This is a genomic window from Paraburkholderia sp. FW306-2-2C-D06C (assembly GCF_058781505.1).
Genome location: NZ_JBYSWU010000042.1, coordinates 1 through 57,671 on the forward strand (window position 1 = coordinate 1; position 57,671 = coordinate 57,671).

The window sequence follows — 57,671 nt, forward strand, 5'->3', positions numbered from 1 at the left end:
GTTCGGCGAGCGGTTCACCGCCGCCATCAGCTGAGATTTTTAACCGACCTCAGCACACAAAATTCCTGACACCTCCCTCACGATGGCGGGCGAAGTGAATTTCCGCCCGCATCGCATCAGATCACCGAGACCATATCACTCCTTTCCCCCACCGTTGATCCCGCTGCCACTTCGCCATACCTGCTTTCCCCGCTCGGAGAGCTCGCCGCAACTATGCTCCGCGTCGGCCTCCGTCCCTTCTACCGCCATTTCGCCGCCTGCCTGTTCCTGCGCCTTTTGCTTCTGCCCGTGCCGCGCTGCCACGGCTTCATCGTGCGACCTGCCTGCGTAATTCATGGTCATCTCGCCAACTCCTCTAAAAAGTAGTCTTTGCAACCTGCCAATCTGCCCAGCGCGTGTCATTTCTCGAGCGACAATCCCAATTGCTTGCGTAGCCTGTCCAATACGTGGTGTTCACCCATCCAACGGATCTCCCGCTTCCGCAGAAGGCTGCGCCTGTATCGCCGCAGCGACACGCCGAACATCAGCGCCAGCCCGACCGCGATGCCCCACATTGCGTACGTCATATCATCCTTTTCAATCTGTTCTCGCTTTACATCAGGCGACAAACCGCGCGATAGAGAAATAGCACGCGCGCGCCCCGGCGCTTCCAAATATCATGTTGAATCACTCAGTGCTTATGGCGCAGCCAGTCGCGAATCGGATGCGCGTCCAGCCAACGGGTCACCGGCTCGTCCTTGTGTTCTCGCCGGTACCGTGCCGCTGTGAATATCGCGACGCACAGCAGCACCACGATCCCCACTACAAAACTGATCATTGACTGGCTCATGGCAGCCTCCTTTGAGACCAGAACCATGCTTATATTTTAGGTGACCAGAGAAATAGCAGGAGCCAGCCAGAGAGGACCACCGTCTGGCTTGTCGGAAACGCCGGTTTTCGGAGCTTGCCCAAGACGCCGCGAAGTCTGTCCGGCCGATCACCCTTGCTCCGGCGCACAATGCACGGCGAAGGTCACAAGCTTTGCCGGGCCGAAGGTGTTGCTTATCGCGACATCGGCAGCATCTCGTCCGCGGGCCATCAACACCCGTCCAGTGCGCTGCACGTTGTTGCGCGGGTCGAATGTCTGCCAGCAGCCGCCGACATACGCCTCGAACCAGGCCGCGAAGTCCATGGCGCTGTAGGGTGGGGCCACACCGATGTCACTGATATATCCCGTGCAGTAACGCGCCGGAATGTTCATGGCCCGGCAGAATGTGACTGCCAGATGGGCAAAATCGCGACACACTCCCCGCCGCTCGTGGTAGACCTGCCACGCTGTTTTGGTCGATCGGGCAAACTCGTACCCAAAGACAATATGGCGATGAACAAAATCACAGATCGCTTGCACCCGATCGCGGCCGGGCGACGATTTGCCGAAAAGCTGCCACGCGACATCGGACAACAAATCGGTCTCGCAATAGCGGCTACCTAGCAGAAACACCATGCATTCGTCAGGCAATTCCTCGACCGGATGCTGGTAACCGTAAGGCTCCCGCTCTTCGGGTTGGTCGGAAATCTCAAGCAACGCGGTCGTCGACATTTCGATTCGACCCGGCGGTGCGACGAGCCGGCTACAGAGATTACCGAAACCATCCCGATACTGCAGGATGGTCACCGATGGGGCGACGACAAGCAGATCCGCCGACAATACATCCTGCGCGCGCGAGTAGTGCGTGTTCAGCATCAGCATCATGGGGGTGTACTGCACGCACTCGTAAATCAGTTCATAACCAACACGAAGTTTCATTGCAGCGGCCTTTCGCAGAAAGATTCAACAGCGGTCCTCGGTGACACTCACTTCGACATCCAAACCGCGAAACGAGTCTGGCGTCCCTGTCCAGGTTCCCCACAAGGGCAAGGCCTGATGCTGATCCCACGCCACGGCTACCCGGATCAGGTGCTGATTTCCGATAATGCTGTTGGTCGGATCGAAATCCACCCAGCCCGCGCCCGGCAGGAAGATCTGCAGCCATGCGTGTGTGGCACCACCTCCTTGAGTGGCGTCGTGATCCGGAACAAAGACGTAGCCACTTACGAACCGTGCGGCGAGGCCAAGGGAGCGAACTGCGTCGATCATGAGAACGGCGAAATCGCGGCAGCTGCCACTACGACGGCACAACGTATCAGCCGGGCGGTAGACACCCTTCTCCGCGCGCCGGACATAAAGAAATCCGTCTTTGATCTCCGTCGTCATGGCCCGCAGGAGCGCCATTGTCGACGTGTTGCCACCTCGCGCAATGAAACTGTGCGCCCACCTGTCGACGGCCGCATCAGGATACCGTCGGCTGCGCGCATTCACGAGATCTGTGGCCTCCTCGTTGGTGTACGCGAACGGCCAGGTCGCGGCATAGGGCTCGATCGCATATTCAGGCAGTGGCGCTTCGTAGTGCTCGAGCGTGACCGTGCTATCGAACAGGAGTTGAGATGCTTCGTCGGAAAACGTGGCTATTGCGACCGAATTGTCGAACACATCGTGCAGCCAGTGCAGGCGGGCAGGTGTCGGCGTAATGCACAATTGTGAGGTCACGAGACGCAGGTCATGGCCGGAGCGTGGGCGAAACATCATCCGATGCTCACCGAAACTCACTGGCTCAGAATAGCGATAGGTGCTCTTATGTCGAACAGTGAGGCATCGCGGCCCACTCATGTCGTTCTACCTGATTCAAGCGTCACTGCTGCTGCACGAAACCTGCAGTGACAGTGTGATCTGGCCTTCAACTTCAAGAAGGACCTGCACAGCGTCTTAACCGAATTTTCCAGCTCGGGTGCATGATTCGACAGGCATGTCTTCCAGCATACACGGATATAAAAAGTTAAAAGTCCTCATTTCGAATTTGCTGATTGAACACTACGGCGTCACGGAGTGGCATCGGCAAATTACGCTATGCAATTCCTCGCGCTTGCTGTGGCAACAAGGCAAGGACCAGTGAACCTGGCGGGGGTTCACGTCACATGAAAGGGCCGTGCGCGCAGAGTGTCGGCGTGGTGCGCGGGGAAAGTCGCCTGAATGAGCGTTTCGCGATTGCACTTGCATCGCTGCGGTAAAGAGCGCACTCTCGTCATGTTCGATGTGCGTGGCCGCTGGTTCTTCATCGACTCCTTGCGATTGCTTCGGTCAATAAGGCTCCCCAGAAAGCACACCACAACGATCCCGACAGCGCATATCGTGGCGGCAAACTTCGTGAGTCATCCAGTCTGCGTTTGCCCTATTTCGGTAGTCGACTTGCCTGGCGCTCGAGACGCTTCTCCAAAAATTGTCTGAATCGGGACGTTTTCAAGGACGTAATCGACTCGGCAATATTCTGTGATCTGCAGGAGCGCAAACCCGGGCAGCGCTGTGGGGTTCGGCCCGGCGTTCGGTGCGCAGGAGTTGCTGCAGGCGGTAAGCTCGCAAGCGCCCGATCGCGCCTCTCATGCGGGGTGCCGTCCACGAAATCCGCTTGTCGCGTCGGCCTCGATATTTGAAATTTTTTACAGGAACCAGCATGCCAAAGCAAACCAAAGTGTACTCAGCCTCGTCTGTCAGGCAAAGCGACTTCATCGTCACGCAGAAGGCGCGCGCCTCTGCACTGGAGAAGGCGGAAAACGAGCGCGCCCAGAAGCGGCGCGATAATGACGCCCGCATCAATGTCAACGCGAGCAAGTGGCGATATATCTGTTCCGGTGAGTAGGTGGGGAAAGGTAGCGCGGTGCTCAACTTTCCTAATCCCAGTCGCATCTACGACGCTTCCAGACACTGTGTGTGCTTCTGGGGCTACGACAATTCTCGCGAGATTGCCTTTCTGGTCGACGATGCGATGCTGACGAAACTGAACCCTGACATGGGTTCTGACGAGCCCGCGTTGCTGGCAGCCTTCGACCGCAATCGCGACCGAATTCTGGAACTTGCCAGAGACCTTTATAGCGGTGGCCCCCGGAGCAGGTACACGATCGCGTGAATGAGGTGGCCTGTCGGCACGAGCACCACACGTGCGCCTTCCTGCTGACGCGGACGGAGCCGCAGGCAATCACCGGCTTACGTTGCGACCTGGCAACCCTTCGGGCCGACGCAAGTCTCGTGCGTTCGATTATGGGTAGCCACCTGCCGGAAATGCGGGAGCCAAACCTGGCGCAGCTTTGCAGACGATTGTAGGAGTCGGCTGCCTTCCGCCATTAAGATTCCCGGGGATTCCCAGGGCGTCTTGTACCGAAACCATCGTGCCCGACAATTTCAGGTCAGGTGTGCACAATCCCGGCTTTTACGACCCCATCGCACACCGCACTCATGGTGTGATGGCCTCGCATTGTTCCGTGGCAGCCGTCCCCAATACGTTGGGTACAGTGCAGCCCTGCTCGCGACTAGTTCGATTTACTGGATAATGCGAATTCTCGAGTGCAGTTGAAACCGGCAAAGAGCGTGCATGCAGATCAAATGGCTGGAAGATTTCAGGGAACTGGCAAAGACGCGCAGTTTCAGCCGTGCAGCCGAAAATCGTAACGTTACCCATCCGGCCTTCGGTCGACGCATCAGGGCATTGGAGGAATGGGTGGGCACAGCGTTGGTCGACCGCGGAGTGCAGCCGGTCGCCTTGACGCCAGCTGGGCGGCTATTTTTGGATGCTGCATCCAATGCCATTGATGACTTGAATGAAGCACGCTGGTTACTGCGTGAAGTCGAACTCCCGGTCGCGCTCAAAATCGGTACGGGCAGGACCCTCGCGCGCACGTTCGTGCCGGGCTGGTATCAGGATCTGTATGAGCAGCGCGGCCCTTTTCCGATTAGCGTGACGACCGGCGGCACGCAGGGAGGCGTGCTGGAACTCGCCGATGGCACGACCGACCTGCTCATATCCTATGCGAGTCCGCAGGCCGATGCGTTGCTCGATCCGCGGAAATACGACCACTGCCGGTTGGACAGCGAGACGCTTGTACCGGTCAGCATTCCCGATAAGCGCGGACATCCGCGTTTCAGGCTGCCCGGTTCGGCCGGCTCGCCGTTGCCATGGCTTGCGTTTTCCCGCGGCCTGACGCTTCGGCAAATCCTCGACAGTCATCTCGCAGCGACTGACCAGAAAGCCTTTCTAACGCCCGTGTTCCAGGCCGATTTCTACGAGGCTGTGGAGGAAATGGCCTTGCGGGGTTTTGGCATGGCGTGGCTGCCGCACCGGCTGGTAAAGAACGACCTCGGTGCTGGCGCGTTGTGTCTTGCGGGCGTCAAGGAATGGAACATCCGCGTTGACATCAGCATGTACCGCGTACGCAGCAATCAGAACGCGTTGCTAGACGAGGTCTGGAAACTTGCCATCTCCAACGCCCAGCGGCTGGGCTAGCAACAAACGCTCGCCACCCGTACGCAACGGCGGTTGCTCAAAGTAGCCCGACCTTGTGCCAAAACGGCACAGACGGTCTTTTTGCGCTCCATAGACTCCTTCGAACCCCTCGCCGACTAGACGGACAAACCTGGCGGGGAGACTTTGAGGAAAGAACTATGCTCGCGAGAACGCTCGGCATGAAAGATAGCGACAGCGCGGATCGTCCAGAGGACGCGTTGCTTAACACCACCGCGACGTCACAGCGACCCGCCGCCTGGCGCGCAGTACTGGCGGCGAGCGTCGGAAACGCGCTCGAATACTACGATCTGCTGATCTATGGCTATTTCGCCATCACCATCGGCAAGCTTTTTTTCCCGACCGGCGACGACTGGACTTCACTGATGCTGTCCGTCGGCACCTTCGGCATTTCGTTCATCATGCGGCCGCTAGGCTCCATTGTGCTGGGTAGCTATGCGGACCGCGCAGGGCGCAAGGCTGCACTCACCTGGTCCATCCTGCTGATGATGATCGGCACGGCGATGCTCGCTCTCGCACCTACCTATGCGCGTATCGGACTGTGGTCCCCCGCGCTCGTGATCGTCGCGCGGTTGCTGCAGGGATTTTCGACTGGCGGCGAATTCGGCGCCGCGACGGCCTTCATGGTCGAGCACGCCGATGGCAAGCGGCTGGGTTACAGCGGCAGTTGGCAAGCATCGACTCAAGGTCTCGCGACCGTCCTTGCCGCCGGTCTTAGTACGGTGCTGACCTATACCCTCAGCACGCAGCAGATCGATGCCTGGGGATGGCGAGCAGCCTTCCTGTTCGGTTTGCTGATCGGGCCGATCGGCCTCTACATACGTCGCTATACACCGGAAACGCCAGAGTTCCTTGCGCTGCAGGCGACTAGCCGAAGCGATCAACGCGAGGTTTCCCCGTTACGCGATACGCTGACGATCGGCTTGCCCGGCCTTTTGCTTGGCGCGGGCGTCGTGGTGGCGGTGACGGCGTTCAGCTACGTGCAGAAGGTGTATATGCCCACCTATGCCGTTAAGCAGTTGCATATCGCAACGAGTGCGTCGCTCGTCTGTACGATGGTAACTGGCGTCATGCTGATGGTGATGGCCCCGTTTTTTGGTTTGCTGTCGGACCGATATGGGCGCATCCGCGTGATTGCCATCGCGATGATCGTGATCGCCGTATCCACGTATCCGATGTTTTCCACCATGGTCGCGTATCCGACCTTTGCGACGCTGCTGGCGACCCAGGCGATCGTTGGTGTACTGCTTGCGGCGATTCTCGCGCCCTTGCCGGCGCTGCTCTCCGAAATATTCCCGACCCGTACCCGAGGCACGGGACTGGCGCTGAGCTACAACTTGTCCGTGACGATTTTCGGCGGCTTTTCGCCACTGATCGTGACCTGGCTGATCGGAACGACACACAACAAGACATCGCCCAGTTTCTACGTGCTGGCTACAACTTTGATCAGCCTCGCCGCGTTGTGGCTGCTGCGCCGCCGCAGCGCATTTCGGCACGGCAGCGACTGACGCGACGACACGTTCTTTGGGAAAACTAAAAATGACGACACTAGAAGCGCTTCGCGCCACGTTGCCGAGCTACCCGATTGAGCTGGATAAGCCCGATATTCGCCGCTGGCGGACCGGTCAGGACGGTATCGACTATGTCCAAAGTTTCGACAGTGGGGTGGCCGGCCCACACGTGATGATCAACGCGCTCACTCATGGCAACGAGATGTGCGGCGCGATAGCGCTCGACATCTTGCTGGCTTCGGGCCTGCGACCGAGCAGCGGGCGATTGACGCTGTCGTTCGCGAACGTGGCGGCGTATGACCGATTCGATCCGGCTGATCCAGACGCCACGCGTTATATCGATGAAGACATGAACCGCCTGTGGGCGCCTGAAAGGCTGGACGGACCGGACGACAATCTCGAGTTGCGCCGGGCGCGTGAACTGCGTCCGCTCATCGATACCGTGGACTTTCTGTTCGACATTCATTCGATGCATGAGAAGTCGGAGCCCCTGATTCTCACTGGCCCGCTCGCGAAGGGCGTGGCGCTAGCGCGGCAGATGGCCGCGCCAGCTCATCTGATGATCGACGAAGGCCATGCCGCAGGGCGACGCTTGCGCGACTATGGCGGTTTCGGCGATCCGAACAGCTCCAAAAACGCGCTGCTGATCGAATGTGGACAGCATTTTGAGAAAGCGGGCCGGGACGTTGCGCTTGATGCTGTATGCCGGTTCCTGACAAGCACCGGCGTGATCGATTCGGCGTCCGTCGCACCATGGATGAAGTCGGCTTCACCACTACGGCCACAATGCATCCGCGTGACTCACGCGGTCACGGCGGACTCGACGGACTTCCGCTTCACCGATGACTTCCGCGGCATGGAAGTGATTGCCGAGGCAGGAACGCTGATCGCCGTCGATGGCGCGTGCCGGATCGTCACTCCTTACGACAACTGTGTGCTGTTGCAACCGTCTCTGCGCCATCTCGGCAAGGGAGTCACCGTGGTCAGGCTCGGCAAGATGGACGTGGCTGACAAGCGCGATCTATGGCAATGAAGAGAACAGGCGGAACACCTCGCGCGCAATCTCGCAGCCTGATTCACTCGAAGAAACATTCCTTCAACGGCACAAGCGCGGCGCCGATTACCGCCGCGTTGCCGTTCGCTTCGCCGAGCACGAGCTTCGGTCTTGGGGGGGCGACGCCATATCGATGCTTTTCCCAAAAGCGGGCCCGCTCAATCAGCATCCTGCCCAATTGAACGGGCAACTGGCCGCCGAATACGATAGCTTCGGGATCGAATAAACCGGCCACGGTGTTGATGACCCGATCCAGTGCGGGCAGGGTGCGCTCGATCCAGCTCTCCACGCCGGGCCATGTCGGATCAAAACGGAAGCGCAAGTCTTCGACCGAGTCGATGTCGACGCCGTTTGCCCGCAATTCCTTGATCAGATACTGCAGCGCCGGACGACGACCGGTCTCGTCCTCGTCATAAATCATCATCTCGCCTGCGTTGCCATGTGAACCAAAATAGGGTTTGCCGTCGATGACAATGCCGCCGCCAAACCCATAGTTGAATGACAGGTAGACGAAACTGCGCGCCCACAGTCCTGCCCCGAGCAGGCTTTCACCGATAGCTGCCGTCGTGGCATTGTTTTCGATCCATACCGGCAGTTCGAAGCAATTTTCAAGAATCGGTTCAAGGTCGATCAATGACCAGTCCTGTAGCGGCTCCGGTGCATTCACCTGGCGCCGCTCGGCAACAAAGAAGCCGGAAATCGCAAAACCCACACCGATAAGGCGCTCGCGCGGCACGTTGTGGCGTACGAGGAGGCGGTCGATCGCGTCATTCACGCTGATGAGCGACGCATTTCGACTCGTTGGCGGCGTCTGGATCTGCACTTGCTCGAGGATATGGCAGCCAAGGTCGGCGAGACACACCGCCATGGAATCGGTGTTGACTGCCACGCCGATCGTATAGGCCGCTTCGCGCACGAGTTCGATGCGCGGACTGGGTTGGCCACGTCCGTTCCTGATGGCCTTGCCCGCCTGCAGCAGGCCACGTCCGATCAGCTGCTCGACAAGGCGATGGACCGATTGCTGTGCCAGATCCGTTTCCAGGGATATGGCTGCACGGGAGATCGCCCGATGACGACGGACGATATCGAGAATCATCCGCTCGCTCGTGCTGGTTGGCTGGATATGCGGATTTCGCCGATTCGATGCCGGCATGCTGGGACTCTGCTCTGAGTTGCTGTTTTTAGTAACCATGGACGGTGTGTCTCGCTCGTTGATGGCCGTGGCGGCCCGTCACGCTGGACTTGCGACCAGGCGCTGATGACACTGCGCATATTAATACTCAATGTGTGTAGTATTCGTGACGAATACAATGATCCGCCGCTGTGGCGACGTCCGCACAAGCCGATGTATGTACGAAGCGCTGGCTTTTTTAAATTTCTCTGGAGGATCACATAGGGTCGTCACGCGATGCTTGCCGCCGATGTGAGCGCCACGCGAATGGGGGGGCCCTGAGGCTCGCCCAGATGACGCAGCGCAGCGCAGCGGCTCATGGCGAGCCACTGCCGTGCCGTGCAGAGACGTTGGCCGTGACGCTTCAGCGCGAAGGCTTCTCCTTCAGGCGCAATCGCTACTCGCAAAAAAAGGGCAACAGAAAAGGCAACCGGACAATTACAGAAGAGATGTTGCTTTATCTGGAATTACCTCTATTTTTGTAGAGGAGTTCTGCACGCCGGACTCGACGCTTTGCGGCAGATTTGCGGCACAGCTTTGGACGCCGTCCGACCATGGCGGCGCAGTGCGCGCGTGGCGCGACCTGTTTGCACTACACGATGGTGTACGCAGCCCTCAAGCGCAAGACGATACGGCGGTCGCGATGCCGCCAACGCCGTCATCGGCAAAACCGTTGCTATCCCGCGATTCAATGCACATAGCCGTCACCAGCGGCGGAGTAGTCCAGCGCAAAGAATTTTTAGCGAAGCGGATGCGCCTTTCGTGCCGTGCCTGCGGCCATCTCCGTGCGCCGCCTCCGCTTCGCTAAAAATCCTCTGCACGAGAGAACAAAAGATGAGGGGCAGCCAGCGATTGTTATGACAATTCGTCGTATTTTTTGAATGTCGTTTAGTGCCTCTCTACGATGGCTCGAAGGGGGGCGGCTTACCTGAGATCAGAACTTCAGGAGGTCATTCGATGGAAATCAAGTCAATCGTCGCTTATCAAGGACCTAATGTTCATGCACATTTCCCGGTGATTCGGTACACCGTCGATCTGGGGAAGCTTGAGGAATGGCCAACCATGCGGCTTGGCCACGACTTCATCGATCGTCTGCTTGGCTATCTCCCCGGCCTTCAACAGCATGGGTGTTCGTACAATACCGCCGGCGGGTTCGTGCGACGCATGTTGGAAGGCGAGGGAACCTGGCTGGGTCACGTGATGGAACACATAGCCATCGAACTGCAGAAGGTGGCAGGTTCGGACGTGAGCTTTGGCAAGACGCGTGCAGCCGGGCCGCGGGGATACTACGACGTAGTCTATGAGTACCATGATGAAGATGTCGGTCGACAGGCCGGAAACCTGTCTCGTGCCTTGATCGAGCATCTTCTTCCTGACGAATTGAAGCCGGAGCACAATCCTGAACAAGATTTCGACTTTGAGCATGAACTGGATGATTTCATCCGTTATGCGCGGAGTCGCGACGTGGGGCCAAGCACTGCTGCGTTGGTGAGCGCCGCTGGGAAGCGTGCAATCCCTTGTACGCGCCTGAACGGCGAGAGCCTGATGCTGCTCGGCTACGGGCGTTTCCAGAAACGGATCAAGGCGACGCTCACCAGCGAGACGCGTCAGATCGCCGTAGACCAGGCATCGGACAAGGAGGAGACCAATCGGACCCTGCATGACGCGGGACTTCCGGTGCCGCGGCAACGAAAGGTCTATAACGCAGGCGACGCTGTCTATAGCGCCGAACGCGTCGGCTACCCGGTCGTGGTCAAGCCCTTGGACAGCAATCACGGGCAAGGCATATCAATCAAGCTTACAAGGCCAGAGCAGGTGGAGCTCGCCTTTGAGAGGGCGCAAGAGTACAGCGGCGGGGTGCTCGTCGAAAGCTATATCCCGGGGTCCGATCACCGCATGCTGGTGGTCAATGGCGAATTGCTGGCGGTTGCCCGGCGCATCCCCGCTCATGTGACGGGCGATGGGGTTCACACCGTAGAGGAGTTGGTGGAAGAGGTGAATAAGGATCCACGCCGGGGTGTGGGGCATGAAAACGTGCTCACCCGCGTGGAGCTCGACGGCGCAGCAAAACGCCTCCTGAATGACGAGGGTTTGAGTCCCGAAACGGTACCCAAGCCGGGCGAGACCGTCTATCTGTGTGCCACCGCCAACCTCTCCACCGGTGGCACCGCCATCGACGTCACCGATAGCGTGCACCCGGACAACCGGGAAATGGCCGTCCGGGCGATCAGGGCCATTGGCCTGGACGTCGGTGGTGTTGATTTCATCACCACCGATATCTCCGCGTCGTATCGTGAGACTGGCGGCGCCATTTGCGAGGTGAATGCCTGCCCGGGTCTACGGATGCATCTGGCGCCGAGCGACGGCACGCCCAGGGACGTGGCCGGGCCCATCATCGACATGCTGTTTCCACCCGGTGCTCCAACGACCGTCCCCATTGCAAGCATTACCGGCACCAACGGCAAGACCACCACGTCGCGCATGCTGGCCCATATCATGAAGCTGGCGGGCTACACGGTGGGTCTGGGTACAACCGATGGCGTCTACATCGACGGACGGCTGACTGTGGAGGGCGACATGACCGGGGCGACATCCGCGCGCATGATTCTCGCGGATCCCGCTGTCGACGCCGCCGTACTGGAGACGGCCCGGGGTGGCCTGCTGCGGTGTGGTTTGGGCTATCCGGAGTGCAACGTGGCGGGCTGCCTCAACGTGACCGCCGATCACCTGGGCCTGCGTGGCGTCGAGACCGTGGAGCAGATGGCCGAGGTCAAGCGCATCGTCATCGAAGTGGCGAAGGACATGGCTGTCGTCAACGCTGACGATCCCTTATGTCTGAAGATGGCGGATCATAGCCACGCAAACCGCCTGGGCTACGTGACCATGAACCCTGCTCACCCCCTGGTCAATGAGCATATACGGGCGGGCGGGGTGGCGGTCATTCTGGACGAAGAGATAAACGGCCACATGATCACCCTGTGGGACGGTGGTCACCGTTTTCCGTTGTTGTGGACGCACCTGATTCCGGCCACGGTGCAAGGGCTCGCTCTGCACAATGTGCAGAACGCGATGTTCGCCGCGGCGCTCGCTCGCGGTCTCAGGATCGATCTCGAGGGCATCCGCCTGGGCCTGCGCACGTTTGAAAACACCTTCCAGCAGACCCCCGGTCGCACGAACATCTATGATCAGCATCCTTTCAGGGTGATTCTGGACTATGCGCACAATCCGGCAGCGGTGAAGACCATGTGCGCTCTTGTAGACCGGCTGGGCGCCGCGCGCGCGAAGATCATTTCGCTGACGGTTCCGGGCGACCGCCGTGACGAGGACGTGCTGGAGATCGCGCGTATTGCGGCCGGACACTTCGAGCATTACATCTGCCACCGGGACTGCGACTCGCGTGGGCGGGCTCACCTCGAAGTGCCGGAAATGCTGTGCTACGCGCTGCGCGAGAACGGGGTCGGGGCAGAGCAGATCGAGGTCATCGCCGATGAGCAGGCAGCGAATCAATCGGCGCTCGAGATGGCCGGCCCTGGCGATCTGCTCCTCCTGTTGAGCGAAGACTACACCCGTGCCTGGCAGCAGATTGTGCACTTCAGGCCCAATGGGCAAGCAGGGCATGCGCTCGAGAGAAGACCAGGGCCCGTCAAGATCCGTCTGGACGATCTGGGCGGGTTCGAATGGGACAGTAGCATGGAGATTATCCGTGACGAGCGCGGCGTGCGGCTGGCGCGAGACATCGAGGACTGAAAGAATGAGTTTTCGCCGTGGTAACGGCGACGTCCCAGGCGGTCGCAAGCCGACCTGGTAGCAGGACCCCAAGGCGGGTGAAGCATCCGATGCACACCCTTCATGAGCGTCAAGACTTAGGAGAGCCAAAATGGACGAGAGACAGAGATTTCTTCTCTACAACGATAACGAAGCCGCGCTCGATGCGTCCTCGAAACGGAGGATAGCCGTCGAAGTCGCGCTGGACCTGATACGTCACGAAGCGATGAGCGGGTCGTCGCGCAATTCCCTGGATTCCAATTTGAGGCACCTCTCGGACTATGCCGATTTTATTCAGGAAGCCTTGAGAGGCAGTGAACAGGAGGCCTTGGGAGGCAATGAGCAGGAGGCCTTGAAGGGTAGGGACCGGGACGCCTCGCGGGATCGGGACCGGGAAGCCTCGAGGGGCAGGGAGCATTAGCGGAGTTGCTGCGCCTGCCTGGGCGTAGCAGGCGCAGCGCTCACGCTCAATGGAGCCCTGTTGCGGTCTCGGGCGCCGCGCCCCGCCTGACTTGACGAGGCACCGGTCCCGCCCGTGCCTCGTCAACCAGAACGATATGGGGGATTTGTGGTCACGCCGATAAAACCTCTCTTTGCGAGGCATATCGTCTCTGTCGATAGCAACGAGGAAGATGCGCTGTTCGTCGTCGATCCGGACCTTGGGGCGCTCGGCAAAATTGACGTTCGCACGGGATTTTTTTACGGGATTGTCAATTTCAGGAGCTTCAACGCGTTCAAAGGATCGGCTGCACTCTGTATGCGGCCGGATGGTATCGTCAATTATTCGCGTTCCAACCGGATCTACGCGGTCGGGATAGAGAATGGAACGGTCCGTGACGCGATGGACACCGTTACGATCGATCAAGCAGAGGAGCTAGTTGGGCTGTGCTGGAAAAACGATCGGTATTATGCGGTCGACAGACGTGGCGCCCTGTTCATTCTGGATGAGGATGGTTTAATACAGGCGACTGAGGTAGGTCATGGTGTCAACGATATTACCTTGCATGGAGATCTCCTGTTTATACTGAACAGCGCCAGCCAGGCCATTTATGTCTACAGCCTTGATGGGATTCATCTGGCATCGCTGACCATACCGTATGAAGGCGCATCAGGAATCGCTTCCATTAAAACGTCAGATAAAGAAGAGCCCGGCATCTATATATATTACAACCAGGATAGCTGGGACGTTTTCGACGATGCGAGTTCTGAATCGGGGAAACGTGGCGGTCCGAATATAAAACTCAACAAGCATGTCTCCGATGGTTTTATAGAGAGACTTGACTACAAAATAATAGAACTTGGTGAGGCCGGGAGTTTCGGCCTTTCGGGAGGGTATGAGGTGAAATTGACTTATGCCGAAATGCTCAAGCCCGCCCGTGAAGTTTTGAACAGAATCGGTGAGGTCGAGATGTGCGTCAGGCTGTCGATTCCAGTCGAGACGCGAAGACAGAAGGTCAAGTCAATCAGGATTATTGGCGACGTTCCGGGCGTTTTAAAAAAAGACGAAAATGGCAACGAGATCGCGGAATTCGATCTGACCGGCGTCGAGCTTGATAAAGAGCGCCGTTCTTTTGGCTATAGTGCTGTAATGGAGGTGTATGGCATACGATACAAGCTGAATGTCGCGGATACGCCCTATCCCGACGATATCAAGACGCGCTTTCTTAAAGAAGAGCCGAGGTATGATATGGACCGGCTGGAATTAAGAGACATTGCAGCCGGGCTGATTTCGGCTCTGCCCGAAAACGAGCGCGGTAATGCGGTCAAAATTGCGAAAGCCGTGCGCGAATATGTTTATAGCAGGTTGGCGTACCGATACAACAACCAGTACACAAGTCCCGTCGAGACCTTGAGAGGCGGCGAAGGGACCTGCGGTAAGTACATGGAGCTGTTAATAGGATTAATGCGGCTTTGCGGGGTCGCATGCAGGCCAGTCGGAGATTTCAAGGTGCCCGAGTATAAGCTGAGATATGCGCGAGTCAACTCGGTCTGTACGCCGGATTACGATCATGCGTGGGTGGAGTTCTACGTGCCCGGGCCAGGGTGGGTACCGATGGAAAGCTCATCGGACAATGCGCCAGAACGGCATGAAAGGTTTTTTGGCGCGCTGTCGTGGATCTATATAGAAAATAGCAGAACAGAAAAGATGTGCGAAATATGCAAGCCCGGTTGCTGGGAAAAGGTCGATAACGATCTGATGTATTCGGCCTTTTTTGTACCTGATATCCAGATCGAGGTCCTTCGAAAGGCCTCGCTGGATGAAGCGTTTCCTGACTGACGTCCGGCGGTCCGCGCCGCATGAGCACTGGGCGGTTGGCGGAAGCCCGCCGCTTGATCGCGAGAGGTCGCCAAGGCGGCTCACGTGATGACTTGAGAAAACCCAAGCTGACCGGCGCGAATCCGAATTAGCGCATGATGGTCGCCCTATGCGCCGCCAAATCATACAGGTCGCCCTCAACAAGGATGTCCAGGTGCAGGCCGATCATGCTGACCGGCGCATGGCGACGATCTGGATGGATCGCGGAGTGCTGGAGTTGGGACGGATTCACAATGGTGATGCCACCGCTGCCCACCACCTGCAGCCCGTGGTCCGGACCAATAAACGCAGCCGTGTCTTCATCCAGGCCGATACCAATGGCTAGCGGGTTGTAAGTCAGGGCCATCAGCAGACGCCCGAGCCGGTCCTGGTGACGATAGTGCTGATCGATGATCAACTGCCCGATCAGGCCTAGGCCAGGCGCCAATTCGACAATGTCCGCGCGGGGCGTCGTGCCGCTCTGTCCGGCCTCAATCATCTGCTCCGGCAGGAACGCGGCTCCCGTCGAGGTGCCGGCCACGTGGATACCCTGTGCATTCCGGTTGCGGATCTTCTGGGCCACCGAAGTGCTGCCCAGGGTCTCGGAAAGATGGACTATCTCGCTCCCGATAAGGAAAATCCCGTCGACGCTATCGAGCACTTCCAGGTTCCGCTCCGACTCGCAGTCGGCTCGGGACCCAAACCTCAGGAGGCTGACCCGATCAACCCGCAGATCGCGGAACGCTCGTTCGTAACGATAGCCAGCGTCGGGCATCTCGGAGACCGTGGCGACGATGGCGATATGCGCACGGGAGCCGCCGCAAAGCTGCACGAAGCGGCGCAGGATGGGGGCCTTCCGTATGCGTCTTCCATCGCCGCCGATGGGGACGATAAAACCGCGTGTGCCGCCCGTGGACGCCTTTGCGCGACTCAACTTTCACTCCGGGTAGAGTGCAAAATCGCGAAGTAGCCGAGGTCTCGTGCAGCCACCACGTGATCCGCCTGTTCCGCCGGCAGCACTGCTGCCGACGGGCTCGCATCAGCTGGCGCCTGTGGTTCCTGCCGACCCAGCCGCTGGTGCCTCGTACGATTATATCGGCAAGCGGATTGCGGCAGACGCGCGCTGCCCGGTTCGTGAATGAAGCGGCTCTGCTTTCTAACCGGTCAGCTCAAGGCAGCGGCGGTCAATTCGCGGGCGGCGTTGCTTTTCGCGGACAAGATACCGCCTGAGAGGGTGTGTGTTACGAGATCGTACGTATTGCCTTCGACGAGGATATGCAGACGTACTCCCGTCAGTCCTACCGGGTCGTCGTGGCGAACCGGCTTTGCAGCCGCATTGCGCAGATTCGACCCGTCGATGATGGTGACGCTACCGGTGCCGACCACCTCCAGCGTGTCGTCTGGACCGATGAACGCGGCCGTATCCTCATCCAGCCCTATGCCCGCCCCGAATGGGATAGAGGCGACCGCCGCGAGCAGGCGCCCGAGTCGATCGCGCTGGCTGAAGTGCTGGTCGATCACAAAGCGGCTGATGAAACCCAGGCCCGGCGCCAGATCGACCATCCCGGCGCGAGGCGTGGCACCGCTCTTGCCGCCGGCGATCATCGCGGCGGACATGGCGGAGGCTCCAGCGGAGGTGCCCGCTACGTGCATACCGTGTGCGTTGCGGCGGCGCAGCTTGTCCGCGGCCGACGTGTCGATCAGCATCTCGGCGAGGCGTACCTGGTCGCCCCCGGTCATGAAGACACCGTCAGCGTGATCGAGCACCTTCAGATATTTGTCGGACTCGCAGTCGGCGCGGGACTTGAATGGCAGGATGCTGACCCGGTCGGCCCCGAGATCGCGGAACACAGTCTCGTAGAGATCCCCCGTATCGTCCAGTGAAGAGGCCGTCGGGATGACCGCGATGTGCGCGCGTGACCCACCACAAAGCTTGACGAAACGACGCAGGATAACCGGGTTCTGGACCCGATTTTCCTTGCCGCCAATGGGGATAATGAAGCCTCGCGCGGCACCGTTCAGCGATTTTCCGGGGTGCATCATTCACTCCTTCCAGATTTGTACCCTACCTTCTATGACCATCGTAACAGCAAAAAACGCGCCAGTGTTTCCTTGAGAAGGGCTCGCGCGCGCTGGGCCGGCCGCGATGAGAAGACACTCGCCGGGACTTCAGACCGACGAGGGGGGCGGGAAGGGCATATGCACACATTGCGTGCATATTTGAACCGATATGGTGCGACATTGACGTGCAACTCAATGACGATCCGCCGAGGATCGTGATCCTCGAGACCAAGTTCCGGACGTCGAGGATCGTGCCACTGCATCCGACGACAGCGCCGGTGAGGCCCGTCGTATCTTGCGAGTCATTCTGCGCCGCGAATGATCCGCAGATCGCGCTCGACGGCGTCGCCCAAGGCTACAAGCGCTTTCTCGTATGCATCGCTTTCATATGCGGCCACTGCCTGCTCGTATGTCGGGAACTCAATCACGACAGTCCGTTCCTTCAAGCCTTGCTCGCGAACCTCGTCGGCTAATCCGCGCACGATGAATTTGCCGCCGGCGGCGGTCACTGCAGGGGCGGCCAACTGTGCATATGCTGCCAACTTCGACGCGTCTTTCGTCTCGCGATACACGGTCACCCAATATCCTTTGCTCATTTGAATCTCCTTGTTTTAAGGCGAGAAAGCAATTGCTGCGTTGCAAGCAACAACGAAGGAATTATGGCATGTGTCGATATCATCGTTTGTTTGCGCGTGGGAATGCTGTGTCCAGCAAAGGACGACGGTCCGCTTTAACGATCCAGCCATCAAGTTCTTCATTTCCTGTCGGCACGGCCTCGATGGTGTCTAACTGAAACATGCACCTGAAAGTGAAATGCTGAATTTTTTGCTACGCCCGATGGAAACGCTGTCGGGCGGCTTGCAACGTTAGCGAATCCGCCCAGCTGAATGTCTGTTCCCGGCGTTGGCGGAGAGATCGTTATCAGCGACCTTGAACACTGAAACGGCGTCCTTGAGCTTCGTCGCCTGTTCCTTGAGTGACTGCGCAGCGGCCGATGCCTGCTCAACGAGTGCCGCGTTTTGCTGGGTCACTTCGTCCATTTGATTGACGGCCTGATTGACCTGCTCAATGCCACGGCTCTGCTCTTCAGAAGCCGCCGTGATTTCGCCCACAATATCGGCGACCTGCTTGATCGCCTGCTTCACGTGGCCCATGGTGGCACTGACTTCCACGGCCTGGTTCGAGCCGTCCTGAATCATCGAGACAGACGAGCCGATCAGTTCCTTGATTTCCTTGGCGGCAGCGGCAGAGCGCTGGGCCAAGCTACGAACCTCGCTGGCAACCACGGCAAAGCCGCGCCCCTGTTCACCAGCACGAGCAGCTTCAACGGCTGCGTTCAGCGCGAGAATGTTGGTCTGGAACGCAATGCCTTCGATCACGCCGGTGATTTCGGAAATCTTGCTCGAGCTTCCGCTGATCTTTCCGATGGTCCCGGCCATGGCTTGTACGGCCTCGTTGCCCGTATTTGCCATGTCGGTGGCATTCGTCGCCAGCATGTTGGCCTGACGCGCATTGTCGGCGTTCTGTTTCACCGTTTCCGTCAACTGGGTCATGCTCGACGCGGTTTCCTCAAGAGACGCCGCTTGCTCTTCCGTGCGGGCTGAGAGGTCAGTATTGCCTCCGGCAATCTCGCTACTGGCTGACTGAACGCCAGATACCTGCTCACCAACGTCGTCCACGAGTGAGCGCAGATTCAGGCCGGCCTGATTGACCGCGCGCATGAGCATACCGATCTCATCGATTCGCTCAAGGTTGACGTTCTGGACTGCTTGTCCAGCTGCGACGGCTTTCGCTTGCTGAAGCACGCTGGCAAGTGGTCCGCTGATCTGGGATTCGAGCCAGGCGCACGCCAGCAGTCCGGATGCTGCAAGTTCAGCCAGAAGGATATAGCCCCATGTCGACCCGAGTAATCCACCTAGCGAAATAGTGCCTGCGGTTGAGGCCATGATAAACACCAGGGCAAGACGGATGCGCCAGCGTGTCGGCAGGGTCTTCAACGCCGAGGTCCATGCAAGCCAGCCCGAACGAACGAGCACGCCTTTTCGCAACGTCAGCCCGCGCATACGACCTTCGCGGAAACGCTGATACAGGGCCTCGGCTGCGCTGATCTCGTCACGACCAGGTAAAGTCCTGACAGACATATATCCAACGTTCGATCCGTTGCGGTTCACTGGCGTAACGTTTGCCCGGACCCAATAATGGTCACCGTCCTTTCTACGATTTTTAACCAGCGCAGTCCATGTCTCGCCCCCTTTCAACGTCGCCCACATGTCCGCAAATGCCTGGACAGGCATATCGGGGTGACGCACGATGTTATGAGGTTGACCGACTATTTCATTGGGTTCAAACCCGCTGACCTGGATGAATGCTGCGTTGGCGTAGGTGATATGGCTTTGCGTATCCGTGACGGACATAAGGGTCATGTCGCTTGGGTAGCTGTATTCCCGTTGGGTCACGGGACTATTGTTGCGCATTGTTGTTTCTCTTCGTCATGGGTAATTTGCAAAGCTATAGGTCTCGGACCCGACGTGGCGTCAGCTGCCAGATCCAAAGACTTAATCAAGTTGTACCTGGCGGTTGCAATCTTGTTCAAGCGCTGGTGCGAATCCAAAAAAATTGGCGTCGAACATGGATATACGGCAGTGGTTGACGATTGCTGAAGAGAAATTTGTGTAAGGGGTAGCTGAAAATTTGCTAGGGATATTCCTATGAAGACCTGTTCCATCGTTCCGTTTGCTACGGTGTGGTCAGCAGGAATCGTTTGGAGTCCGACTCGTGAAAAGCGGAGTGGAAGCTTATCGGATTGCTGAGGCGGCTGGGTCCGAGGTGATCGCAGTTGCAACGCGGCAGGATGGATCAGAACGGTTATCCACCGTTTTCTCGTTCGGCCTATACATCGGCTGTTTCGAGAAGCGTGGACAAGCCGTTAAAAGGAGAGGAGCAAAACCGACCTGCAGCGCGTCGTTGGCGGAAATGCGGAACGCAGGCCGAGATATGGATAGCCGTTTGTGTCTCAAGAGGCGCCGGTACGCTTCGTCATACTGTCTGCCGGTAACATGCCTGGCAAGGCCTCTACAAAGAAATCTGCTTGCAACGCGGTTCCAGCCTGGACGTCGTACTGGGCGAAGTCGCGCACACCCGCCGCCATCAGCACCTCGTCATCGAGGAAAAAGTTTCCCGTACACGCCTTGGCAGGACGCGTCAGGATATAGTGAGCCGCGTCGGCGACTATCTCAGGTGTGCGACACGCCCCAATCATTTCCTCACCGCCAATTTCGTTTCGCACCGCAGCGGTTGCGATAGCCGTTCGGGGCCACAGCGAGTTGACAGCGACACCACGGTTCTTGAATTCGCCAGCAAACGCCAGCGTGAACAGACTCATCGTGTACTTTGAGATCGTATACGCCGGAAAATCCTTAAACCACTTCGCATCGCTGACCAACGGCGGTGACACTGTGAGGATGTGCGGGTTCGGCGAATTGAGGAGATGCGGCAGGCATGCTTGTGCGCATACGAAAGTGCCTCTGCCATTGACCCCATGCATCAGGTCATACCGTTTTACGGGGGTGTCAAGCGTGCCGGTCAGTCGAATGGCGCTCGCATTGTTCACGAGTATATCGATGCCGCCGAATAGCCCGACCGTCTCGGCAACTGCTGCTTTTACACGTTCCTCGTCGCGAATGTCCACGACAAGCGGGAGCGCCTTGCCGCCAGCTTCTTCAATTGCGGCGGCGGCTGTATAAATCGTCCCTTCGAGACGCGGGTCCGGGGCAGCCGTCTTTGCTGCAATCGCGATGTTCGCGCCGTCGCGCGCGGCTCTAAGTGCAATTGCAAGTCCGATGCCGCGACTTCCACCGGATATGAATAGGGTCTTCCCAGCGAGGTTCATGGCCGTCTCCTGATTCCTGATGATTCATGGCAGCATACAGTTCTTCAGGCATTTCGGCGTGGGTGCGCAACGGCACGCCCCCCATTGAGCCTTCCCTCGTATAAAACGGGCCATCATCTCCAGCTCGGCCGCCTCCGCCTCCAGGCGGGCAAGCTGCCCACTCGGAATCCCGGCCTGGCGCTCAGGCGAGATGCCGCTTTCGCGGCGCTCCGTATCCAGGGAAATCCCCAAACTCAATGCGGTCTATCATGGTAGAAACAGCATTCAATTGATCCACGCGGCACGCCCGGGAGACGGTCACGCGCGCCTTCCCGCCGAGGCCGCGAAGTCGAGGAACGGCCGCAGTTCAATCAAAGCATGTTCCGGTTCGAGCCGGATGGGAGCAGATCATGCAGAACGTGCTGGTAGGTTATGACGGGTCGCCATCCGCGCGACATGCTGTCGCTTTTGCGGTCGATCTTGCCAGGCGCTTTGACGCGCGCCTGCATGTCCTCGTCGTGGCGCGCGCGCCGGATTGGGGTGCGATAGAACTGGAAAGAAAGGAAATAGTCGATTACGAGTTGCGCCACGCCAACGAAATCCTCGACGACATCAAGGCGAAGCTCGCCTCTTATGGTGACCATCCCGAGTTCGATCTCGTGATAGGGCAGCCCGCGAAGGAGATCGTGCTCTACGCGGAGCAGCACGATATCGATCATCTTGTCGTCGGGCATCGCGGTCATACACCGTTCGATCGCTGGCTGATCGGTTCAGTCGCCCGCCAGGTTCTCGCGTATGCACCGTGCGCCGTTACGATCGTGCGCGATCCGGCGACGATCAAAAAGGCGCCACGCGAAGGCTGAGCAACGGTCGACGGACGAAGTTCCGTTTGTCCGAACGCGGCCGCTGAGTAGTCGCTGGCTACCATCCGGCAGATCGTCGCTTCCCGGGATGCGCGGCTGGCGCCTCCGCGAGCAAGTCATCCAACCGATCCTGGCTGAAGCGTAGCGTGGCACCGGCACCGGCACCGGCGCAGCGGTTCGCCAGGGCCGTGCTCATGCAAGGGGTCCGTTCGATATTGCGTTAGCGAATCGAAAGTATCGGTTCATCCGTACGTCTTAATTCCGTCGCATTCTCCTACTCTTACCGAATTTTTCGTGATCACTCAAATAGGACAGGGCATGAAGACGATCAGGAGATGGATGCGCGTACGGAATGCCGTCGGCGCCGGCGTTGTGGTGCTCGCCGGCCTGCACGCGGCAGGCGCGGCGGCGCGTGATGCGAATGAACACGAGCATGAACGTGAGGCAGTGAAGCACGTGCTGCTGATCAGCTTCGACGGCTTGCACGAGCAGGATGTCGCGCGCTGCATCGGTTCGAACTCTTGCCCCAATCTCGCGTTGCTGGCAAAGGCCGGCACCACGTACACCAACGCCCACACGCCTGGCCTCTCGGATTCATTCCCGGGTCTCGCCGCGTTAGTCACGGGCGGCTCGCCGAAAACGGCGGGCCTGTTCTATGACGTGTCTTATGACCGCACGCTCTACGCGCCGTCCGATACCCATTGCACCGGCAAGCAGGGGTGGAATGTCGTGTTCGACGAGACCACCGGCATCGATGGAGAGAACGGCGGCGCGCTGACGAATCTCAACGGCGGTGGTGCATTCAATCCGCAGGCCATACCGCGTGCGTTGATCAACGGCGTCTGTACGGCCGTGTACCCGCACAACTATGTGAAGACGAACACGATTTTCGAGGTGGTCAAGCAAAACGTGAAAGGCGCCCGCACCGCATGGGCGGACAAGCACGCGTGGGGCTACGACTGGCTCAACGGACCGTCGGGAACGGGTGTCGACGATCTTTCCCGCACCGAGATCAATTCGATCGATCCGGCTACTCAAACCAGCTACACCGATGTCTATACGCACACGGAAAAGTTCGACGACCTCCATGTGCAGTCGCTGATCAACGAGATCGACGGCAAGGATTCGACCGGCAAAGCTGGTGCCGGCGTGCCCACCGTCTTTGGCACCAACTTCCAGACCTTGAGCATCGCACAGAAGGCGCTCGTGGCGAACGGCGGCGGCTATCTGGACGCGAGCTTTACGCCGGGCCCGCAGGTGACGAGTGCGATTGCTTACATAGACGGGTCCTTGGGCCGCATTGTGTCCGAGCTCAAGCAGCAAGGTCTTTACTCGTCGACGGCGATCATCGTCACCGCGAAGCATGGCCAGTCCCCGACGGATCATTCGAAGCTGGTGAAGGTCGGCGACACGCTCACGAAGCTGCTTGAAGCAAACAATTATCTGGATCCGAACGGCAACTTTGGCCAGGCCAACACGACGAGCGGAAATCTGAATGACGGGACGGGTCTCGTCAATACGGGCTTCGTGCAGACCGACGACGTCGGGCTGATCTGGTTGCGCGATCAAAGCCAGCTGTCAGCGGTAGTGAAGACGCTGAAGGACAACCTGAGCTGCAACGCGCCCGGCATTTGCGCGGATGGCCCGCAAGCGTACATTCTGTACGGCGCGCAGATTGCTGACCGGTTCGGCGATCCCGCGCGCGGACGCACGCCCGATATCATCGTCCAGCCCAACCCCGGCGTCATCTATACGTCGAGCAAGTCCAAGGACGAAGAACACGGCGGCAATGCTCCCGACGACAACCATCTCGGTCTCGTGGTCTACGTGCCCGGTGTCCATCACGCCGGCAAGACCGTCGACGAACGGGTGCTGACTACGCAGGTCGCGCCGACGATCCTGCGCATGCTCGACCTCGACCCCAAACTGCTGCACTCGGTGGCGACCGAAGGAACGCGCACACTGCCTGGCTTCAATCGCGATAACTTCTAAGCGCCCAAAGCCGTCATCAGCGGCGGCGAGCGGCAAACAAGCGGCGCGACGCGACTCCTCGAGACGTTCAACGATCTCATGTCGCGTCGCTACCGGGTTGGGGAGGCCTGCGGGCTAGCCTCTCCAGCCGAACATCACCACACGGCACCCTCGCGGCACCCTCGTCAATCGATCTGTTCAGACATTTTCAGTGCGGCGCAAATGGCGCGGTTGAATGACGCCAGCGAGCGTCTCTGATGCACATGCCATTTGTTGTGACCCCTGATAAGTGGAACGGTCCTTATAAAACAAACCGCCTAGTCGGTTTACAAAAATAATTTGCAGTGTTAGGCTTGCGCCTCACGTGAACCGTCAGGTCTGGACTTTCCGGAATGGACATCGAAGGAGCGACGCATGAAGCAGCTGATTCTCGTGGTATTGCGCCCGCCTATTTTTGTTTGGCTGCGTGAACGCGCATCCACTCCTGAAAGACACCATGGATAATCCTACTCGATCGGAACGTTCCCGTAGAGCCGCTATTCAGGCGGCGCTTACCATCATCGCGCGCGATGGACCGGGGCAGCTCACGTTTGATGCTATTTCGCGCGAAAGCGGCATCAGCAAGGGCGGCTTGATGCATCAGTTTCCGAACAAGCAGGCTGTGCTGAAAGTGCTGCTTGAGCACGAAATCGAGTACTTCGAGAACTTCGCTCGCGACTACCTCGCTGCGGCAGGCACGACGAAGTCCGAGCCCAATCTCGCAGCCGAGATCGCCACGATGCGCGAGGCTACTGACAACCCCCATTTCGCGGGTTTTGCCATTCTTGCCGCTATCGTTGAAGATCCCACTCTTTTGTCCGCCACTCGCGAGACGAGTGCGCAGACAATCAAAGATATCAAGGCCGAGGCCGCCGACCCGGAGCTGGCGGTGTTGCGCTGGGCAGCAGCCAGAGGTCTGGCATTCACCGCTCTCCTTGGCCTCTGTCCGCTTTCCGAAAGGGAACTCGGGCGTCTGTTCGATCGCCTGCTCGATGAACGCCAGTGGGCGCCTGCCGTCCAAAAAGAAACCGCGTGCTGCACGTTCATCGCGTAGCGTTGCTAATGACGCTCAAGGCCGTTGAGCGCAGCGTGTCCCGCGGGAACTCATAAACGGAGCGGGAAGGAATGACCGGATTGCCCAATGTGGTGCACGGGCATCCTGATACAAATGCACTAGCAACAAAGTAGTACTTCGTCCTACGTCGCGCTCAAGAAACAAACCGTCTGGTCGGTTTACATCTTGAAATTGCGATGTTAGGCTTGAGCCTCACATGAACTGTCAGGTCTGGACCTCCCAGAAAGACAGATGCGAATCGGAACCCGGAGAGATAAATGGTCAAGTCAGTTAAGGCGCGGCATCTGTTGATTGCTGCTATCTGCACAGCTTTGATAGGTTGCTCGAGCGTGACGCCAGTCGCGTATTCGGGGATCCCGTCATCCCCCTATTTGCGACCCAATACGCAGGACGACTCTACCCGCGTGCCATATCGCTTTGCGCCTCAGACAGACTGGCAGAAGTACACGAAATTGATTATCGATCCGGTCACGGTTTATCAGGGCGCCGATAACCAGTTTGGCGACATGGGTGGCGAAGATAAAGCGGCTCTTGCGAGCTATATGCAAACCAGGTTTGCGGAAAAGCTGCGAGGCCGATTCCAACTGGCTAATGAGGCCGGCCCCAACACGCTGCGCCTGAAGCTCATCCTGACAGGCGCGAAGACCAATACGCCCGTGTTGAGCACCTTTACCCATTTCGATATTGGGGGCAACCTCTACAACGGCGTTCAAGCCGCACGTGGCAAGGAAGGCGCCTTCAGCGGTTCGGTCACCTACGCCGTCGAAATCTACGACGCGTCGACCAACCGCCTCCTCAGTGCTTACGTGACCAAGCAATACCCGAACGCGTTTAACCTCGGCGCAAGCTTCGGGTCGCTGGGCGCGTCGAAGACCGGGATCGACAAAGGCGCGGACGCGCTGGTTGCGCAATTCAAATGACCTGTATAAAGGGGTAACGCTTCTGGATCGTGTGCCCGCAAGCGGATGCCGAAGATGAATAAAGCCAGCTTAATCGCGTGTCACGAATGTGATTTTCTCCAGCGGGAGACCCCGCTAGCCAAGGGCGGCACCGCGCGATGCCGACGATGCGGGGCGGTCCTCTACCGAAGCTTGCCGGCAACGCACGATCGCGCACTGGCGCTCACCTTGGCCGCGGCGATCCTGTTTGTGGTCGCCAATCGCTTTCCCATCTTCGGACTCTGGGTCAATGGAACACTTGTCGAAACCACGCTTTGCGGCGCGGCTTCGTCTCTATACGCGGACGGCATGTGGCCAATCGCGGGCCTTGTCTTCGTGACAACGATTTTGATGCCGTCACTGAACATAGCGGCCGTGATCTATCTACTCTTGCCGTTGCATACAGGCGGATTTCCCCACAAACCTGAAATTGTTCTTCGTGTGCTACGGCATGTTGCGCCATGGGGAATGATCGAGGTTCTGATGCTCGGCATGCTGGTCGCGCTTGTCAAACTCCAGCACATCGCAACAGTCGTCCCCGGCGTCGCGATCTGGGCATTCGGCGTGGTGATGGTGCTGCTTGCGGCGGCGACCGTTACGTTTAACCCGCGTGATCTATGGGCGCGTATCGATGCAATGCAAAGCGACGGCGGCGTGTCTCACCTGGTGAGCGCAAGCACCACGCCGGCCACTGCCGCGCGCGCAGGGCTGTTCGTGTGTCACGACTGCGGCCTGCTCTCGAAGCCGCTCGCACCCGTCCACGGTGGGAGCTGTCCGCGTTGTCACGCAGCGCTGCATTTACGCAAGCCCAATAGTCTCATCCGCACCTGGGCATTCCTGTTCGCCGCCATGATCCTTTACATCCCGGCGATTCTTCTGCCGGTCATGGTCACGAGTACCTTATTCGGTGCGCGATCCGACACGATCCTGAGTGGCGTCGTATTTCTCTGGACCTCCGGGTCGTGGTTGCTTGCAGCGATCGTTTTCATCGCAAGCCTTGTGGTTCCAATGCTCAAGATTCTTTCGTTAGCTTATCTCGCGTGGAGTACCCAGCTGCGCTCTCCTCTAATCCCCCACAAGCGCACGCGTATTTATCGGCTAGTGGAGCTCGTTGGCCGGTGGTCGATGCTCGATATCTACGTGATTACCATCCTTGTCGCTTTCGTGCAGTTCGGTTCGGTGGCAACCATCGACGCAGGTCCCGGATCAATTGCATTCGGTGCGGTAGTCGTGCTGACCATGTTCGCCTCGTTGTCATTCGATCCACGACTCATCTGGGACGCAGTGGAGTCAGAGGGTGAATAAGTTGTCAGGACAGAAAGATGACCAGAATGCGCCCGGCTTTCCGGCAGTCGTTGCCGCCAAACAGTCGAAGTGGCGTGTGCAGCTTGTATGGTTAGTGCCGCTTGTCGCTGTGCTGATAGCCGGCTGGCTGGTCGCGCAGTCGGTCATGCAAAAAGGCCCGACCGTCACGATCAGGTTTTCCACGGGTGAGGGGATTGAGGCCGGCAAGACGAAGATCAAGTTCAAGAATGTCGATATTGGCGTAATCAAGAACGTTGAACTCTCCGACGATCACAAGACGGTGCTCGCCAGCGCTGAAATGTCCCGCAACGCTTCCAGCATGCTCGTCGACGATACCCGCTTCTGGGTCGTTCGACCGCGCATCTCGGGCGGCACGGTATCGGGCATCGGTACGTTATTGTCCGGTTCGCACATCGGAATGGATATCGGTACATCGCAAAAAGCGCGACGTGATTTCGTCGGACTCGAGTCGCCGCCCGTCCTCGCCTCAGGCGCACCGGGGCGAGAGTTCGTGCTGAAAAGTGAGAACCTGGGCTCGCTCGATATAGGTTCGCCGGTGTTCTTCCGGCGGCTTCAGGTCGGTCAGATCGTCTCCTACGCGCTCGATCCCGAGGGCGCGGGAATGACCCTGCACGTCTTTATCAATGCGCCTTACGACAAGTACGTGACGAACGACACCCGCTTCTGGCACGCAAGCGGCGTCGATGTGACTCTGGATACGACCGGTGTGAAGGTAGACACCGAATCGCTGGTATCGATCCTGATTGGTGGCCTTGCGTTCGAGAATCCACCCGACACAACGAACAGGGTTGAAGCCGACGCGAAGCACCAGTACGAACTTTTCGTCAATCGGACCGAGGCGATGAAGCGGCATGACGCGATCATCGATCAATACGTGCTGAACTTCAAGGAGTCCGTGCGTGGGCTGACCGTGGGAGCACCCATCGACTTTCGCGGGATAGTCATCGGCGAGGTATCGGCGATCAACTCGCACTTTGATCCGGCCACGCGGGAATTCAGTATCCCGGTCGAAGTCAGCATTTTCCCGGAGCGCTTGATTTCACGCGACGAATGGCGAAGCCAAAGCGGGCAAATATCGTCGGAGCGGAAAGAGTTTGCGGACTACCTGGTATCGAAGGGGATGCGGGCACAACTGAGAACGGCAAGCCTGCTTACCGGACAACTGTATATCGCGATCGATTTCTTCCCCTCTGCGCCGAAGGCGAAGGTGGACTGGAGTAAAAAGACGCCCGAATTGCCAACGGTGCCGGGTAACTTGCAGGGTCTGCAGGAATCGATTACCAGTCTCGTCGCTAAACTGAATGAGATTCCGTTCGAGGGCATCAGCAAGGATCTGCGCAAAACCCTCGGTGATGCGGACACGCTGCTGAATACCATCAATACAGATATTGCACCTGACGCAAAAGCGACGCTGGCCGCGGCTCGCGAAGCGCTCACGTCAGCGAATCGCACGTTGCAAAGCGACTCGCCATTGCAGCAAAGCACCGCCGAGACAATGCGGGAGTTGTCGCGGGCGGCAGTCTCGATCCGTTCGCTTGCGGAGTATCTCGAACGCCATCCGGAGGCGCTGATCCGTGGCAAGACCGAGGACAAGCCATGAGCCGATTTCCGTCGTTACCGTTGAGCATGATCGTGCTGACCCTTTTCGCGGGATGCGCAACGTCGCCGACGTCGAAGTTCTACACGTTGAGCCCTGTTCAGGTTGTCGAACAGCGGCCGAGCGCCAGTCCGATCGCAATCGCGATCGATCCGGTCACGGTTCCCGAACTGGTCGACCGGTCGCAAATCGTAACGAAACTCGACGCGAACCGCGTGTCTATCGACGAGTTCGCGCGCTGGGCCGATCCATTGAAGAGTCAGATTCCGCGTGTACTCGCTGCGGATCTGGCGCAGATCATTCCGGGAGCGATCGTATCGACTTATCCACAACATGTGGGCGATAACGCTTACCGCGTATCGGTTGACGTGCAGAACTTCGATTCGTCGGCGGACGGTACGGTGACGCTGGCGGTGAACTGGTCGGTGCGTCCGCCGAAGCGAAGCGAGCAGTTTAGCGGGCGCTCTGTGATACGCGAGGCCGTGAGCGGGCCTGGCTACGACGCGCTGGCCAACGCGCACAGCCGAGCCCTCGCGTCCGTCGCGAACGATATCGCGGCAGCAACGGGGACGGCCACGAGAGTCGCCCCGACGAATCGGCGTCAATCCACGGACGCGGTTCAGTCTCCACTGTAATGCGTCGAATGACGTTTGCTACGCGCACTGAGGGTGGGTTTTCTATGCGCCGTGCATTGGTCTGCCTCGATCGATTTCGCTGACGCCTGCTGTCGTTGCGATTTTGCGGGCAGTTTCACGAGTCTGCAGTCTTTCGCCATTACGATTGCCATGGACTCACATGGCATACCCTACACTCCTGTAGTCCGCCGATTTGACGACGGTTTGTGCGTAGCCGAAACCACCAAAGTTATCGCACCCTGCGATTCACGTTATAGCCGCGCTACAGCGAGGAGAGCATCGCTCATGGTCAAGAAACGAATCTATGCCGCGCTCCTCTCGGCCGCGCTGATCGCCGCGATTGCGCCGGGATGCCAGGCGCAGTACACCACCGACTGGGTGGCGAACACATTTGGAACCCTCGCCACTCACGTGGGTAACGGAGCCCGTTCCATGTGGGTGGCCCCGGAGGGAACCCTCTATACAGCTTCCCTGTGGGACGAAAACGAGGGCGGAGTTGCCCTATACCGGAATGGCCAAAGCATAGGTTCCATAGGAATTCATAGCGAGTTTCAGGGCAGCGCCATTACGGGTAATGCAACATCGATTTTCGCTGCTTTGCAATTTAGCAGAAACGGCGGCAGTGGCAGGGTCGGGCGATACAACCGAACCAGTCAAACTCGCGACCTTCTCATCTCCGTCAGCGCGACAACGAATGAGCAGCGGGCCGATGTCGTCACCGGACTTGCGACGTCGGGCTCACTCCTTTATGCGAGCGACTTTCCCGGAAATCGCGTGCGAGTCTTCAGCACCGACGGTGTCTGGCAGCGGGATATCGGCGTCTCGGGCCCTGGCGCGCTTGCCGTGGACGGCGCGGGAAATATCTGGGTTGCGCAGCAGAGCCTTGGCACGGTCCTCGAATTCAGCCCGTCCGGTGCGCCGCTGAACACTATCCAGATGTCCGCTGCCTCCCGACCGTCCGCGCTGTATTTCGACACGGCGACTGGGCAGCTCATGATCGGCGACGAGGGACCCGACATGAACATCAAGACCTACAACATCTCGGGCATTCCCTTGCTGGCCAGCACGTTCGGCATACAGGGCGGATATCTCGACACCACGGCCGGAATCAAAGGCCAGGTCGGTGACAAACGATTCACACGGGTCACGGGCATCGGCAAGGACGCCGCCGGCAACCTCTATGTCCTCAACAATCCGTGGGGCGGAACGTGGGACCTCGGGCGCAACGGCGGCACCGACATTCACTCCTACGACAGCACCGGCAAGCTGCAATGGAAGCTCCAGTCCCTCAACTTCGAAGCGATCGGCGCCCCAGACCCGGGGACAGACGGCGCTTACTTCTACGGAGGCGCCCACATCTTCACCGGCACCGCTGGAGGAAGCTACGTAGCGAACACCGTCAATCCATTCGACTATCCCTCCGATCCACGACTCAATCCCAACGATACCCAACGCAACGAGCACTTCGGTCAGCTCGCCAGCGTCGGCGCAAACCGGATCCTCGTTGCATCCGGCCAGAACCCCGCTATCTTCTACTTCTTCCACTTCAACGCTGCGAATGGCTACATCGCCATACCGGACGCCTCGATTCCCGGCACGGCGTTCAATACGACGAGGCCGGTCACGGGGGGATTTTGCCTCGATAGCAAGGGAGACGTCTGGGCCGGTCTGGATAGAACGAACCACATCTATCACTATCCGCTGACCGGATTCGATGCCGACGGCAAGCCGACGTGGGGCGCAGGAATCGCCACCTCCATTCCGATGAGCATCAGACCGTTGACGCGAATCATCTACCTGCCGGATAGCGACACCATGATCCTGGTACAAGGCGTGGCTGGGAGCATAGACTGGACGGCGATCGGAACGAGGATCGAGGTGTATCACGGCTGGCTCGCAGGCAACCACACCGCTCCCAATCCGGTGATCAACATCACCAGCGCCAATCCCAAGTCGATGACGGCAGCCGGCAACTATCTCTTCCTCGGATATGTACACACCGTGCCCAACATCGACGCCTTCAATCTCACCACAGGCAATCTGGACACCACGTTGATCAACAGCAGTTCCAGCAATGTGGACGTCGGCAATGACGTGGATTCGATGTACGGCCTGAGATCGTACCTCCGCTCGACCGGGGAATACGTGGTCACCAAGGACAACTACAACGGCTCCAGCATGGTTGTGTATCGTTGGACGCCCAGATAGATCATCCTCCGTGCCCGTGGTGCCTGCTTTCCCGGTATCCGGCTTGCAAGACTCTCAAGCTTTGCAAGCTCACCTCGATCCCGCTCCCGCTCGCCGCGGGCCCGTCGATGCGCGCACAACAAGTTCCGGCGGTGGGCCTACCACCATCGACGGTTGCTGTGCAGGCGCCTGGATAAGACGGATGAGCCTATCGACCGACAACTCGGCGACGGCTGCGGTCTGGATCGCAACCGTCGTCAACGCTGGGTGCACCTGATGAGCCAGTTGAATGTCCGTGATGCCGATGACCGACACGTCATCCGGCACCGCGCGGCGCAGGGTGATCAAGGCCTGGGCCGCGCCGATCGCGAGCAGATCGTTGGTCGCGAAGATCGCGGTCAGTTGCGGCGTGTTCGCCATCAGTTGCATGCAGGCGGCGTAGCCGGCGTCGATCGAGTCGCGTACCTGCAGCATCGCAGCAGCGTCGGTTTCGATCCCGGCCTCGCGCATCACCGCACGAAAGCCGTTGGAGCGCGCATCCTGCAAGCCGCCGCAACCGTCGCCGATCAGCATGCCGATGTCGCGATGACCCAGTTCGAGCAGATGCGTGGCGGCAAGCGCGCCCGCACGCGCGAAGTCCACGGCGATGCACGGCAGGGCAGGCGGCGTCTCGGGGTGTTCCCACATCGTCAACAGGATCGGCGCACTGTGCATCGCCGAAATGCAGAGCTCGTTGATCGCGATATCCGTGTTCATGACGAGGACGCCGTCGGCCAGCGTTCCGGCGATCTGGTTCAGGTAGGCCCGGCCGATCTCCGCATCGTCGTCCGTATTGCACACCATCAGAAAATGGCCCGCCTTGCGCGCCGCGCGCTCGGCCGCCAGCACGAACTCGGGATAGAAAGGGTTCGAAATGTTCGACAACATCAACGCCAAAGTCGACGAGCGGCCCTCCGCCAGCGCGCGCGCGTTCAGATTCGGCCGGTAGCCGAGGTCGGCGATGGCTCTCAATACGCGTTCCGCCGTTTCCGGACGAACCTTCTCGCGATTGCGCAGCACGTTGGAAACCGTCGCAGCGGTAACCCGCGCGCGTTTGGCGACTTCAGACAAGGTGACCATTTCTCATATCCCATATTCAGGGAATGCGATTCAAATGTTGCAAGCGACCCGCGACGTTTGCTAAGTTTCATGCAAACACACAGGAGACAAAACCATGCGAGCTTCCGCGAACCCCGAATTTAAGCGATTAAATGCCTGCTGTACAAGGGTTGGCCGATTTTTTTTGAAACAAATTTAAGCGTTTAAATCCGGAGGCAGCATGGCCACAATCCATCTCGCGAACGTGCAGAAGTCGTACGGCGATCATGCGCCGGTGATCCGGCGCGTGAATCTGGATATCGCGCAACACGAATTCTGCGTTTTTCTTGGACCGTCGGGTTGCGGCAAGTCGACCTTGCTGAGAATGATCGCCGGTCTCGAAGACCTGAGCGAAGGCGAACTGCGGATCGGCGGGCGTCTCGTGAACGACGTGCCCGCCGCCGAGCGGGGTGTCGCGATGGTGTTCCAGAGCTACGCACTGTTTCCGCACATGACCGTGTTCGACAACATGGCGTTCGGTCTGAAGCTCGCGAAGCAGCCGAGAGACGTGATCGACCGGAAGGTGCGCGAGGCCGCGCGCATTCTGCAGTTGGACGCGTTGCTCGACCGTTATCCGAAAGCATTGTCCGGCGGCCAGCGGCAACGCGTGGCGATCGGCCGGGCGATCGTGCGCGAGCCCGGCGTGTTCCTGTTCGACGAGCCGCTGTCGAATCTCGACGCTGCGCTGCGAGGTCAGACGCGCGTTGAAATCGCCAGGCTGCACCAGCGCTTTGAAAATGCGAGCGTGGTGTACGTCACGCACGATCAGGTCGAGGCAATGACGCTCGCCGACCGGATCGTACTGCTGCACGCGGGCGCGGATGCCGAGCGATTCGGCAGCATCGCGCAGAGCGGCGCGCCGCTCGAGTTGTATCACCATCCGAAGTCGCGCTTTGTGGCGGGCTTCATCGGTTCGCCGCGGATGAATTTCATCGATGCCGTGGTCGACTCGATCGACGCGGGCAGGGTAACGGTGTCGCTCGCGCAAAGCGGCGAACGGCTGGCCGCACACGTCGACGGCCGGCGTCTGCAACCCGGTCAGCCGGTCACGCTCGGCGTGCGTCCGGAACATCTGCACCTTCATGGCCTCCACGGCGACGAGCAGTCCATTCAGTGCGCCACGGTGCTCTCGGAACGGCTCGGCGAACACAGCTATATCCATGCGGATCATGCGGCTGGCACGCTGGTCGCAAAGGCACCGGGCGATTCGCCGCTCGGTTCCGGCGAGCGCCTTCGCGTTCACGTTCCGCCTTCCGCATGTCATCTGTTCGATGCCGACGGCATCGCCCTGCGGCGCAGCGCGCACGAACCTGAGAGAGTCGCGGCCTGACCCAAGTCGAACTCCGCCATAGAGCGGATTACATCGTCTGACAGCAGTGCGCTGTCAGCTAACAAGGTAGTTAAGGAGACAAAAGATGATTGCTCATCGCCTTCGCCGGCTAGCTCACGTATCGGTTGCCGCCGCTCTGGTTACCGCCGCGCTTTCATGCGCCACGGCCGACGCCGCCACGCTCGCGGTCAATGTGTCGGCACGCGGAAATCAGCGTTCGACCTGGCAGGATGCCTTCGACAAATTCAAGAAAGCCAACCCCGACGTCGATCTCAAGGTGACCTACGTCACCGAGGAAGCCTACAAGGTGCAGATGGGCGGCTGGCTCGCCACCGATCCGCCCGACGTGGTCTCGTGGCACGACGGCGAGCGCATGACGTATTACGCGCAGCGCGGCCTGCTCGAGGACCTGTCGCCGGACTGGAACAAGAACGGCTGGTCGCAGCAGTATGCGTCGGTGAAGGACGCTTCCACTTATAAGGGCAAGCAGTATGCGGCGCCGCTCGGCTACGACGCGTACGGCTTTTTCTATCGCAAGGATCTGTTCGAGAAGGCAGGCATCAAGGGCGAACCGAAGACGTGGGAAGAATTTCTCGACGCCTGCAAGAAGCTCAAGGCAAGTGGCGTCGCGCCGATCGCCGTCGCCGCACGCGATAGCTGGACGCTTGCCGCATGGTTCGACTATCTCGACCTGCGCATCAACGGCAACGCGTTCCACCAGAAGCTGATGGCAGGCGAGGTGCCATATACGGACGCGCGTGTGAAGAAGGTCTACACCGCGTGGAAAACCTTGATCGACGAGCACTATTTCATCGATAACGCGCTGTCCTACGATCTCGATTCGATCGCGCCGTTTCTCGTGAACGACAAGGCCTCGATGATGCTGATGGGCTCGTTCTTCTCGGCGAGCATCCCGGCCTCCGTCAGGCCCGAGACCGGCTTCTTCCGTTTCCCCGTGATCGACGCCAATGTGCCGATGGCCGAAGACGGCCCGGTGAATGTGCTGTTGCTTCCCGCGAAGGCGAAGAACAAGGCCGATGCGCGCAGGCTGCTGGCGTTCATGGAGCAGCCGCAAATCAATGCGGATCTCGCGAAGGGCTGGGGCCAGCTGCCGTCCAACAGCCAGGCGGCCGAACCTGAAGATGCGATTTCGAAGGTCGGATTCCAGACGCTCGCGAACACCAAAGGCGGTATCGCGCAGTTCTACGATCGCGACATGACCAAGGAAATGGCCGACGAAGGCATGAAGGCGATGCAGCAGTTCTATAGCGATCCATCGCAGATCGATGCAGTGCTCGTGCGTCTCGAAGCAACCCGCAAGCGCATCTACAAGAAGTAAGCCTGGGAGCGTCAGCCGCATCCCGACGACTGACGCTCGCCTTCGATCCCTGACGAGGCCAATCATGTCTCATCCCGTAGCGGGCCGCCTGCCGGCGGCTCAGCACCGGCACGTCTCGACAACGCGCCGTCACCAGCACCGCGCCGCATTTTTCTTCCTGTTGCCGGGTTGTGCGTTGTTTTGCCTGTGCGTGGTCTACCCGATCATCAGCAGCATTTCGCTCAGCTTCTATAACTGGGACGGCATGACGCCGAAGACCTTCGCCGGACTCGACAACTACATCGAGCTGTTCCACTCGGACACGTTCTACACGGCGCTGAAGAACAACCTGATCTGGCTTGCATTGTTCCTGCTCGCACCGCCGCTCGGCTTGCTGTTCGCGTTGTACCTGAACCAGCAGATCCGCGGCATGCGTGTCGTGAAGTCGCTGTTTTTCGCGCCGTTCGTGCTCTCGGGCGTCGTGGTCGGTCTCGTGTTCAGCTGGTTTTACGATCCCGGCTTCGGGCTGCTGCGCCTGATCATCGGACACGGCATTCCTGTGCTGGGCGACGCGCACACGGTGACGTTCGGGATCATCTTCGCCGCGCTGTGGCCGCAGACGCCGTTCTGCATGGTGCTGTATCTGACCGGTCTCACGGCCATCAATCCGGAGGTGGTCGAGGCGGCGCGCATGGAGGGCGCGAAGGGCATGCGTCTTCTGTGGCACGTGATCCTTCCGCAGCTTCGCCCCGCCACCTTCATGGCCGTCGTGCTGACCGTGATCGGCGCGCTGCGCAGCTTCGACCTGATCGCCGTGATGAGCGGCGGCGGTCCGTTCGATAGCTCCACTGTGCTCGCCTACTACATGTACGACCAGGCGATCAAGTACTACCGCGAAGGCTATTCCGCGGCGATTGCCGTCGTGCTGTTCGCCATCATGCTCGTCTATATCGTGTTCCATCTGCGCCGCATGTTGCGCGAAGAACGCTGAGTTCCTGGAGTCCCGCTCATGTATCCGCTTCCCGTCGAACGCTGGAAACCATTCAACCGCGCGCTGTACAAAGCGTCGCTTCCCGTCGCGCTGCTTGTCTGGCTGATGCCGATGCTGGCCGTGCTCGTCACGTCGATCCGATCCTCCGATGAACTGTCGCAAGGCGACTACTGGGGCTGGCCGAAGCACGTCGCGCTGCTCGAAAACTACGGTACGGCGCTCACGCAGACGCCGATGCTGCACTACTTTGCCAACAGCATTCTGATCACGGTGCCTTCGGTCATCGGTGCGATCGTGCTGGCGTCGATGGCGGGCTTCGCACTCGCGACCTACCGGTTCCGCGGCAACACCGCCGTGCTGTTCGCCTTTGTCGCGGGCAACTTCGTGCCGATCCAGATCCTGATGATTCCAGTGCGCGACATGGCGCTGAAGGTTGGCCTGTTCAATACCGTATGGGCGCTGGTCATCTTTCACGTGTCGTTCCAGACCGGCTTTTGCACGCTGTTCCTGCGCAATTTCATCAAGCAGTTGCCGTTCGAATTGATCGAAGCGGCGCGCGTCGAGGGCGCGAGCGAGTGGACGATCTATACGCGCATCGTTCTGCCGCTGATCCGTCCGGCGCTGGCCGCGCTCGGCATTCTCGTTTTCACCTTCGTCTGGAACGACTACTTCTGGGCGCTGTGTCTGACCCAGGGCGACGAAGCCGCACCGATCACGGTCGGCGTGGCCGCGCTCAAGGGCCAATGGACCACGGCGTGGAATCTCGTCGCCGCCGGCTCGGTGCTCGCCGCGCTGCCGTCCGTGCTGATGTTCTTCGCGATGCAGAAGCATTTTGTCGCCGGCCTGACTTTCGGCGCCAGCAAGGGCTGAGCGTACAGGCGGTTCTTACCGGCATTTCTCCTTCAGAACGAGACTCTCTCATGCAATTTGGTGTGTGCTATTACCCGGAACAATGGCCCCGTGCGATGTGGGCCGACGACGCGAAGCGCATGGTCGACCTCGGCATTACGCACGTACGTATAGCGGAATTCGCGTGGAGCCGGATGGAGCCGCGCGCCGGCCAATACGTGTGGGGCTGGCTCGACGAAGCGATCGATACGCTTTCGGCCCAGGGCTTGAAACTGATAGTCGGCACGCCGACGGCGGCGCCGCCGAAGTGGCTGATCGATGCGGATCCGGACGTGCTGCCGGTGCGCGCGGACGGCACGCGCTGGAACTTCGGGTCGCGCCGGCACTACGACATTTCCAGCGAGACTTACCGCGAGGCCTGTTTGCGGATCGTGACCGCCATGGCCGAGCGTTACGGCGCGCATGCGTCGATCGTCGCGTGGCAAACCGATAACGAACTCGGCTGCCACGAAACCGTGCCGAGTTATTCGCCCGCCGCGCGGCGGCGTTTCCAGACCTGGCTGCAACGCCGCTACGAAACCGTGCACGGCTTGAACGAAGCGTGGGGCAACGTGTTCTGGAGCATGGAGTATCCGTCGTTCGACGCGATCGGCCTGCCGAACCTGACGCCTACCGACGCCAATCCAATCCATCTGCTCGACTTTCGCCGCTTCATGTCCGACGAGGTGGCGAGTTTTCATCGCGAGCAGATCGACGTGCTGCGGCGCCTCGCGCCGCACGCGGATCTGCTGCACAACTTCATGGGCTTTTTCACGACCTTCGATCACTATCGGTTCTCCGCGGACAACGGCATCGACGTGGCCGCGTGGGACAGCTATCCGATCGCGCGAACCGAGTCCATCGCGTTGCCTGACGAGCAGAAGGCGCTTTACGCACGCACGGCGCATCCTGACGTCTCCGCGTTCGATCACGACCGCTACCGTGCGATCGGCGGCGGGCGCTTCTGGATCATGGAGCAGCAGGCGGGGCCGGTGAACTGGGCGTCGTGGAATCCGGTGCCTGCGAGAGGCATGGTCAGGCTGTGGGCCTACGAGGCATTCGCGCACGGCGCGGAACTGGTGTCGTATTTTCGCTGGCGCCAGTGCCCGTTTGCGCAGGAGCAGATGCACTCGGGACTCAACCTGCCGAACAACGAACTGTCGCCAGGCGGGCTCGAAGTGCAGCAGGCTGCGCGCGAGATTGCCGCGTCCAAGGCGCTGTCCAGACTCGACGCGCCGGCGCGCGCCGCGACCGCGCTCGTATTCGACTACGAGACGCAGTGGATGTTCGAGATTCAGCGGCACGGCAAGACCTTCGACTATCAAACGCTCGCCTTCGACTACTACGAGGCGCTGCGCGAGCTCGGCCTCGATGTCGATATCGTTTCCAGTCGTGCCGATCTGTCGCAGTACGGGCTCGTGGTGGTGCCGAGCATCGCGGTGATCGACGATGCGCTCATCGGGCAGATCGAGCGGAGTTCGGCGCAATGGGTATTCGGTCCGAGGAGCGGTTCGAAGACGGCGGACTTCGCCATTCCGTCGAACCTCGCGCCCGGCGCGTTGCAGCGGGTGCTGCCGGTCCAGGTGCTCGAAGTCGAATCGCTGCGCCCGACGCTCAGGCCCGCGACTTCGATCGGCGGCACGCGCGGAGTCGCTGTGCATTGGCGCGAGCACGTTCGAGCCAATGGCGAGACTCGCGTCGAAGCGCATTTCGACGACGAATGGCCGGCGGTGCTGGCTCACGGACGGGTCCGCTATGTGGCCGGGTGGTTGTCGCATGCATTGCATCGGGCGGTTCTCGAGCAGGCCGCGAAGGACGCCGGCATCCAGGTGCACATGCTGGCTGAAGGCTTGCGCATCCGTCGGCGCGGCAATCTGACGTTCGCGTTCAACTTCGGCGCGGCCCAGGTTGAAGCGCCAGCGCCGGTCAATGCGACTTTCGTGCTCGGGCAGCCGCAGCTCGGAACCGGCGATGTTTGCGCGTGGCAGACGTAGGAACCAACGTATGAGACCGCGGGCAGGGTGCTTCGCGCCGGCCCGTCAACACGGCTGAACCGTGCGGATTGTGTTTGAGAAGGGCTTGTCGGAGGCACGAATTTAAGCGCTTCAATTTTTCGGGCGGGCGGCCCCCGATGAGCCGCCATTCAACACATGGAGGATGACACATGAACAGAAGGCAAATGCTGTCCTGGCTGGCATCGACGGCGGCGGCCGCAGGCGTCGGCGCAACGATCGGCGCTCCGGCTCTTGCCGGCGAGCGTGATTTGTCCGGACGCGGCAACCGCTTCGCAAAGGGTGCGGACGTGTCGACGCTGCTCGAGCTGGAGGCGAACGGTGCGCGCTTTTACGAGCACGGCGAGCCGCGCGACTGCCTGGCCATTCTGAAGAGCCACGGCGTCGACTCGATTCGTATCAAGGTGTGGAACGATCCTGGCAATCCGAACTTCTATCCGGCCGACCAGAGTCCCGCCGCGGGATACAACAACGCGGAGCATGTTCGTGTGCTGGCTCGCCGCGCTGCCGCGCTCGGCATGCGCGTGCTGATCGATTTCCACTACAGCGACTGGTGGGCCGATCCGGGCAAGCAGTTTGCGCCGCATGACTGGGCCGGCAAGGATATCGCGCAGACCTGTGCGTTGTTGTCGGACTACACGTCGGGGGTCCTGAAGATGCTCAAGAAGGATGGCGTTCATCCGGAATGGGTGCAGGTCGGCAATGAAATCACCGGCGGGATGTTGTGGCCGCTCGGCAAGTACGACCAATGGGACAATCTCGCGCAGTTGCTGAAGGCCGGACACGATGCGGTCAAATCGGTCGATGAGCGGACCAGGGTCATGCTGCATATCGACAGCGGTGGCAACAATGCGACGAGCCGCTGGTGGTTCGACAGCGCGATACAGCGCGGCGTCACGTTCGATGTGATCGGCCTGTCCTACTATCCGCAGTGGCAGGGCTCGCTCAGCGATCTGCAGAACAACGCGAACGACCTCGCCACACGCTATGACAAGGACGTGATCGTCGTCGAGACTGCTTATCCGTGGACCACCAGCGACGGCGATTCTGAGCCGAATGCGATGACCAACACCGGTTCGTCGACCTTTCCGCCGACGCCTGCCGGCCAGACGCAGTTTCTCGGCGCGCTGACGGATATCGTGCAAGCGATACCCGGCGGCCACGGCAAAGGCGTGTTCTGGTGGGAACCCGAATGGATACCGACGCCGAACGTCGGATGGAAACTCGGCGCCGGAGATCAGTGGGACAACAACACCTTGTTCGACTTCCACGGGAATGCGTTGTCGTCGCTGGACGCGTTCCGCAAGCGCTAGCGTTTCCGTTGACTCGTTCTCCGTCTATTCCGGGCGAGCCGTTCGCGGGGCAGCTGTCGATGCCCGGACAACAAGTCTTGGACTGGGCGCCGTTCGCATCGACGGGCCGTTAGAGCGGCCGCTCTCGCGACGCGGCGCCGTTTCTATCAACTCGCGCAACAGCGATACCGCGAGTTCGGCGGCTTCGACGGTCGGCACGGCGATCGTTGTCAGCGCGGGCCGCGAATCGCGCGCGAGCTGGATGTCGGTGATGCCGATCACGGATAGATCACCGGGCACGTTGAGGCCGAGATCGGCGGCGGCGTGCATCGCACCGAGCGCCGGCAGGTCGTTGGTCGCAAAGATCGCAGTGAGCTTCGGATTGGCTTCCAGCAACGCGCGCGTCGCGGTGTAGCCGCCGTGTATCGTATCGGCCGCATGTTTGACCGAACCTTTCGGCACACCGGCTGTACGCAGCGCATCGACAAAACCTTCATAGCGGGACGCGTGGATGCCCGAGGCCTTGCTGCCGACGATCGCGCCGATCCGGCGATGGCCGAGTTCGAGCAGGTGCGCGCCGGCCAGCTCGCCAGCCAGGCGAAAATCGACCGCGACGCACGGCAGGCCGGGCGGCTCGTTCGGCCGTTCCCACATGCATAGCACCACGGGCGTGCCGCGTGACTCTGTGGCGTGAAGATCCGCAAAGTCGAGGTTCGCGTTCGTCACGAGTACGCCTTCGGAAAGCGTCCCGGCGATCTGATCCAGATAGGCCCGGCCGCTCAACGGATCTTCGTTCGTATTGCAGATGATCACGAAGTGACCGCTCGTGCGCGCCGCGCGTTCGACGGCGAGCGCGAACTCCGGATAGAACGGATTGGCGATGCTCGACACCATCAGCGCGAGCGTCGGCGCGCGACCCTCGGCGAGTGCGCGGGCGGCCAGATGCGGGCGATAGCCGAGTGCGTCGACCGCGTCGAGCACCCGCTGCCGGGTGCTCGCGCCGACCCGGCCGCGATTGCGCAGCACGTTGGACACTGTGGCAGGGGTGACGCCGGCATGACGTGCGACTTCGCTGAGGGTGGGCATGATCTCTTCAATATATGGGACGACTGTTCGACATTTGCATCATCGCCAAAGGCGCGGCACCATTTGCCGCACAGACAAAACGATTTCGGAGACAGGCAAGGCTAGACGATCGCATGCGATCGACTTTTTTTGGCCCTGCTGATTAAGCGCTTAATCTCCGACTTCGGGCCGATTAAATCACGGAGTCGATGCGATGGCGAGCATTTCGTTGAGAGGCGTGCAGAAGGCGTATGGCGACGGCGCGCTGGTGATCCGCGATGTCGATCTGGAGATCGGCGAGAACGAGTTCTGCGTGTTTCTCGGTCCGTCCGGTTGCGGCAAGTCGACCTTGCTGCGAATGATCGCCGGTCTCGAAGACGTGACCGACGGCGACCTGTCGATCGGCGGGCGCCTTGTCAACGACGTAGCGGCGGCGCAGCGCGGCGTGGCGATGGTGTTCCAGAGCTACGCGCTGTTTCCGCATATGACCGTGTTCGAGAACATGGCATTCGGCCTGAAGCTCGCCAAAACCCCAAAGGACGAAATCGACCGCAAGGTGCGGGAAGCCGCGCGCATTCTGCAACTGGAAGCGCTGCTCGAGCGCCGGCCGAAGGCATTGTCCGGCGGTCAGCGGCAGCGCGTGGCGATCGGCCGGGCCATCGTGCGCGAGCCTGGCGTGTTTCTGTTCGACGAACCGCTCTCGAATCTCGACGCGACGCTGCGCGGCCAGACCCGTGTCGAGATCGCGCGGCTACATAAGCAGTTCGCCAAAGCCAGCGTCGTCTACGTGACGCACGACCAGGTCGAGGCCATGACGCTCGCCGACAAAATCGTGCTGCTGCACGCGGGCAAGGACACTGAACGCTACGGCAGCATCGCCCAGATCGGCGCGCCGCTCGAGTTGTACCACCGGCCGAGGAGCCGCTTCGTGGCGGGTTTCATCGGCTCGCCGCGGATGAATTTTCTGCCGGCGCGGGTAGCGTCGGCTGGTCCGCATGGCGTGACCGTCACACTTGAACAGACCGCCGAAAACGTGCGCGTGCCGGTGAGCGGCGACGGCTTGCAGCCGTCGCAACCCGTCACACTCGGCGTGCGTCCCGAACACCTCGAGTTCATCGACCCCGCAGCGGCGCAATACGCGGCCCCGGCCATGACGGACGACGCTGTTCTGACTCGCACCGTTGCGCTCGTCGAACATCTCGGCGAGCACAGCTACGTCCATCTCGATCAGCCCGGCGGCGCCGCGCTGATCGCCAAAGCGCCTGGCGACACGCGCCTGATGCCGGGCGACCGCGCGGGCTTGCGCGTGCCCAGCCGCGCTTGTCATTTGTTTACCGAAGACGGCTTTGCCGCCGCTTCGCTCGAGTTCGTCGAACACTACGCATAAGAGGACATTCGGATGCGCCTAGGAGTCTGTTATTACCCGGAACACTGGCCGGAGTCGATGTGGGAAGACGATGCTCGCCGGATGAAAGCGCTCGGCATCGAGCAGGTGCGGATTGCCGAATTTGCGTGGAGCCGCATCGAACCGTCGCCTGGCGAATACGACTGGGGCTGGCTCGATCGCGCGATCGACGTACTCGGCGCGGCCGGGTTGCAGGTGGTCATGTGCACGCCGACCGCGACGCCGCCCAAGTGGCTGATCGACCGCCATCCGGACATCCTGCCGATCGGCGCGGACGGACGTCCTCGCGCGTTCGGCTCACGCCGTCATTACGATTTCTCTTCGCCATCGTATTTCGCCGCGTCGCAGCGGATCTGCACGGCGGTGGCCGAGCGGTATGGCAAGCATCCGGCGGTCGCGTACTGGCAGACCGATAACGAATTCGGCTGCCATCACACGGTGGTCAGCTATTCGCCGGCGGCAGTAGGGCGCTTTCGCGAATGGCTGAAGGCGCGCTATCAAACGGTCGATGAACTGAACCGCGCGTGGGGCACGGTGTTCTGGAGTATGGAGTACCGCAGCTTCGACGAGATCGATGCGCCGGTGGCGACCGTCACCGAAGCGCATCCGTCGCACCGGCTCGACTACCGGCGCTTCGCGTCCGACGAACTCGCGCGCTACAACCGCATGCAGGTCGAGATCATCCGCGCGCATTCGCCGGGACGGCCGGTCGCGCACAACTTCATGCAGCTCTTTACCGAGTTCGATCACTACAAGGTCGCCGCCGATCTCGATGTCGCGACCTGGGACAGCTATCCGCTCGGCGCGCTCGAAGAGCAATGGTTTGCGCCGGAGATCAAGGCGCGCTGGCTGCGCACCGGGCATCCCGACTTCGCTTCGTTCAATCACGACGTCTACCGCGGCATGTCGAAGCTGCCGTTCTGGGTGATGGAGCAGCAACCGGGGCCAGTGAACTGGGCGCAGTGGAATCCGGCGCCGTTGCCAGGCATGGTGCGGCTGTGGAGTTGGGAAGCCTTCGCGCATGGCGCGGGCTGCGTGTCGTATTTCCGCTGGCGCCAGGCGCCGTTTGCGCAGGAGCAGATGCACGCCGGGTTGAACACGCCCGACAATCGGCTCGACGTCGGAGGCAACGAGGCCGCGCAGGTGGCCGACGAGATTCGCACGGTGCTCGCGGCGGACGCCAACACCAATGCCGCAATCGACACGGTCGGTGCGAAGGTCGCGCTCGTCTACGACTACGAAGCGAAGTGGCTGCTCGAGATTCATCCGCAGGGCGCGGACTTTCACTATCCGCGTTTCGCGTTCGAGTATTACTCGGCGCTGCGCGCACTCGGGCTGGATGTCGACGTGGTTCCAGTGGACGCGCCGCTCGACGGCTACCATGTGATCGTCGTGCCGCCGCTGCCGGTCGTGCCGGCCGAGTTTGCCGCGCGGCTGGCAAACTCGGGCGCACAGGTGGTGCTCGGCCCGCGCACCGGCTCGAAGACGCAAGATCTGCAGATTCCGGCGAACTTGCCGCCAGGCGCGCTTGCCTCGGTGCTGCCGCTGCGCGTGTGGCGCGTCGAATCGATGCGGCCGAACGTGACCGAAGCGGTGCGGCTTGCAGACAGCGCGGACGTTGCCGTGAACGACGGCTTCGCGCGCCACTGGCGCGATTTCATCGACAGCGATGGCGAGGCTTCACTCGACGTTCGCGCGCGCTTCGCGGACGGCCATCCGGCGTATGTGCGAAGCGGCGCATTCCATTACTTCGCGAGTCTGTTCGACGATGCGCTCACGGTCCGTCTGTTCGCGCAGATCGCCCGCGAGGCAGGCATCGAGACGACGCCGCTCGGCGACAGCGTGCGGATCAGCCGGCGCGGCGCGCTGACCTACGTATTCAATTACGGCGAGCTGGCTCACACGCTTGCCGGTGTGGCCGACGACGCTTTCGTGATCGGTTCGCGCCAGATCGGCCCGCAGGGCGTGGCGGTTTATCGATCGGCCTGACGAGCCGGCCTGAGGATTCCATGCAGTAACGACAACGACGCAAAATCAACGCATAAAGGAGACAGAGAGCATGACACTGAAACCCCGCAGCATTCTGCTTGCACTCGCGCTCGCCGCGGCCGCCGCAGGAACCTTCGTCGTCAGCACCGCGCAGGCCGGCACGCTCGCCGTCAACATTGCGTTCAAGGGCGCAAGCCAGCGCGCGGTCTGGCAGTCGACCATCGACGAGTTCAAGAAAGCGCATCCCGATATCGACGTGAAGGTGTCGTTCGTCGACGAGGAGGCGTACAAGGTGCAACTGCCCGGGTGGCTCTCGACAGTCGCGCCCGATATCGTCAACTGGCATGACGGCGAGCGCATGGCGTATTACGCGCAACGTGGTCTGTTCGAAGATCTGAGCGGCGATTGGGCGAAGAACGGCTGGAACGATACCTACGCGTCGACGAAGGAAGCGTCGTCGCACAAAGGCAAGCAGTACGCCGCACCCACCGTGTATTACTCGTGGGGCATGTTCTATCGCAAGGATCTGTTCCAGAAGACGGGCATTGCCGGCGAGCCGAAAACGTGGGATCAGTTTCTGGACGCCTGCAAGAAGCTGAAGGCGGCCGGCATTGCGCCGATCGCCGTCGCCGGACGCGATGCGTGGACGCTGGCAGGCTGGTTCGATTATCTGGACCTGCGCCTGAACGGCAACGCGTTCCATCAGAAGCTGATGGCGGGCGAGGTGCCGTACACCGATCCGCGCGTCAAGAAGGTGTACACGACCTGGAAGCAACTGATCGACGCCGGCTATTTCATCGACAACTCGCTCTCCTACGATCTGGACGCGGTGCAGCCATTCCTGTTCCAGGGCAAGGCCGCGATGATGCTGATGGGCACATTCATCACGGGTGGCTTCCCGTCGAATGTGAAAGCGGAAATGAGCTACTTCCAGTTCCCGATCATCGACGCGAAGGTGCCGACCGCCGAAGACGGTCCGGTGGAATCGCTGCATATTCCGTCGAAGGCGAAGAACAAGGCGGATGCCCATACCTTCCTCGCGTTCGTCGAGACGCCTGAAATCGGCGCGAAGCTGGCGACGGGTCTCGGTTCTCTGTCGGCGAACAGCAAGTCGCCGGAACCCGAAGATCCGATTTCGAAAATCGGCTTCCAGATTCTCGCGAACACGAAGGGCGGTATTGCACAGTTCTACGATCGCGACATGACGAAGGAAATGGCCGATGAAGGGATGAAGGGGATGCAGCAGTTCGTCGCCGATCCGTCGAAACTCGACGACGTGCTCGCGCAACTCGAGCAGACGCGCAAGCGCATCTACAAGAAGTAAGCGGTGGCGGCCTTCGGGCCGCCTGCTTTGGCCACCCGCTTTGGTCACCCGCTTTGGTCACCATTCGCCACGTTCGATCTGGAGAGTAATCGTGTCGCACTCCGTCAGCCGTCGCACTGTCACCGGTCCCGCCGATTCAGGCGTGCCGGCATCAGGCGGTGCATTGCGCGGCGGGCCGCCCGCCTTGGCGCGCCGGCGTCGTCCATCGCCGACCGCGCGCCGGCAACGGCGTGCAGCCTTCCTGTTTCTCGCACCGGCTTGCGTGATGGTGGCCGTCTATGTGGTGTGGCCGATCCTGTCGACCATTCGTCTGAGCTTTTTCAACTGGGACGGCATGACCGAGCCGGTCTTTGCCGGCCTGGCGAACTATGTCGAACTCGTCCATACACCGGCGTTCTATACCGCGCTGAAGAACAACCTCATCTGGCTGCTGTTGTTCCTGCTCGCTCCGCCGATGGGACTCGCCGTCGCGCTGTATCTGAATCAGGCCGTGGCCGGCATTCGCATCGTCAAATCGCTGTTCTTTGCGCCGTTCGTGCTGTCGGGCGTGGTGGTCGGTCTGATCTTCTCATGGTTCTACGACCCGACTTTCGGCTTGCTTGCGCTGATTCTCGGCCACGGCGTGCCGGTGCTCGGCGACGCCCGCTATGCGACCTTCGGGATCGTATTCGCGGCGCTGTGGCCGCAAACCGCCTATTGCATGATTCTTTACCTGACCGGCCTGACGTCGCTGAACGCCGAGCAGATCGAGGCCGCGCGCATGGAAGGCGCGCGCGGCTGGTCGTTGCTGTGGCACGTGATTCTGCCGCAATTGCGGCCGACCACGTTCATGGCGATCGTCGTCACCGTGATCGGCGCGTTGCGCAGCTTCGATCTGATCTCGGTGATGACCGGCGGCGGACCGTTCGAGAGTTCGACCGTGCTCGCGTATTACATGTACGACCAGGCGATCAAGTATTACCGCATCGGCTATTCCGCCGCGGTGGCGGTGGTGCTGTTCGCCATCATGCTGGTGTACATCGTTTATCACTTGCGGCGGATGCTGCGCGCCGAGCAATAAGGTTAAGGAGCCGACCATGTTTCCGATCGCCATCGACAAATGGAAGCCGGCAACGCGCCGCGCGTACAAACTGACTTTGCCGCTCGCGCTGCTGATCTGGCTGCTGCCGATGATCGCGGTGCTGGTGACGTCGGTGCGCTCGTCGGAGGAACTGAGCGAGGGAAATTACTGGGGGTGGCCGAAGCACTTCGCGATGCTGGATAACTATCGTGAGGCGTTGACGACCTCGCCGATGCTGCATTACTTCTGGAACAGCGTGCTGATCACGGTGCCTGCCGTCGTGGGGGCGATCGCGCTTGCCGCGATGGCGGGATTCGCGCTCGCCACCTACCGGTTTCGCGGCAATTCGACTTTGTTCGCGACGTTTGTCGCGGGTAATTTCGTGCCGGTGCAGGTGTTGATGATTCCGGTGCGGGATCTATCGTTGCAACTCGGTCTGTTCAACACCGTGAGCGCGCTGATTCTGTTTCATCTGTCGTTTCAGACAGGTTTCTGCACGCTCTTCCTGCGCAACTTCATCAAGGAGTTGCCGTTCGAGCTCGTCGAGGCGGCTCGTGTGGAAGGCGCTAGCGAATGGCAGGTGTTCTGCCGGATCGTGCTTCCTCTGATTCGGCCGGCGCTCGCAGCGCTGGGGATTCTCGTATTCACGTTTGTCTGGAATGACTATTTCTGGGCGCTGTGTTTGACACAAGGGGACGAGGCCGCGCCGATTACTGTCGGTGTCGCGGCATTGAAGGGACAGTGGACCACAGCATGGAATCTTGTGTCGGCCGGGTCTATCCTTGCCGCGCTGCCCTCCGTGGCGATGTTCTTTGCAATGCAGAAGCATTTCGTGGCGGGGCTGACCTTCGGTGCGACAAAGGGCTGATCTGCCCGTTATCCATTGCGAAGATTGACCAATCCAATCTGTTTTTCTTATCGCCCGGAAGAGCTGCGCCTGTGAAAGCGCAGCCGGGTTTGCCGCGACGGAACATGAGCCGTCTCCCGGCGGCGCGTCGTTTAGCTCATTGATTTTCAAGCGATTTCGGATCGAGCAAGAATTTGAACTTTCGTTCATTTTCTTTGGAGCTCATCGAAACATTCGGGTTGCTAATTTTCTCCTGCCTTCAGTCGACACTTTCGCTCCTTCTTTCGCGTGCGCCAGCCACCTATATTGGTACGCGCGCATCGAGGCCGCTTCCGGTGTGCTTTTAGCTATCCCGCTGCCAACGGCCGCTGACAGCGCTCGCCCAGCGGCTAATCGACGAAGACCGACGAAAACCGACGAAAACGACAGGAGGCAAAGATGCCTGTACTCTGCAATGCAGGATGGGTGACACAAGGTTTGCTGATAGCGACTGGAATCTTGAGAAACATGAGGTTCCTTCAACAGGGCGCCGCCCGCCGATTGTTGGCCGCGCTCGCCGGGGCCGCCGCTCTGATCGCGATGATGGCCTGGCCGCTCGGCGCAAGCGCCGCCACCGGACTGGCGAACCTTCCGGCGGTCATGCCTGCCATGGATTGCTCCGCCGTGGCGAGCCTCGACCTGAGCGGGGTGACCGATGGTACGGTCACCATCACATCCGCAACGGTGCTCCCCGCGGGGACGACCGTGGGCAATAACAAGCTTCCGGCGGCCGTTTGCGATGTGAAGGGTACGATGGGTCCAGGCGCCTCGCTTTTCGAGTTGCAGCTGCCGACCCAAGGCTGGACGCAGCGCTACCTGCAGACTGGTTGCGGCGGCCTTTGCGGCAACCTGTCCGTCAATGCGCCCATGGCCTCGACGTGTGTGCCCGTGACTAACGGGCAGATCGCGATGGCCGCGACCGACATGGGGCATGAAGGGGCTAACGACGGCTCATGGGCACTCAATCCCCAGGCAAAGATTGATTTCGCCTATCGTGCGGAGCATGCAACGTCGCAGGTGGCCAAGGCGATCATCAACAAGTTTTACGCCCGGCCCGCGAAGTATTCGTACTTCGACGGTTGCTCCGATGGTGGCCGCGAGGCGTTGATGGAAGCGCAACGCTATCCGGATGACTTTGACGGCATTGCTGCGGGCGCCCCTGCCAACGACCTGCTCGTGCAGAACACGTTCCATCACGCCTGGCCAGCGCATGTGAACGTCGATCCGACAACCGGGAAGTACATCCTGCTGTCGAGCAAGCTGCCGCTGATCCACGCAGCCGTATTGAAGGCGTGCGATAGCATCGATGGCGTCACCGACGGGGTAATCGACGACCCGCATGCGTGCCGCTTCGAACCGGCTACGCTGCTTTGTGCGAAAGGACAGGCCGCATCGACCTGCCTCTCGCCGGCGGAGGTGGCTGTCGTACGCCAGATACATGATGGTGCGACCGATGCCAACGGCATCCACCTCGAGCAGCCGATCTCCCGGGAGTGGGGCTCGGAGCTGAACTGGTCGCTGTTCGTGCCGGCGACGGATGCCGGGCCGAGCGGCACCATCAACTTCGTTATGCCGTTCTTGCGCTACCTCGACTACTTCAACGGCTCCAACCCCACCGCCACGATTGGCGACCTGAAGTTCACGATCGATTCCTTCATGAAAACCGTGCAGACTTCGAACTATCAGGCTGCTACCGATCCCGATCTGAGCTCGTTCGCTCGCCGTGGCGGCAAGCTGATCCTGTGGCATGGCCTCGAAGACCAGCACATCACGCCCGAGGGGACGATCGAGTACTACGAGCAAATGAAGGCCGTCATGGGTAGCGACAAGGTCGACCAGTTCACGACGTTCTACCTGTTCCCCGGCGTCGCCCACTGCGGTGGCGGAAACGGGCCGAACACGTTCGACATCCTGAGCTCGGCGATGGCGTGGGTCGAGAGCGGCGTGAAGCCGGGCGAGATCGTCGCTTCGATCGTAGACGCAAACCGTCAGACGACGCGGACTCGCCCCGTGTTCCCGTATCCGGCAGTGGCTCGCTATACGGGCTCCGGCAGCACGGACGACGCAGCAAACTTTGTCTCGTACACGCCGCCGGCGAAAGGCGCGCGCATCAAGCCGCACTGGGTGGGTGAATGGCTCTACTCGCCGGGTTATGAGGCCTCGTGCCAGGTCCAGGGATCGCAGTTGATCTGCACGGGCGGCAACAACTGGAGCAGCTACCGCCAGAGCCTGAGCCGCTGGGACGATAACCTTAGTCAGTAAGGCAACCTTCGCTGAGCTGACCTGGCGCTCCTGTTACCCGTTACCCGTCCTTCTTGCGAGGCGGCGGGTAGCAGGAGCCTCATGCAGGAGCCTCATGCGAGCGCTGCTACGTTGGGGCGACGGGTCAATACAGCGAGTAGCGGGAATACGTTTCTATCGGAATGATCGCTTGCGCGGGAACGGTTTGACCTTCGCGTGCGGATTTCAAATGCTCGCCGGCCGCGCGAACTTTGCCTGAATGGCCTGCGGTTGTCAGCCTTGGCGCCCAGGCGGCTATCAGGCGCTGTCGCGCTCGACCAGCGTGAAGCCGACGTCGACGATACGTGGCCTTTCGTCGCCGCCTTCAATCTTTTCAACCAGCATGGACGCCGCGAGTTTGCCGATTCGGGTGCCGTCGATCCGGATGGTGGTGAGGGGCGGGTCCGTGTCCGGCGCGAAGTTCTGGTCGCCGTAACCGATTACCCGCAGTTGCTGCGGGACCGCCAGGCCCCGGCTTCGGGCCTCCATCAGCAAGCCCAGGGCAAGGATGTCGGCGCCGCAGAACACAGCGTCGATGTCGGGGTGCTGATCGAGCAGGGCGCTCAACGCTCGCTTGCCGTCGCCCAGACTGGCGGGCGATTCGACCGATATGACGGGAATCCCCGTTGCGGGACCGAACGCCTTCACGAATGCCTGGGCGCGCGTTTGCGCGCGGCGATCGCTCGGGCTCACCACGGCCGGCCGTTGCGCGCCACGTGTTTGCAGATAGCGTGCGGCGGCCTTGCCGACCTTCTGATGAGAAAAACCAACCAGCATGTCGAGCGGCGCCCGCGTGATGTCCCACGTTTCGACGACGGGAATGCCTGAAGCCTGAAGCTTTTGCCTGGCATGTTCCGAGTGAATCACGCCGGTCAGCACGATGCCTGCGGGGCGCCTGCCCACGATGGCGTCGAGCAGCGCGTCTTCACGCGATTCGTCGTAGCCGCTCTGGCCGATCAGCAATTGATAACCCGCGGCGGCCAGCTCGTTAGTCAGCGCCGCCACGGTTTCCTGGAAGATGCTTCCCGCCATAGCCGGAATCAGCGCGACGATCAGGCGGCTGCGATTCGAAGCCAGGGACCCCGCGATCAGATCCGGCGTGTAACCCGTTTGCCGCACCGCCTCGCGTACGCGTTCGAGCGTGTCGACCGAGACGAGTTCGGGTGTGTTCAACGCTCGCGAGACCGTGACCTTCGTGACGCCCACCAGCGCCGCCAGATCGCTCAGCGTGACGCGGCCAGTGCTTTTGCGGGCGCGGCGGGAGGCGGCGCGCTCTGCTGGCGTGCTGAAGTCTATCCGGGTCTTCTTCACAAGAAATTTTCTGTCGAATTAAAAAGGTGGCTGGCAATTATCGCAAAAGCATACTACGATAGCAGCGATGTTACCGGTTACATAAACCGGTAACATACGTAGCATCGACACGCTAACATCAACATTGAGACACCGCTTGCCAGTATCGTGGCAAGCGGCAGGTGACGGCTGCGGACGTTCGGGTTGGACGTTCGCTTGGACGTTCGGGTGGACGTTCGGGTGGACGTTCGGGTAGACGTTCATCACGCAGCCACGGGGGACGGAGAGGATGTTGCAGGCAAACACGGCTTTCACGGGCCCGCTGATCAGGCTCAACGAGGCGGACAACGTGCTGATCGCGCGCGAGGCGCTGTCTATCGGCCAGTTACTGCAGTTTGACGGCGCCACGGTCCGCATGCGGGCGCAGGTTGCGCCGGGTCACAAGGTCGCCGTCACCCGCATCCTGCGGGGCCAGCCCATTCGCAAGTACGACACGGTGATTGGGCGGGCGTCGCGCGATATCGAAGCGGGCGAGCACGTTCATGCTCACAATATCGAACTGATCGATTTCGAGCGCGATCCGGGTTTTTGCCAGGACGTTCGCCCTGTCGACTACGTGCGCGAAGCCGATCGCGCAACCTTCGCCGGCATCGTGCGTCCGGACGGACGCGTCGCCACGCGCAACTTCATCGGCATCCTCGCCTCCGTCAATTGCTCCGCGACAGTCATCAAGCACATCGCCGCATGGTTCACGCCCGAGCGTCTCGCACGCTACCCGAATGTCGACGGCGTGGTGGCGTTCGCGCAAACGAGCGGCTGCGGCATGTCCTCGCCGAGCGAGCATTTCGACGTTTTGCGGCGTACGCTGGCCGGTTACGCGCGGCATCCGAATCTCGCCGGCGTGCTGGTGGTCGGCCTTGGTTGCGAACGCAACCAGGTGGCGGACCTGCTGGAATCGCAGGGGCTCGCGACCGGCAAGACGATGCACGCGCTCGTGATGCAGAACGAAGGCGGCACCCGCGCGACGATCGAGGCAGGCGTGGCGGCCATCGAGCAGATGCTGCCGGCGGCGAACGACATCGAGCGGCGCCGCGTATCGGCGAGCCATCTGAAGATCGGTCTGGAATGCGGCGGTTCTGACGGCTTTTCCGGCATCACGGCCAATCCCGCACTCGGTGCGGCGATGGATCTGCTGGTGCGCCATGGCGGCACCGCGATCCTCTCGGAGACGCCGGAGATTCACGGGGTCGAATACATGCTGACGCGCCGCGCGGTGACGCCCGAAGTCGGGCAGAAGCTGCTCGACCGGCTCGCCTGGTGGGAACGCTACACGCATGGGCACAATGGGCAGTTCAACGGCGTGGTCGGTCCGGGCAACCAGCAGGGCGGCCTCGCGAATATTTTCGAAAAGTCGCTGGGGTCCGCGATGAAAGGCGGCACCACGCCGCTCCAGGCCGTCTACGAATACGCCGAACCGATCGACCGCGCGGGTTTCGTCTTCATGGATTCGCCCGGCTACGATCCGGTTGCGGTGACCGGTCAGATCGCGAGCGGCGCCAACCTGATCTGCTTCACGACTGGACGCGGCTCCATGTTCGGCTCGAAGCCTGCGCCGACCATCAAGCTCGCCAGCAATACGCCGATGTTCAGGCGGCTGGGCGAGGACATGGATATCAACTGCGGACTTATCCTTGACGGCGAGCGCTCGGTGCAGGAGATGGGGCAGGACATCTTCGAGCACATTCTGCGCACCGCCTCGGGCGAACGGACAAAGAGCGAATTGCTGGGCCTGGGAGATCACGAGTTCGTACCGTGGCATATGGGTATCGTGAGCTGACGCCTCGAAGCGTCGCACGATCCGCAACCGGAAGTGCCAATACAAAACAGGAGACAAGACATGCAAGGCGACCCGCAACGGGAGTCACGATCGAAGGTGCGCTGGCTGGTGGCCGGCCTCATGTGGGCGGCGATCGCGATCAACTATATCGACCGCACCGTGCTGTCCGCCGCGGCGCCGCACATTCAGACGGAGTTTCATCTGAGCGCGATGGAAATGGGCATCGTGATGTCGGCGTTCTTCTGGTCGTATGCGCTGCTTCAATTGCCGGCGGGCATGCTGGCCGACCGGTTCGGCCAGAAGAAGGTGCTTGGCTTCGCGGTATTCTGGTGGTCGCTGGCGACCGCTGCCACCGGGCTCGCCAGCAGCCTCAAGTCGCTTGTCGCACTGCGTGTCGCGCTCGGCATCGGCGAAGCGGGCGCTTATCCGAGCAACGCCGGTATCGCCTCCAGATGGTTTCCGAAGAAGGAGCGTGCGACGGTCGCGGGCATTTTCGACAGCGGCTCGAAGCTCGGTGGCGCGATTGCATTGCCGTTGATCGCGTACCTGCTCGCGACCTTCGACTGGAAAATCACCTTTGCGATTACCGGTTCGCTGGGTCTTGTCTGGTGCGTCGTATGGCAGTTCACATTCAAGGACTCGCCTGCCGATCACAAGCGGGTCAACGCGGCGGAACTCGCTCATATCCGCGACGGGCGGCGCTCGTCGCACGCCGATACCCGCAAGCCGAAAGCCTGCTGGAAGAAGTTATTCGCTCATCGAAACATCTGGGCGATGTGCATCGGCTTCTTCATGATCAACTACAACTCGTACTTCTTCATCACGTGGCTGCCCACCTACCTGGTCAAGGAGCGCGGCATGAGCCTGATGGAGATGGGCTTCATGGCATCGCTGCCGCTCGTGATATCGATGTTCGTCGAAGTGCTGGCGGGATGGGCGTCCGACCGCGTCTACAGCTCCGGCAAGCTTTCGCTCACCGCCACCCGCAAGCTCTTTCTCGTCATCGGTCTGGTCATGGCATCGAGCATCGGTCTCGCGGCCTTTGCGCAATCCGCGGTCATGGCGGTGGTGCTGCTCTGTATCGCCAAGTCGGGCACGACCGTCGCCGCGTCCCAGGTGTGGGCGCTGCCTGCCGATGTCGCGCCGCGGAACATGGTGTCGATGGTCGCGGGCACCCAGAACATGGTGTCGAACATGGGCGGCGTGGTTGGTCCGGTGGTGACGGGCGCGATTGTCGGCGCGACGGGATCGTTTATCCCCGCGCTGGTTTTCTCATCGGTGCTGATCGCGATCGCCATTCTCAACTACGTGTTTCTGCTTGGCAAAGTGGAACCCATCCAGTTCGAAGACAAACCTGTGGAGTTCGAGAACCATGATCAGCGCAACGCGGACGTCAGTGCTTAATCCGTTCAAATCCGCTCTTGCCGCCCGGCGCCGCCGGATCGGCTTCTGGCTTTCCATGGCTGACGCTTACCTGGCCGAAGTGAGCGCGACCGCCGGTTTCGACTGGCTTCTGATCGACAGCGAACACGCGCCGAACGACCTGCGCAGCATCCTCGCGCAATTGCAGGCGGTGGCGCCTTACGGAGCGGAGGCCGTGGTGCGCCCGGTCAATGGCGATCCGGCCTTGATCAAGCGCCTGCTCGACATCGGCGCCCGCACGCTGCTGGTGCCGATGATCGACACCGCAGAGCAGGCGAGCGCGGTCGTGTCCGCCGTGCGCTATCCGCCGCATGGCATTCGTGGTGTGGGCAGCGCGGTGGGCCGCGCCTCGCGCTGGAGCGCGCGGACCGATTATCTGGAGGTCGCCGACAGCGAAATCTGCGTGCTCGTGCAGGCGGAGACCGTGACCGCGTTGGAGAATCTCGAGTCGATCTGCGCGGTCGAGGGCGTGGACGGCGTGTTCATCGGACCGGCCGATCTGGCGGCATCGATGGGCTATCGCGGCAAGCCTGGGCATCCGGAAGTTCAGCGGGCGATCGATGCCGCCATGCGCACTATTGTCGAGTCGGGCAAAGCCGCCGGCACGTTGACCTCGGACCCCGCGCTGGCGCGACATTACCTCGAACTGGGCTGCACATTCGTTGCCACGGGCGTCGACATCCTGATGTTCGCCAATGCGGCGCGCAAGCTGGCTCAGGAATTTGCCGTACCGCAGGCTGAATAAGCGACTCACGCCAACGCCTGGATTTCGTCCAGGTCATTCATGACTAGCTGCATCGGCACGGACGGGGACGCCGGCTTTGCGCAACAGGGCGGGAAACATGGGCGGGTTTTTGGGCACTGTCAGCCGGGCGGCGCTTGTCCTGTCAAAACTGTCTGCACAGCGCGGCCGATAAACAGATTAGATGGAGTTGCAGGCTGCTTTAGGTGCTTCCATCGTTCCTTCGAATCCTACAATGACGCCTGTCACATAGCGAATATTGGTGGGTCGGAAATGGCAGACAAGGCAATGCTGGTGGTCAGTGCGCACAGCGCCGACTTCGTGTGGCGTGCAGGTGGCGCGATCGCACTACACAAACAGAATGGATACCGTGCGAAGGTCGTGTGTCTTTCGTTCGGCGAGCGCGGCGAGTCGGCCAAGCTTTGGCGCAAGGGCGAAATGACGATCGAGAAGGTCAAGGCGGCGCGCAGGGAAGAGGCCGAGCGGGCTGCGGATATCCTCGGCGCGGAAGTCGAATTCTTCGACCTCGGGGATTACCCGTTGCGCGTATCGGACGATGCGTTGATGCGGCTTGTCGATGTTTACCGCGAGTTGCAGCCGGCTTTCGTATTGAGCCATTCGCAGAAAGACCCATACAACTTCGATCATCCGCTCGCCATGCATGTCGCGCAGGAAGCGCGGATCATCGCGCAGGCTGAAGGCCACAACCCCGGGCAAAAGATTGTCGGTGCGCCGCCCGTCTATGCGTTCGAGCCGCATCAGACCGAGCAGTGCGAATGGATGCCGAACACGTTCCTCGATATCACCGAGGTATGGGAGATCAAGCGCCGCGCGATCGAGTGCATGGCGGGCCAGGAGCACTTGTGGGAGTACTACACGCGCGTCGCCTTGCAGCGCGGCGTGCAGGCCAAGCGCAACATCGGCATCACCGCGGTGCGCGACATCAAGTATGCGGAAGGCTATCAGCGTGTCACACCGACTGTTACCGGAGGTCTGGCATGAAACGGGGCATCGTGGTGACAGATATCCAGCGCGCCGATGCGCGCGATGCGGCCGTGCTGCAGCATGCGGGCGCCGCAACCGTACACGAGGCGCAGAGCCGCCTGGGCCTGCTCGCTTCTTACATGAGGCCGATCTATTCGGGCCCTGCAATTGCGGGTTCGGCGGTCACCGTGCTCGTGCCGCCGTCGGACAACTGGATGCTGCACGTCGCCGTCGAGCAATGCCGCGAGGGAGACGTTCTGGTCGTGGCGCCGACTTCGCCGTGCGAGGACGGTTATTTCGGCGATCTGCTCGCCACCTCGCTTGCTGCACGCGGCGTGCGTGGCTTGATCATCGACGCAGGCTGCCGTGACGTCGCCTCGCTCAAGGAAATGAAATTCCCTGTCTGGTCGAAGGCGGTGTCCGCGCAAGGTACGGTGAAAGAAACACTCGGCTCGGTCAATGTCCCGGTAGTGTGCGCGCAGCAGATCGTGCATCCCGGCGATGTCATCGTCGCGGATGACGATGGCATCGTAGTCGTTCCGCTCGGCACGGTCGCGCGCGTGGCGCAGGCATCGCAGGCGCGCATGGCGAAGGAAGAGAAGACGCGTTCGGTGCTTGCCGGCGGCACGCTCGGACTGGATTACTACGCGATGCGCGAGAAGCTCGCGGAAAAGGGCCTGCGCTACGTCGCCTCGG

Annotated in this window: 47 protein-coding genes (1 of these 47 running past the window's edge); 34 read left to right on the forward strand and 13 right to left on the reverse strand. The window is 60.6% G+C overall.

The genetic code is table 11. The features are described from left to right. Positions 1 to 135: 135 nt before the first annotated feature. From AC3WLT_RS26310 to AC3WLT_RS26325, 4 genes are all read right to left on the reverse strand, one after another. The gene (locus tag AC3WLT_RS26310; protein ID WP_492594609.1) at positions 136 to 342 is read right to left on the reverse strand and encodes a hypothetical protein; all 207 of its coding nucleotides are present in this window, start codon (positions 340 to 342) and stop codon (positions 136 to 138) included. 328 nt (positions 343 to 670) lie between these two features. Next, on the reverse strand, positions 671 to 829 hold the full coding sequence (locus AC3WLT_RS26315) for a hypothetical protein (RefSeq protein WP_492594610.1): 159 nt from the start codon (positions 827 to 829) through the stop codon (positions 671 to 673). Positions 830 to 976: 147 nt separating this feature from the next. After that, positions 977 to 1,786 carry a transglutaminase-like domain-containing protein gene (locus AC3WLT_RS26320; protein ID WP_492594611.1) on the reverse strand — a complete coding sequence of 270 codons (810 nt, stop codon included), beginning with the start codon at positions 1,784 to 1,786 and terminating at the stop codon, positions 977 to 979. A gap of 24 nt (positions 1,787 to 1,810) precedes the next feature. After that, on the reverse strand, positions 1,811 to 2,686 hold the full coding sequence (locus AC3WLT_RS26325; RefSeq protein WP_492594612.1) for a transglutaminase family protein: 876 nt from the start codon (positions 2,684 to 2,686) through the stop codon (positions 1,811 to 1,813). Positions 2,687 to 3,524: 838 nt separating this feature from the next. Between AC3WLT_RS26325 and AC3WLT_RS26330 the strand changes: the two genes are divergently transcribed. The 5 genes from AC3WLT_RS26330 (at position 3,525) to AC3WLT_RS26350 (ending at position 7,910) form a co-directional block, all read left to right on the forward strand. Then, complete coding sequence (locus AC3WLT_RS26330; protein ID WP_492594613.1) at positions 3,525 to 3,710, forward strand: hypothetical protein; 186 nt, start codon at positions 3,525 to 3,527, stop codon at positions 3,708 to 3,710. Beyond that, complete coding sequence (locus AC3WLT_RS26335) at positions 3,711 to 3,977, forward strand: DUF1488 family protein (protein WP_492594614.1); 267 nt, start codon at positions 3,711 to 3,713, stop codon at positions 3,975 to 3,977. A 462-nt stretch (positions 3,978 to 4,439) separates the two neighbouring features. Next, the gene (locus tag AC3WLT_RS26340) at positions 4,440 to 5,348 is read left to right on the forward strand and encodes a LysR substrate-binding domain-containing protein (protein WP_492594615.1); all 909 of its coding nucleotides are present in this window, start codon (positions 4,440 to 4,442) and stop codon (positions 5,346 to 5,348) included. Between the two features lie 179 nt (positions 5,349 to 5,527). Then, the gene (locus AC3WLT_RS26345; protein WP_492594670.1) at positions 5,528 to 6,874 is read left to right on the forward strand and encodes an MFS transporter; all 1,347 of its coding nucleotides are present in this window, start codon (positions 5,528 to 5,530) and stop codon (positions 6,872 to 6,874) included. A 31-nt stretch (positions 6,875 to 6,905) separates the two neighbouring features. Continuing rightward, complete coding sequence (locus AC3WLT_RS26350; protein ID WP_492594616.1) at positions 6,906 to 7,910, forward strand: M14 family metallopeptidase; 1,005 nt, start codon at positions 6,906 to 6,908, stop codon at positions 7,908 to 7,910. A 43-nt stretch (positions 7,911 to 7,953) separates the two neighbouring features. Here AC3WLT_RS26350 and AC3WLT_RS26355 read toward each other — a convergent pair whose 3' ends face one another. After that, positions 7,954 to 9,027: an ROK family transcriptional regulator gene (locus tag AC3WLT_RS26355; protein WP_492594617.1), complete on the reverse strand. Its 1,074-nt coding sequence runs from the start codon at positions 9,025 to 9,027 to the stop codon at positions 7,954 to 7,956. Between the two features lie 368 nt (positions 9,028 to 9,395). On the opposite strand from AC3WLT_RS26355, the gene AC3WLT_RS26360 reads away from it, so the two are divergent. From AC3WLT_RS26360 to AC3WLT_RS26375, 4 genes are all read left to right on the forward strand, one after another. After that, positions 9,396 to 9,587 carry a hypothetical protein gene (locus AC3WLT_RS26360; RefSeq protein WP_492594618.1) on the forward strand — a complete coding sequence of 64 codons (192 nt, stop codon included), beginning with the start codon at positions 9,396 to 9,398 and terminating at the stop codon, positions 9,585 to 9,587. Between the two features lie 472 nt (positions 9,588 to 10,059). Beyond that, complete coding sequence (cphA, locus tag AC3WLT_RS26365) at positions 10,060 to 12,849, forward strand: cyanophycin synthetase (RefSeq protein WP_492594619.1); 2,790 nt, start codon at positions 10,060 to 10,062, stop codon at positions 12,847 to 12,849. Positions 12,850 to 12,979: 130 nt separating this feature from the next. Then, positions 12,980 to 13,288, forward strand: coding sequence for a hypothetical protein (locus AC3WLT_RS26370; RefSeq protein ID WP_492594620.1), 309 nt, complete (start codon positions 12,980 to 12,982; stop codon positions 13,286 to 13,288). Between the two features lie 147 nt (positions 13,289 to 13,435). After that, positions 13,436 to 15,145 (forward strand): transglutaminase-like domain-containing protein, encoded by a 1,710-nt coding sequence (locus AC3WLT_RS26375; protein WP_492594621.1) that lies wholly within the window; start codon positions 13,436 to 13,438, stop codon positions 15,143 to 15,145. Positions 15,146 to 15,272: 127 nt separating this feature from the next. On the opposite strand, the gene AC3WLT_RS26380 is transcribed toward AC3WLT_RS26375, so the two are convergent. From AC3WLT_RS26380 to AC3WLT_RS26400, 5 genes are all read right to left on the reverse strand, one after another. Continuing rightward, positions 15,273 to 16,097 (reverse strand): cyanophycinase, encoded by an 825-nt coding sequence (locus tag AC3WLT_RS26380; RefSeq protein ID WP_492594622.1) that lies wholly within the window; start codon positions 16,095 to 16,097, stop codon positions 15,273 to 15,275. A 230-nt stretch (positions 16,098 to 16,327) separates the two neighbouring features. Beyond that, positions 16,328 to 17,206 carry a cyanophycinase gene (locus AC3WLT_RS26385; RefSeq protein WP_492594623.1) on the reverse strand — a complete coding sequence of 293 codons (879 nt, stop codon included), beginning with the start codon at positions 17,204 to 17,206 and terminating at the stop codon, positions 16,328 to 16,330. A 320-nt stretch (positions 17,207 to 17,526) separates the two neighbouring features. Beyond that, positions 17,527 to 17,820: a DUF1330 domain-containing protein gene (locus AC3WLT_RS26390; protein WP_492594624.1), complete on the reverse strand. Its 294-nt coding sequence runs from the start codon at positions 17,818 to 17,820 to the stop codon at positions 17,527 to 17,529. Between the two features lie 270 nt (positions 17,821 to 18,090). Next, on the reverse strand, positions 18,091 to 19,698 hold the full coding sequence (locus tag AC3WLT_RS26395; protein WP_492594625.1) for a methyl-accepting chemotaxis protein: 1,608 nt from the start codon (positions 19,696 to 19,698) through the stop codon (positions 18,091 to 18,093). Positions 19,699 to 20,237: 539 nt separating this feature from the next. Further along, complete coding sequence (locus AC3WLT_RS26400; protein ID WP_492594626.1) at positions 20,238 to 21,113, reverse strand: SDR family oxidoreductase; 876 nt, start codon at positions 21,111 to 21,113, stop codon at positions 20,238 to 20,240. A gap of 389 nt (positions 21,114 to 21,502) precedes the next feature. Here AC3WLT_RS26400 and AC3WLT_RS26405 point away from each other — a divergent pair, with 389 nt between their 5' ends. The 8 genes from AC3WLT_RS26405 to AC3WLT_RS26440 all read left to right on the forward strand — a co-directional run bounded on the left by AC3WLT_RS26405 (position 21,503) and on the right by AC3WLT_RS26440 (position 31,744). Next, complete coding sequence (locus AC3WLT_RS26405) at positions 21,503 to 21,955, forward strand: universal stress protein (RefSeq protein ID WP_492594627.1); 453 nt, start codon at positions 21,503 to 21,505, stop codon at positions 21,953 to 21,955. A 318-nt stretch (positions 21,956 to 22,273) separates the two neighbouring features. Continuing rightward, entirely contained in the window at positions 22,274 to 23,947 is a 1,674-nt protein-coding gene (locus tag AC3WLT_RS26410) for an alkaline phosphatase family protein (RefSeq protein ID WP_492594628.1), read from the forward strand. Positions 23,948 to 24,422: 475 nt separating this feature from the next. Continuing rightward, the gene (locus AC3WLT_RS26415) at positions 24,423 to 25,019 is read left to right on the forward strand and encodes a TetR/AcrR family transcriptional regulator (protein WP_492594629.1); all 597 of its coding nucleotides are present in this window, start codon (positions 24,423 to 24,425) and stop codon (positions 25,017 to 25,019) included. A gap of 278 nt (positions 25,020 to 25,297) precedes the next feature. Then, entirely contained in the window at positions 25,298 to 25,960 is a 663-nt protein-coding gene (locus tag AC3WLT_RS26420; RefSeq protein WP_492594630.1) for a DUF3313 domain-containing protein, read from the forward strand. Positions 25,961 to 26,014: 54 nt separating this feature from the next. Beyond that, positions 26,015 to 27,283: a paraquat-inducible protein A gene (locus AC3WLT_RS26425; RefSeq protein WP_492594631.1), complete on the forward strand. Its 1,269-nt coding sequence runs from the start codon at positions 26,015 to 26,017 to the stop codon at positions 27,281 to 27,283. Then, on the forward strand, positions 27,276 to 28,904 hold the full coding sequence (locus AC3WLT_RS26430; RefSeq protein ID WP_492594632.1) for a PqiB family protein: 1,629 nt from the start codon (positions 27,276 to 27,278) through the stop codon (positions 28,902 to 28,904). Before AC3WLT_RS26425 ends, AC3WLT_RS26430 begins: the two co-directional genes overlap by 8 nt. Continuing rightward, complete coding sequence (locus tag AC3WLT_RS26435; protein WP_492594633.1) at positions 28,901 to 29,536, forward strand: PqiC family protein; 636 nt, start codon at positions 28,901 to 28,903, stop codon at positions 29,534 to 29,536. The genes AC3WLT_RS26430 and AC3WLT_RS26435 overlap by 4 nt, the downstream gene beginning before the upstream one ends. Before the next feature lie 285 nt (positions 29,537 to 29,821). After that, positions 29,822 to 31,744, forward strand: a complete 1,923-nt coding sequence (locus AC3WLT_RS26440; protein ID WP_492594634.1) for an SMP-30/gluconolactonase/LRE family protein — start codon at positions 29,822 to 29,824, stop codon at positions 31,742 to 31,744. A gap of 69 nt (positions 31,745 to 31,813) precedes the next feature. On the opposite strand, the gene AC3WLT_RS26445 is transcribed toward AC3WLT_RS26440, so the two are convergent. Further along, positions 31,814 to 32,842, reverse strand: coding sequence for a LacI family DNA-binding transcriptional regulator (locus tag AC3WLT_RS26445; RefSeq protein ID WP_492594635.1), 1,029 nt, complete (start codon positions 32,840 to 32,842; stop codon positions 31,814 to 31,816). A 199-nt stretch (positions 32,843 to 33,041) separates the two neighbouring features. On the opposite strand from AC3WLT_RS26445, the gene AC3WLT_RS26450 reads away from it, so the two are divergent. From AC3WLT_RS26450 to AC3WLT_RS26475, 6 genes are all read left to right on the forward strand, one after another. Continuing rightward, positions 33,042 to 34,190 carry an ABC transporter ATP-binding protein gene (locus AC3WLT_RS26450; protein ID WP_492594636.1) on the forward strand — a complete coding sequence of 383 codons (1,149 nt, stop codon included), beginning with the start codon at positions 33,042 to 33,044 and terminating at the stop codon, positions 34,188 to 34,190. Positions 34,191 to 34,275: 85 nt separating this feature from the next. Then, positions 34,276 to 35,529 (forward strand): ABC transporter substrate-binding protein, encoded by a 1,254-nt coding sequence (locus AC3WLT_RS26455; protein ID WP_492594637.1) that lies wholly within the window; start codon positions 34,276 to 34,278, stop codon positions 35,527 to 35,529. Between the two features lie 64 nt (positions 35,530 to 35,593). Continuing rightward, entirely contained in the window at positions 35,594 to 36,499 is a 906-nt protein-coding gene (locus AC3WLT_RS26460; RefSeq protein WP_492594638.1) for a carbohydrate ABC transporter permease, read from the forward strand. 18 nt (positions 36,500 to 36,517) lie between these two features. Continuing rightward, positions 36,518 to 37,369, forward strand: coding sequence for a carbohydrate ABC transporter permease (locus AC3WLT_RS26465; protein ID WP_492594639.1), 852 nt, complete (start codon positions 36,518 to 36,520; stop codon positions 37,367 to 37,369). A 50-nt stretch (positions 37,370 to 37,419) separates the two neighbouring features. Beyond that, on the forward strand, positions 37,420 to 39,381 hold the full coding sequence (locus AC3WLT_RS26470; protein ID WP_492594640.1) for a beta-galactosidase: 1,962 nt from the start codon (positions 37,420 to 37,422) through the stop codon (positions 39,379 to 39,381). A 170-nt stretch (positions 39,382 to 39,551) separates the two neighbouring features. Further along, positions 39,552 to 40,712, forward strand: a complete 1,161-nt coding sequence (locus tag AC3WLT_RS26475; protein ID WP_492594641.1) for a glycoside hydrolase family 53 protein — start codon at positions 39,552 to 39,554, stop codon at positions 40,710 to 40,712. Between the two features lie 24 nt (positions 40,713 to 40,736). Here AC3WLT_RS26475 and AC3WLT_RS26480 read toward each other — a convergent pair whose 3' ends face one another. Continuing rightward, entirely contained in the window at positions 40,737 to 41,777 is a 1,041-nt protein-coding gene (locus AC3WLT_RS26480) for a LacI family DNA-binding transcriptional regulator (RefSeq protein WP_492594642.1), read from the reverse strand. 193 nt (positions 41,778 to 41,970) lie between these two features. On the opposite strand from AC3WLT_RS26480, the gene AC3WLT_RS26485 reads away from it, so the two are divergent. From AC3WLT_RS26485 to AC3WLT_RS26510, 6 genes are all read left to right on the forward strand, one after another. Continuing rightward, positions 41,971 to 43,143 (forward strand): ABC transporter ATP-binding protein, encoded by a 1,173-nt coding sequence (locus AC3WLT_RS26485; RefSeq protein WP_492594643.1) that lies wholly within the window; start codon positions 41,971 to 41,973, stop codon positions 43,141 to 43,143. A 12-nt stretch (positions 43,144 to 43,155) separates the two neighbouring features. Beyond that, positions 43,156 to 45,150 (forward strand): beta-galactosidase, encoded by a 1,995-nt coding sequence (locus tag AC3WLT_RS26490; protein ID WP_492594644.1) that lies wholly within the window; start codon positions 43,156 to 43,158, stop codon positions 45,148 to 45,150. 70 nt (positions 45,151 to 45,220) lie between these two features. Continuing rightward, on the forward strand, positions 45,221 to 46,474 hold the full coding sequence (locus AC3WLT_RS26495; protein ID WP_492594645.1) for an ABC transporter substrate-binding protein: 1,254 nt from the start codon (positions 45,221 to 45,223) through the stop codon (positions 46,472 to 46,474). A 91-nt stretch (positions 46,475 to 46,565) separates the two neighbouring features. After that, positions 46,566 to 47,534 (forward strand): carbohydrate ABC transporter permease, encoded by a 969-nt coding sequence (locus AC3WLT_RS26500; RefSeq protein ID WP_492594646.1) that lies wholly within the window; start codon positions 46,566 to 46,568, stop codon positions 47,532 to 47,534. A gap of 16 nt (positions 47,535 to 47,550) precedes the next feature. Beyond that, positions 47,551 to 48,402: a carbohydrate ABC transporter permease gene (locus AC3WLT_RS26505; protein WP_492594647.1), complete on the forward strand. Its 852-nt coding sequence runs from the start codon at positions 47,551 to 47,553 to the stop codon at positions 48,400 to 48,402. A 417-nt stretch (positions 48,403 to 48,819) separates the two neighbouring features. Next, positions 48,820 to 50,682 carry a tannase/feruloyl esterase family alpha/beta hydrolase gene (locus AC3WLT_RS26510; RefSeq protein ID WP_492594648.1) on the forward strand — a complete coding sequence of 621 codons (1,863 nt, stop codon included), beginning with the start codon at positions 48,820 to 48,822 and terminating at the stop codon, positions 50,680 to 50,682. Positions 50,683 to 50,958: 276 nt separating this feature from the next. Here the strand turns inward: AC3WLT_RS26510 and AC3WLT_RS26515 are convergent, their stop codons facing one another. Beyond that, positions 50,959 to 51,927: a LacI family DNA-binding transcriptional regulator gene (locus AC3WLT_RS26515; protein WP_492594671.1), complete on the reverse strand. Its 969-nt coding sequence runs from the start codon at positions 51,925 to 51,927 to the stop codon at positions 50,959 to 50,961. Positions 51,928 to 52,279: 352 nt separating this feature from the next. On the opposite strand from AC3WLT_RS26515, the gene AC3WLT_RS26520 reads away from it, so the two are divergent. The 5 genes from AC3WLT_RS26520 to AC3WLT_RS26540 form a co-directional block, all read left to right on the forward strand. Beyond that, positions 52,280 to 53,827, forward strand: coding sequence for a UxaA family hydrolase (locus tag AC3WLT_RS26520; protein ID WP_492594649.1), 1,548 nt, complete (start codon positions 52,280 to 52,282; stop codon positions 53,825 to 53,827). A gap of 60 nt (positions 53,828 to 53,887) precedes the next feature. After that, positions 53,888 to 55,231 (forward strand): MFS transporter, encoded by a 1,344-nt coding sequence (locus AC3WLT_RS26525; protein WP_492594650.1) that lies wholly within the window; start codon positions 53,888 to 53,890, stop codon positions 55,229 to 55,231. Beyond that, the gene (gene hpaI, locus AC3WLT_RS26530) at positions 55,200 to 55,994 is read left to right on the forward strand and encodes a 4-hydroxy-2-oxoheptanedioate aldolase (RefSeq protein WP_492594651.1); all 795 of its coding nucleotides are present in this window, start codon (positions 55,200 to 55,202) and stop codon (positions 55,992 to 55,994) included. Before AC3WLT_RS26525 ends, hpaI begins: the two co-directional genes overlap by 32 nt. Positions 55,995 to 56,264: 270 nt before the next feature. Beyond that, positions 56,265 to 56,993 carry a PIG-L deacetylase family protein gene (locus tag AC3WLT_RS26535; protein ID WP_492594652.1) on the forward strand — a complete coding sequence of 243 codons (729 nt, stop codon included), beginning with the start codon at positions 56,265 to 56,267 and terminating at the stop codon, positions 56,991 to 56,993. Then, a protein-coding gene (locus AC3WLT_RS26540; RefSeq protein ID WP_492594653.1) for a 4-carboxy-4-hydroxy-2-oxoadipate aldolase/oxaloacetate decarboxylase crosses the window boundary here: on the forward strand, positions 56,990 to 57,671 show its 5' portion. It continues 14 nt past the right edge of the window; only the first 682 of its 696 coding nucleotides appear in the window; the start codon lies at positions 56,990 to 56,992; its stop codon lies off the right edge, out of view. The genes AC3WLT_RS26535 and AC3WLT_RS26540 overlap by 4 nt, the downstream gene beginning before the upstream one ends.

Bases quoted from the DNA above. Each gene is read 5' to 3' on its own strand.
- AC3WLT_RS26310 (WP_492594609.1), bottom strand. From the start codon at position 342: ATGACCATGAATTACGCAGGCAGGTCGCACGATGAAGCCGTGGCAGCG.
- AC3WLT_RS26315 (WP_492594610.1), bottom strand. From the start codon at position 829: ATGAGCCAGTCAATGATCAGTTTTGTAGTGGGGATCGTGGTGCTGCTG.
- AC3WLT_RS26320 (WP_492594611.1), bottom strand. From the start codon at position 1,786: ATGAAACTTCGTGTTGGTTATGAACTGATTTACGAGTGCGTGCAGTAC.
- AC3WLT_RS26325 (WP_492594612.1), bottom strand. From the start codon at position 2,686: ATGAGTGGGCCGCGATGCCTCACTGTTCGACATAAGAGCACCTATCGC.
- AC3WLT_RS26330 (WP_492594613.1), top strand. From the start codon at position 3,525: ATGCCAAAGCAAACCAAAGTGTACTCAGCCTCGTCTGTCAGGCAAAGC.
- AC3WLT_RS26340 (WP_492594615.1), top strand. From the start codon at position 4,440: ATGCAGATCAAATGGCTGGAAGATTTCAGGGAACTGGCAAAGACGCGC.
- AC3WLT_RS26345 (WP_492594670.1), top strand. From the start codon at position 5,528: ATGAAAGATAGCGACAGCGCGGATCGTCCAGAGGACGCGTTGCTTAAC.
- AC3WLT_RS26350 (WP_492594616.1), top strand. From the start codon at position 6,906: ATGACGACACTAGAAGCGCTTCGCGCCACGTTGCCGAGCTACCCGATT.
- AC3WLT_RS26355 (WP_492594617.1), bottom strand. From the start codon at position 9,027: ATGATTCTCGATATCGTCCGTCGTCATCGGGCGATCTCCCGTGCAGCC.
- AC3WLT_RS26360 (WP_492594618.1), top strand. From the start codon at position 9,396: ATGACGCAGCGCAGCGCAGCGGCTCATGGCGAGCCACTGCCGTGCCGT.
- cphA (WP_492594619.1), top strand. From the start codon at position 10,060: ATGGAAATCAAGTCAATCGTCGCTTATCAAGGACCTAATGTTCATGCA.
- AC3WLT_RS26370 (WP_492594620.1), top strand. From the start codon at position 12,980: ATGGACGAGAGACAGAGATTTCTTCTCTACAACGATAACGAAGCCGCG.
- AC3WLT_RS26385 (WP_492594623.1), bottom strand. From the start codon at position 17,206: ATGATGCACCCCGGAAAATCGCTGAACGGTGCCGCGCGAGGCTTCATT.
- AC3WLT_RS26390 (WP_492594624.1), bottom strand. From the start codon at position 17,820: ATGAGCAAAGGATATTGGGTGACCGTGTATCGCGAGACGAAAGACGCG.
- AC3WLT_RS26395 (WP_492594625.1), bottom strand. From the start codon at position 19,698: ATGCGCAACAATAGTCCCGTGACCCAACGGGAATACAGCTACCCAAGC.
- AC3WLT_RS26400 (WP_492594626.1), bottom strand. From the start codon at position 21,113: ATGAACCTCGCTGGGAAGACCCTATTCATATCCGGTGGAAGTCGCGGC.
- AC3WLT_RS26405 (WP_492594627.1), top strand. From the start codon at position 21,503: ATGCAGAACGTGCTGGTAGGTTATGACGGGTCGCCATCCGCGCGACAT.
- AC3WLT_RS26410 (WP_492594628.1), top strand. From the start codon at position 22,274: ATGAAGACGATCAGGAGATGGATGCGCGTACGGAATGCCGTCGGCGCC.
- AC3WLT_RS26415 (WP_492594629.1), top strand. From the start codon at position 24,423: ATGGATAATCCTACTCGATCGGAACGTTCCCGTAGAGCCGCTATTCAG.
- AC3WLT_RS26420 (WP_492594630.1), top strand. From the start codon at position 25,298: ATGGTCAAGTCAGTTAAGGCGCGGCATCTGTTGATTGCTGCTATCTGC.
- AC3WLT_RS26425 (WP_492594631.1), top strand. From the start codon at position 26,015: ATGAATAAAGCCAGCTTAATCGCGTGTCACGAATGTGATTTTCTCCAG.
- AC3WLT_RS26435 (WP_492594633.1), top strand. From the start codon at position 28,901: ATGAGCCGATTTCCGTCGTTACCGTTGAGCATGATCGTGCTGACCCTT.
- AC3WLT_RS26440 (WP_492594634.1), top strand. From the start codon at position 29,822: ATGGTCAAGAAACGAATCTATGCCGCGCTCCTCTCGGCCGCGCTGATC.
- AC3WLT_RS26445 (WP_492594635.1), bottom strand. From the start codon at position 32,842: ATGGTCACCTTGTCTGAAGTCGCCAAACGCGCGCGGGTTACCGCTGCG.
- AC3WLT_RS26450 (WP_492594636.1), top strand. From the start codon at position 33,042: ATGGCCACAATCCATCTCGCGAACGTGCAGAAGTCGTACGGCGATCAT.
- AC3WLT_RS26455 (WP_492594637.1), top strand. From the start codon at position 34,276: ATGATTGCTCATCGCCTTCGCCGGCTAGCTCACGTATCGGTTGCCGCC.
- AC3WLT_RS26460 (WP_492594638.1), top strand. From the start codon at position 35,594: ATGTCTCATCCCGTAGCGGGCCGCCTGCCGGCGGCTCAGCACCGGCAC.
- AC3WLT_RS26465 (WP_492594639.1), top strand. From the start codon at position 36,518: ATGTATCCGCTTCCCGTCGAACGCTGGAAACCATTCAACCGCGCGCTG.
- AC3WLT_RS26470 (WP_492594640.1), top strand. From the start codon at position 37,420: ATGCAATTTGGTGTGTGCTATTACCCGGAACAATGGCCCCGTGCGATG.
- AC3WLT_RS26475 (WP_492594641.1), top strand. From the start codon at position 39,552: ATGAACAGAAGGCAAATGCTGTCCTGGCTGGCATCGACGGCGGCGGCC.
- AC3WLT_RS26480 (WP_492594642.1), bottom strand. From the start codon at position 41,777: ATGCCCACCCTCAGCGAAGTCGCACGTCATGCCGGCGTCACCCCTGCC.
- AC3WLT_RS26485 (WP_492594643.1), top strand. From the start codon at position 41,971: ATGGCGAGCATTTCGTTGAGAGGCGTGCAGAAGGCGTATGGCGACGGC.
- AC3WLT_RS26490 (WP_492594644.1), top strand. From the start codon at position 43,156: ATGCGCCTAGGAGTCTGTTATTACCCGGAACACTGGCCGGAGTCGATG.
- AC3WLT_RS26495 (WP_492594645.1), top strand. From the start codon at position 45,221: ATGACACTGAAACCCCGCAGCATTCTGCTTGCACTCGCGCTCGCCGCG.
- AC3WLT_RS26505 (WP_492594647.1), top strand. From the start codon at position 47,551: ATGTTTCCGATCGCCATCGACAAATGGAAGCCGGCAACGCGCCGCGCG.
- AC3WLT_RS26510 (WP_492594648.1), top strand. From the start codon at position 48,820: ATGCCTGTACTCTGCAATGCAGGATGGGTGACACAAGGTTTGCTGATA.
- AC3WLT_RS26520 (WP_492594649.1), top strand. From the start codon at position 52,280: ATGTTGCAGGCAAACACGGCTTTCACGGGCCCGCTGATCAGGCTCAAC.
- AC3WLT_RS26525 (WP_492594650.1), top strand. From the start codon at position 53,888: ATGCAAGGCGACCCGCAACGGGAGTCACGATCGAAGGTGCGCTGGCTG.
- hpaI (WP_492594651.1), top strand. From the start codon at position 55,200: ATGATCAGCGCAACGCGGACGTCAGTGCTTAATCCGTTCAAATCCGCT.
- AC3WLT_RS26535 (WP_492594652.1), top strand. From the start codon at position 56,265: ATGGCAGACAAGGCAATGCTGGTGGTCAGTGCGCACAGCGCCGACTTC.